This is a genomic window from Sorangium sp. So ce295 (genome assembly GCF_051527405.1).
Classification (GTDB): Bacteria; Myxococcota_A; Polyangia; order Polyangiales; family Polyangiaceae; genus Sorangium; species Sorangium cellulosum_B.
In genome coordinates this window covers 7,965,710-8,023,380 of the sequence record NZ_CP150324.1, presented here as the reverse complement: position 1 = coordinate 8,023,380, position 57,671 = coordinate 7,965,710, and the positions used below count along the sequence as shown (strand labels likewise).

Here is a 57,671-nt window from a genome sequence, read left to right as displayed (position 1 = left end):
CCCGTCTTTTCGCTTGGAGGAGGTCCAGCATGAGTCGATCAGCGCTTGTCAACGTCGGGTTCGCGGCGATGTTCCTCGCGGCGGCGCCGCTGCTCCCGGCGTGCGCCGTCGGTCCGGACGGCACGGAAGAAGCGGAGTCCACCGGCCGCGCGAGCATCGCCCTGGTGGCGCAGACCAACGGGCACGTGTACCGGCTGAGCAACGCGATCTTCAGGGTCGAGGGGCCGATCGTCACGTACCTCGGCACCTCGGATGATCCGGGCGAGACGGTGCTCAGCGCGGCATTGCCCACCGGCGATTACGCGAGCACGCTGGAGCAGGGCTGGGTCTTGCAGCGCGATGACGGGGGCACGTTTGTGCCCGTGCAGGCGACGCTGCTCACCCCTCCCACCGTCTCATTCACCATTTACGATGGGGCCGTCACGCCGCTGGTCTATCAATTCCAGACGGACGGCACGATCATCACCATCGGGGATGGGCAGCTGGACATTTCCATCGAGGTGACCGAGGTCGGCGGTGGCGGCGCGTGCACGCCGTTCGGCGCCGGCTGTGGCGGCGGCGAGTGGTGTGCCCCAGGAACGCTGGTGGGAGGGGCTCCGGTCTGCCTCCCGGGAGGCACCATCCCCGTGGGAGGCACCTGCGGAGGCGTCGAGGGGTGTGTCTCCAACGCCGCGTGCGGCGATCTGACCGGGGAGGGCCTTACCTTCACGTGCATCGAGCTCTGCCCGGGGAGCAGCTTCGGCGCGCCGTGTGCCAGCGGCGGGAGCTGCGTCGACATCGGCTACCCGGAGTTCGGGATCTGCTTCTGAGCGAGGCCCTCTCCGTCCGTCGCCGGGAGCGCCTGGCTAGGTACGGTCGCCGCTCGCATCGGGCGGCGACCGTCCGTCGGGTCAGCGCGGAATGAGGTTGCGGCAGCCGCTGCCGCAGGCGTCCCCGTCGCGGTTGTTGCCGTCGTCGCACTCCTCCACGGCCTGGACGACGCCATCGCCGCAGTACTCGCCGAGCTTGCAGTCCTGCGCGCACTCGCCGTAGCCGCCGTCGTTCACGCCGTCGTCGCACTCCTCGCCCAGGCTGACGACGCTGTCGCCGCAGATGGGCTTGCACTCGCTGCGCGCCGTCGCGAAGCCCTGCAGCGTGAGCTTGAACGTCGACGCCGCGGTCTGGCGCTCGGCGTGGAACACGGCGATCTGGTAGACGCCGCCGTCCGTCAGGCCGAGATCGACGTTCCGCGGCTGGATGACGTCGTCTTCCTCCGTCGCGTAGGTCACCCTGCCTCCCCCGTTGGCGTTGATGACGAGGCGCCCGTTGACGGCGCTGTGGATGCCGCCGACGTCGACCGCGAGGCGATCGTTGATGAACACCCACACGTCGTCGTCGCCGGTGAAGTCGAGCTCGTACTGCTCGCCTGCGTTGTACTGGAACCAGTAGCGGATCTCGCTCGTGAAATGGAAGTTGTGCTTCGGGCTGCCCTGCTCCTTCAGCCAGTCGCCGCCGCCGTAGCTCGGGAAGATGTCGGCCGCGACGCGCTCGGCCGCCGGGGTGAACGGATCGTCGTCGACCGGGAAGAACAGCGGATTCCCGTCGTAGGTCTCCTCGATATACCTCGCCCAGTAGACCCCGTCGCGCACGTTGCAGCTGTGGAACTCCTCGCTGTGGATGTCGCCGCACTGCGGGGTGGCCTGGGCCGACGAGGTGCACTCCTCGTCATTCACCTCGTTGCCCACGTTGCCGCAATAGTGCTCGCTCTCCCCGGACAGCAGGGTCCACTGCTGGCCGTCCTCGCCCCAGCGGTTCACGAAGCGGCCGTCGCCGGTATCCCAGAGCGTGAGGGTGGTGACCGTGGTGCTGTTGGTGCCGGGCACGTCGTGGTACCACTCGGCGAAGGTATCCGCGCTCGTGACCAGGCTGTTCGCGACGGCCATGTACGTCGGCTTCTTCTCGGCGTCGAGCCGGGGCGCGACCATACCGAAGACCGGCGTGCTGCGGCCGGGCCCATCCGGCTCGAAGTCGCGGTGTGCCTCCTTGAAGTCGCGGAAGACGACAGGCACGTCCATCGATCCCGAGGGCTGGGGGACGGCGCACGTGTATCCCGGCTCCTCCGTGCACGTCGCGGAGCAGCCGTCGCCGTCGATGTTGTTGCCATCGTCGCACTCCTCGCCGAGCACGAGGCCATCGCCGCAGCTGGACGCGCAGGAGCCCGCGGAGCAATCGGGCTCGGCCTGGCAGCTCGAGGAGCAGCCGTCGAAGGGCATCGTGTTGCCGTCTTCGCAGCTCTCCGCGCCCTCTTGCGTCTTGTCGCCGCAGGTCGTCCGCGTGCAGGCGCTCGGGTTGCCGCTGCACTTCCAGCCCACCTCCACCTTGCAGGTCGGCGAGCAGCCGTCGGCCGCATCGGTGTCGCCGTCGTCGCAGAGCTCGGGGAACACCACGGCGCCGTCACCGCAGCGGGCGATGCGCGTGCAGCCGACTCCGGGCAGCGGGCACGACCAGCCGAGCTCGACCGAGCGGCAATCCGCCGCACAGCCGTCATCCCCCACGGCGTTTCCGTCGTCGCACGCCTCGTCGTTGGTCAGGCCCCCGTCGCCGCAACGGAACGCGCTGTCGCTGTCGCCAATGTCCGATCCGCTCCCCGTGGTGTCGCCGTCGCCGAGATCGCCGCCGGTGGTGGTGGGATTGTCCCCGCCGCCACCGGGGCCGCCGCCTCCGGAAGGGCGGTCGGCGCTCGCAGAGCAGCTCGCCACCAGGGCGGCGCAGCTCGTGATGAAAATGGTCGAATCAAACCACGAAGATCGAGGACGCATGACCTGCTCCTTCCGGTTGCCCGGGACCTCTCGGGATGCGTGAATTGGCGACAGTCTCCCACGCGGGTGCCCTGAATTCGAGCCCTTCCTGCGCGCGCCGCCGCCTCCAGGGCTGTTGGATAAAGGCGACTCCCCCTGTGCGCGAACAAATCCTGAACCAGCGTCTCTTTCCCCCGAGGGCGGACCGCGTGAGGGACGTATACTCGCGCGCCGGCCGGCTCGCTCCTCCTCGCGGGGCGGCCGGCCCGTCACCGGACCTGGAGCGCTGCATGTTGCGATCGTCTGACTCGACCCCTCCGCCGGGGAGCGCCCGCCTCCCCGGCGCGGTCGCGCGCTCCCGGCGCTCCTGGCCCGGGTGGGCGGCCTTCTCTGGCCTGCTCCTGCTTGTCATCCTCGTGCCCTTCTTCCTCTTCGCCGACAGCCTCGAGGCCGCGGCGCGAAGGCTGCTCGCGGCGCCGCCTTCGCCCATTGCGACGGCGCTCGTCCTCGGCGGATTGCTCGCGGGCGATATCGTCCTGCCGGTGCCATCGAGCCTGGCGAGCACGGCGGCGGGCGGGCTGCTCGGCTTCTGGCGCGGGACGGCTGTCTCCTGGGCGGGCATGATGGTGGGCTCGGGGCTGGGTTATCTGGTCGGCGCGCGCGCGGGCGCCCCGGCCTTGCAGCGGATGGTGGGCGAGGCGGAGCTCGCGCGCCTGACGCGGGCCGCCGAGCGGCACGGCCGCTGGTTCCTGCTCCTCTTCCGCGGCGTGCCCGTGCTCGCGGAGGCGTCTCTCGTCTTCGCGGGCGCGGGCCGCATGCCCTGGCGCGCGTTCGTCACGGTGACGACCCTGGCCAACCTGGGCATCTCGGCGACCTATGCCGCGGTGGGCGCCTCGGCCGCGCGGCTCACGTCATCCCTGCTGCTGCTCGCTGGGATGGTGCTCCTGCCGGGGCTCGCGCTGCTCCTCGTGCGCCTGCCGGAGCGCTGGCGGAGACCGCGAGGGGAGGGCGAGGGCCGCGGAAGAGGAGGGGAGTAGCGTTACCCGCTCAGCCGCCGGCACGCCCGCCGCCGTCAGGATCGATGAAGGCCGGAGCGGCGCGTCGACGCGTCGACGCGCCGCGTGCCCCCGTGACAGGCATCGTGGCGAGTCGTGGTCTTTCAGCGTGCCTTTTCCATTGACGAGCTCTGCCGATGTCTCCTTTCGTCGAGTTTGACGCTGTGCGCAGGATGGATGACGCTGCGCACCTATCGAATGACGCCGCGCGCCCTGCGGGAGCGCAGGGCGCCCAGGTGGTCCGGCAAGCCATGTGCAAATCATATGCAAATTGAAAGTCAAGCGCCTCGTGGTGGTCGTCCCCTCGTGCAGCGCTCCTGCAGGATCCCGCTGGAGGAGAGCGCCTCCTGGGATCCACCCTCGTGGGAAAAGCACCGCCATATCGATATTGGGTCCCGGCATCGGAGGGTGCGTCTCGTCTTGACCCTCTGTTTGGTGGCGGGTAACATGCGAGTCCGGTTGGCAACCCGTCGGTGTTGCTTGATTGCGAATTCTGCGCAGGGTCGACTGTCGAGCGCGACCAACCGTTGATCTGGCTGAGATTGTCTTACGGACGAGCCTTGGGGGTTGTCGCTCGAAGCAGCGCGCCGTGCTCTGAATTTGTGCTTAACGAAAGAACGAACCTATGAGAATCCGAAGAAGCCATATCTTCTTGTGTTCCTTCGCCGCCCTTGCTCTGATGGGCATCGCCTGCGGTGGTGATGGATCGACCGCGGCGACCGGGGGTGGGCTGACGGGCTCCGGCGGCGCGGGCAGCGGCAACGGCAGCGGCGCGGGCAGCTCGGTGGGCAACGGCAGCGGCGCGGGCAGCTCGGTGGGCAATGGCAGCGGCGCGGGCAGCTCGGTGGGCAACGGCAGCGGCGCGGGCAGCTCGACGAGCAGCGGCGACACCAGCGGCGCCGGCGCTGGGATCCCGAGCGGCAGCGGCAGCGGCAACCCGGACGCGAAGCCGACGCCGGACACCGACGGCTCACCCACCGGGAGATTCCGCGTCAACCTCGACAACGGCCGCCTGACGCAGGACGGCACGGAGATCCAGGTTCGCGGCGGCAACTGGTTCGGGCTCGAGGGACAGGACGATCTCGAGCGCCCCGGCGCCATGGAGCTCTTCATCGGGTCGATGTGGTGGGCGAATAACAACGCCCCGCGCACGATCGCGGACACGATGAAGGAGCTCACCAGCTCCAACCTCAAGTTCAACACGATCCGGCTCCCCATCGCGCCGCAGACCCTGGTCGCCAGCCACCCGGACGGCGACTACAGCATCATGACGCCCCGGATCAAGAACAACGACCCGAAGGTCTACCCGTACGCCAACGCGTACGAGGCGCTCGAGGACTTCCTCAAGCAGGCCAGCGCGAACAATCTGAACGTCATCATCGGCATCCACTCCTGCTCGAACCACCTCGGGTGGCGCGCGGGCAGGCTCGACGACAACAAGCCCTACGTGGACAGCGATCGCGAGAACTACGATTACAAGGCGGACGACTACACCTGCCTTACGGGCGAGGACGCCTACAACTACGACAAGTGGCTCGCGGACATCCGTAAGATCGCGCAGCTGCCCAAGAAGCTCGGGATCAAGAACATCATCGGCATCGATTGCTTCAACGAGCCGTGGAAGTACAGCTGGCCCGAGTGGGCGGACATGGCCAAGGCCTGCTACGACGTCATCGCCGAGGAGAACGACGACATGATCGCGGTCGTTCAGGGCGTGTCCGGCAGCCACCAGCCCGCGGGCGCCAGCGGCCTGACGCTGGAGCCGGAGCCCCACGGCGATGAGAACCTCAACCCGAACTGGGGTGAGAACTTCTACGGACAGACGGCGTACCCGATCCAGATCCCCAGGAATCGGCTCTGCTTCTCGCCCCACACCTACGGGCCTGCAGTGTTCGTTCAGAAGCAGCACGTCGATCAGTCCAAGCCCGAGTGCGTCGGGCTCGAGGACGAGGCGGCCGCCAAGGCCGGGTGCGGGCTGGTTCTGGAACGCAGCAACGCCGATACGGTCGCGAAGCTGACAAAGCAGTGGGACGAGCACTTCGGGTTCCTGCACGACCAGAAGTTCTGCGTGATCACCGGCGAGTTCGGCGGCGTGAAGGACTGGCCGAAGAACGAGATGGACCCGGCGCTGGCCCAGCAGTGGGCGCACCTGCCTGCCGGCAAGCGCTACGACTGGGAGTGGCAGAACATGTACGTGGATTACCTCATCAAGAAGAAGATGACGGACTTCACCTACTGGTCCATCAACCCCGAGTCGGGTGATACGGGTGGTATCTACAACCACAAGTACACCGATGCGGACAAGACGGGCTGGGGCACCTGGACGGGTCTGGACACCGAGAAGGTCGAGATGCTGGCCCGCCTCAAGTAGGCCGAGCCGCTGACGAAGAAGACCGCCCGCGGGCCTTGACCCGCGGGCGGTTCTCTTTTGTGACTCCAGCCTTGTGCACCCCGCTCTACAGCGATTTCCGCCGACCTCAGCACCATGCCGAGCAGAGCGGCGGTCTCCCGCACAGGAGACGGGCCCAGATCGGCGTTTTCGGCGCGCAAGCGCACTCCGGTGCGCTGAGCACCGAAAACGTCGAGGTGGGCCCGTATCCGAAGCGGGCGACCGCCGCTCTAATTGCAGCTGTTGTTGCGGGCGTTCACCAGCATGAGATTGCGGAAGGTGCTGTTCTCGGCGCAGGGGTTCTCGTTGACCGCCGTGTCCGTGATCGTGAGGTTCTGGATCGTGATGTCCGAGGAGTTCGCGAACTCGGTGCGTGCGGCCAGGCGGATGTCGCCGCCGCCGTCGACGGTCCCGGACTCGGCGGCGATGTTCACGTTGTGGCAGTTCTCGAGCAGGATCGCGTTGTTGCCGGTGTCGGCGAGATCGATCCGGTCGATCGTGACGCCCCCGCTCTCGGACACGCAGAAGATCCCGCGCCCGCCCCCGCGGGCGATGACCTGGCCGACGTGGATGTTGGTGGGGTAGCCGCTGCCGATGCGCCCCGCGCGGTTGGCGAGCCGGAACGCCGCGTAGCCGGTGCCCGCGCCCGCGTTCACGGCGTCGACCGTCCCGACCTCGGCGTTGGTCGTGTCGTTCAGGAGGAGGCCGCATTCCCCGGTGTCGCGCGCGATGACGGTGCCGATGCGGATGTCGTCGACGCCGTAGGTCTCGACGCCGTGAGAGCTGGTCCCCTCGGCGTAGACATGGTCGATCTCGATGTTCTTCACCTTGTTGGCGCGGTCCGAGCGTCCATGGTTGTCGATGCGGACGCCGAGGCCGCTCGAGACGCGCAGCTCGACATGGCCGAGGCGCAGGTTCTCGACGTCGCGGAAGAACATGGCGTAGAGCGGGGTGCCGCTGATCGTGACGTTCGGGATCTCGATGTCGGTCCGGCCGCGCGCGTAGATGGGCGCGTTGTCGCCGGAGCCGCTGCCGGTGACCTCGATCGTGCCGCAGACGTTGAGCACGGTGTAGCTGGGCACGTTCAGCCTCGAGCTCGCGGCCACGGTCCCGGAGCCCTGGACCAGGACGCTCTGCTTGCTGGTGCGGCCGGAGCTCAAGCTGTCGAGCGCCGCCTGCATCGCGGCCCGCATGTCGCCGCCGCTGTAGACGTTGCGAGCGCCGTTCTGGGCGATCCAGTCGGAGCCGGATCGGGTCACCACGGCGTTGTATCCGCTCGTGTCTCCGTCGCACGGATACGCCGCGTCCCCCCCTCCGCTGCCGCCCGTCCCCGCCCCTCCGGCGCCGCTCCCGTCTGTGCCGGCCGCGCTGGAGCCCGCGCCTCCGCCGTCTCCGCCGGTGCTCGCCGCGCCGGGGTCCCCGCCTCCGGTGCTGCTCGTGGCGGCGGAGCCTCCCGGGCCAGCCGCGCCGGCGCCCGACGTCCCGCCGCTCGCGACGCCGCCGCCCGCGCCAGAGCCACCGCTCGCGGGCGAGCCCCCCGTCGCTGAGTTGCCGCTGGCGGGTGAGCCCCCGGTCGCCGAGCCGCCGCCGCTGCTCTCCGGGTCGCCGCCGGCGTCCGAGCCGCAGGCCGCTGCCATGAGCAATCCGATGAGTGTCGCGGGTATCGCCGAGATGGTGCGCAATCGAGTCTTCATTCCAGGCTCCGAACGGTGAAAGAGACCTCGGCGTCCCCTGGTCCGCGCTCGCGCTCGGGGCCCGGCGCCGGCCCCTGAGGGGCAGCGTCGGGCGTCGACAGGACTGCCGTCGCCACGAGGGTGTCAACGTGTGGGCAAGAGCAATCACCGCTCTCGACCGGCGACGAGTTGTTCGCGTGCGAGCGCACGATTGCAGCGCTGCGCGTCGCCGGATCGATGCTCGAGGCTTGTCCAGCCACCCCGCCGCGATGCCGCCCGAAGCCGTCGGCGAGCCGGATGGCTCGCACGAAGGATCCCCCTCTCTCGCCTCCCCGCCTCCCCGTCTCCCTGTGAATCTTCTCTTCTTCCTCTCCACCCGCCGTCGGGGCGGTTTGGGCAGCGCGCTCGCCGATCGGCGGCAGCGGCCCGCTGCCGTGTTCCGCGGCGCTCCCGGCTTGGATACGCTACTTCACGAGCTCGCCCGTCTCGTGTGTGCATCCGGGGCCGAGCGCGCTGTTCTTCGAAGCCCCGCACCCGCCATGTACCGAACCGCCGCTCCCCTGCCTCCCGAGCCGCCCCGCGAGTGGCAGCTCATCGTCGAGGCCTTCCTGTACGAGCACCTCTCCGTGCCCGAGGCATGGCTCGCGCGCGCCGGGGGCACCGTCGCGCTGCTCGTCGGCGCGCGGATGCTCGCGCCCGAGCACCACGGGGAGAACCGCGCCTGGCTGTTCGGCGATCTGCGGCGCATGGAGGGCCAGCGGCCGCCGCTCCTCGCCCCCGCCTCGTTCGGGCTGGAGCGCGTGTGCGCGCCGGGCGAGACGGAGGCCCTCCCGCGGCACGTCGCCGTGTGCCCCTGGCCCGACGCGGCGGGGATGACGCTGGCGGGCATCGCTGGCCACCTTCCGGGCTCGCGCTTCGAGGTCGGCGCGGCGGTGGAGGTCGCGGCGCAGCTCGCGCGCGTGCGCCTCGCCGTGCCGCACGCGGGCTTCACGTACGCCCGCGTCATCGTCTTCGAGAGCGGCGAGGTGCGGGTCGCGCCGCCCCTGCCGGAGACGGAGCGATCGGCCGCGCTGAGCGATTCGGGGTTCGAGTACCTCGACGACCTGGGGATCAGGGGCTCCCAGCTCCATGACCCCAAGGACCTCGATCCGGCCGTCGGCGTCGCGTCGGCGCTCTTCGAGCTCGTCGCCGGCTTCGGCGAGGCGGGCGGCGTGGCGAAGCGCCAGTTCCTCCACGCCGCGGTCACGGCGCCGCCCGCGCACCCGCTGCCGTCGGACTTCGGCGTGCGCAGCCGCGAGGTCGACGCCCTCGTCGCGCGGGGCACGTCGGGCGACGCGTCGCTCCCCGAGCTCGCGCAGGCGCTCGCGGCGCTCAGCCAGGCGCTCGACGGCCCAGCCGCGCTCGGTCGCGCGGTGCGCGCGAGCGTCGCCGCGGCCGCGCCCTCGCCGCCCCACCGGCAGACGTGGGATGGAAAGCGTATTTACATGCTCTTCCCCGACGTGCAGGCGCTCCCTGTCGGCGCAGGCTGGCCGGGGCCCGAGCCCTGAAGAGACCGCGCCGCCGCGGCGTCTCGTGCGCCTCTCACGTGCCTCTCGTGCGGCGCCGCGGCTAACCGCAGCCCGGCACCTCGTCGAAGCCGAAGAAGACCTGCTTGCCCATGGAGCGGGACAGCTCGACCATCTCGTCGGCTCCCTTGGAGGGGCCGCCGATCCGCAGGCAAGCGTCGCAGCGCGCGACGAGCCGGCGGGCGACGGGATGGAAGATCTCGTTGAAGATCTCGTCGCCGATCTGCCGCGACCCGGCGTGCTCGATGAGCGGCAGCGCGAACCATTCGCCGAGGACGGGGAGGTGGCCCGCCCGGAAGAGGCGCACGGCCATGTCGTTCATCGCGCGAACGTTGGCCGCGATCAGGACCGGATCATCCCCCGTGCCGGAGCGATAGGGCCCGGCGACGAGGATCATGAGGGGCTCGGTGGGTTGCATCGTCTGCCGTCAGGGGGCCTGCAGGTCGCGATCGGCGCTCGGGAACCAGCGCGTCGCGGCGCGGACCGCGTTGGTGGCCGCGCCGAGCCGAAGGTTGTCCCCGACCACGGTCAGGCACACGCTCTTCCGGTCGCGGTCCCGGTGATCGGGGCGGATCCGCCCGACCAGCGCGAGGTCTCGGTCCTGCACGCAGTGGAGCGCGCTCAGGCCCTCGCCGGCGGCGCCGGGCAGGTGCTTCACGAAGGGCGACTTCGCCGGATCGCTCAGGATGCCCGCGACCCGCTCGAGATCCACGGGGCGATCGAACGTGACCCACGCGTTCTCGTAGTGGCCGACCGCGACGCCGACCCGGCAGCACTGCGCGGAGACGCCGAGCTCCGGCATGCTCAGGATCTTGCGGCTCTCGAAGATGAGCTTCCGCTCTTCCGAGGAGAAGCCGCTCTCGTCGGTGCCGCCGTTGTGCGGGACGGTGTTGCCGGCGTAGCCCGACGCCTTGAACGGCAGGCCCAGGCGATCGAGGGCCTGGAAGCCGTCGCGCGCGTCCGCGAGGAACGAGTCCAGGGCGGCGATGCCGGCGCCGCTGACCGCCTGGTACGTGCTCACCGTGACCTCGCTCAGCCCGAACTCCCGGCGCAGGGGCGAGAGCGCGAGCATCAGCGGGATGGTCGTGCAGTTCGGGTTGGCCACGAGCCGGACCGAGTCGTCGACGATGCTCGAGTTCACCCCGGCGACGACGAGCGGCACCTTCGGGTCGGCGCGGTACGTGTTGCTCTTGTCGATCACGCGGTACCCGAGCTCCACGAGCCGCGGGACGTACCGCTTGCTGTGATCGTCATCCAGCGCCACGAACGCGAGGTCTCCGCGGGGGGCGTCCTGCGCCTCGAGGCGCGACGCACTGAGCACCTCGTACGACTTGCCGTCGAGGGTGAGCTCCTGGTCCCGGCTCGCGAACAGGGCGAGCGTCGCGCCGGGCCAGGCCCGCGCGATGAGGGTGATGGTTTCGCGGCCGACAAGGCCCGTGGCGCCGAGGATGCAGATTCGCATAAGGGCGCTCTTTACCAGACCGGGGCCCAGCCGACGAGGGGCGAGTGGCCGGGCGCCGCGGCGGCGTTCTGCCTAGCTACCTTGCCTGGCCTAGCCTGGCCTAGCCTGGCCTAGCCGCGCGAGCGCCCCTTCCGCCCGCGCGCCAGCCGCCGTCCCCTCGGCGGCCGGGGCGCGGCCCGCGCTCAGATGACCGTGCCCGGCGGGACGACGGCGTTCTTCGGGACGACCACGATGCCCTCCCGGGCCGCGTAGTACGGGGCGTCGGTGTCCGGCCGGTCGGGGATGTTGCGGATCACCACCCCGTCGCCGATGCGCGCGTTCTTGTCGATGATCGCGCCGTCGATCGTGCACCCCCGGCCGATGCCGATGGGCGGCAGACCCCTCGTGCTCTCGGGGCCGTGGGCCTGGAACAGCGACTCGTAGTCCGCGCCCATCATGACCGTGTTCGACATGGAGACGTGGGGCCCGATGGAGGAGAGCTGCCCGACGACCGACCTCGAGATCTTCGACTCGATGATCCGGCTCCCCTCGGCGAGGAGCACCTGGTCGAGGACCGAGCCGGCGGTGACGTGGGCCGGGGGGAAGAACTGCGGGCGCGTGTAGATCGGCCGCTGCGGGTCGTAGAACGAGAACGGAGGATCGGAGTCGGTGAGCGCGAGGCTGGCCTCGTAGTAGCTGCGGATCGTGCCGATGTCCTCCCAGTAGCCGTCGAACGTGTAGGTCATCATCCGGTGGGTGTCGAGCGCCCGGGGGAGGATGTGGCTGCCGAAGTCGGAGGCGTTGTCGTGCTCGAGCATCTCGTAGAGCGCCTTCGCGCTGAAGATGTAGACGCCCATCGAGGCGAGCCACGGGTTCGCCGGATCGGGCAGCTGCCGCACGCTGTCGAGCAGCTTCATGTCCTTCGGCTTCTCGACGAACTTGACCACTCGCCCGGTGTCGTCGGTGTCCACGATGCCGAGGCGCGACACCTCGGCCGTCGGGACGGGGCGGACGGCGAGCGTGACGTCGGCCCGGGTCTCGCGGTGGTGCTCGAGGAAGGGCTCGTAGTCCATGCGGTAGAGGTGATCGCCCGAGAGGATCATGACGTCCCGCGGGTTCGGCGATTTCACCTCGACGAGCTGCTTGCGGACGGCGTCGGCGGTGCCCTGGTACCAGTCGCTGTGGGTCGGCGTCTGCTCGGCCGCGAGGATCTGCACCGCGCCGGCGGAGAAGACGTCGAATCGGTATGTCTGCGTGATGTGGTTGTGGAGCGAGACCGAGTTGAACTGCGTGAGGATGTGGATGCGGTTGAAGCCCGAGTTGAGGCAGTTGCTGATCGGGATGTCGACCAGCCGGTACTTGCCGCCGGTCGGGACGGCTGGCTTCGAGCGCAGCTTGGTGAGCGGGTAGAGGCGGCTTCCTACGCCTCCGCCGAGGATCAAAACCACCACGTCGTTGTGCTTCAAGCGGGTCTCCGCGATGTGAGGGGGACGGTTCGACGCCCGGGACGATGGGCGCGGTTACACTAGCAGGAGTGGCGAACCCACCGGGCTGCAGATCGCTCAGCGGCAGCGGGCTGGGCGGTCGCTCGGGCCGGGGGCTTCCCGGGCGATCGCCCCGGTCTGCTCCTCCACGCTGAGCGACGTGATCCGCGCGTCCGGCGAGGTGTCGACACGCACGGCCACCGAGAGCGCGCCGCGCTCGCAGCGCAGGCCGAAGCGCGCCGCCGTGGCGCTCTCCACGACGGCGGAGCCGTCGAGCGCGCACGCCCCGACCCGCGCGCCGGCGTCGCGCAGCGCCTTTCGCAGGGAGGCGAGGTGAGCCTCCGGGAACCAGCCGGGCCTGAGCCTGCGATCGAGCGCCCCCGTGCGCGCGCGGCCGATGACCGAGGCGACGGCCTGGGCGGCGCGGCGCACGGGCGGGGAGGGCGGGACGACGCGCGCCTCCATGGCGCCGGTCGCCGCGAGCCGGCCGAGCACGTCCGCGTTGAGCGACTCGAGATCGGCGCCGGCGACGTTGGCGAGCGCGACGACGCCGACGCCCCGCTGCGGGAGGAGCGTCACCGACGCGGAGAAGCCGTCGATCAGGCCGTTGTGGAAGACCATGTGGCCGAGATCGCAGTCCTCGCGCACGTGCCAGCCGAGCCCGGGGCCGTCGTCGTCGCCGGCGGCCGGGAACGCCGAGCCGTTGCGCGCCATCAGGTGCGACTCGCGCACCGTGCTCCGCCGCAGGGCCCCCGTCTCGGGCGCGTCGCGCGCGGGCCAGGCGGCGAGCTCGAACCCGACGAAGCGACCCATGTCGGCGAGGCTCGCGTAGAGCCCCGCGGTCGCCTCGGAGGCCCCGAGCCGCCAGGGCTGGATCGGCGCCACAACGCCGCCGTCGACGCCGCGCGCGTGGGGCGAGGCGAGCGCGCCGGGCGGCACCTGCGACGGGTCCCAGGCGGCGTCGCGCATGCCGAGCGGCCCGAGCACCGCGTCGCTCATGTAGCGCCGGTACGGCACGCCGGCGGCGCGCGCGACGACCAGCCCGAGGAGCGAATAGCCGAGGTTCGAGTAGGAGGTCGCGGTGCCCGGCGCGCTCTCGAGCCCGAAGCCGTCGAGCGTGGCCAGGATCTCGCGCTCGGTGACGTCGCGCGACGTCGACGCGGGGGGAAACACGCCGAGCCGCGGCAGGCCGGAGCTGTGCGTGAGCAGGTCGCGGACCGTGATCTGCCGCGCGTCGCGCGTCGGGTAGACGACGCCGGTGAGCGCCGGCAGGTAGCGCGCCGCCGGGGCGTCGATCGACAGCCGCCCTTCGTCGCGGAGCCGGAGTATCGCCGCCGCGGTCAGCGGCTTGGTGACGGAGCCGACGCGGAAGCGCGTGTGCTCGTCGACCGCTCCGCCCGCCGCGGCGTCCCGCACGCCGAGCACCGCCTGGATCGCGAGCTCGTCGTCGATGACGACGCCGAGCGCGAGCGCCGGCGAGCGCTCCCTCTCCGCGGCGCGCCGCGCGAGCGCCTGCACGTCGGCCGCTGCCGCGCGGAGCTTCCGCCCGCGCTCCGGATCGGGGAAGCGCGGCGTCGGCACGGGCTCGCTGGCGAAGCGCTGGTCGAGCGGCGCCGCGGCCCCCTGCGCGACGGCCCGCGGCGCGGGCGCGGGCGATGCGCACCCGCAGAGGAGCAGGGGTGACGCGGAGAAGACGGCCGCGGCGAGGAGCGCGGCGAGCCTGTCGTCGATCGTCCTCAAGTCCGAGCCATGACTCTCGCTCTTCGATCGCGACCCGACAATTGGAAACGGACCCGGTGGAAGGGGTCAGTCCTCGATTGTAGCGGTGGAGGTAGGCGGGGAGCGCGACGTCCGCGCAGCTCCGGGGTGGGGATCCCACGGTGTGATCCGCGCGGGGCCGTGACGGCGCGCGCGGGATCGGAGGCGCCGGCGGCAGTGCGCGCTTACGCCTGCGCGAACCGCTCCTGGAAGGCCCGGTAGTTCGGCCGATCGGCGCCCCGGTCGTACACAGCGAACACCACGCGCGAGAACGCGCCGCGGAAGCGCGGGCGCGCGAGGCACCGGGCGAAGACGTCGGCGACCTCGCGCGGATCGTTGCGGAAGACGCCGCACCCCCACGCCCCGAGGACAAGGCACCGGTGCCCGTGCGCGCCCGCCGCCGCGAGCACCATGTCCGCGCGGCGCTCCAGGGCGGCCCGGATCTCCTGGTCCGTGACGTCGTCGCGCTGGAACGCCTCGCCGGCGTTCGGCGCCGGCGCCGTGATGAGCGACAGCGCGAACGGCCGGTCGAGGAGGGCGTGCTGCTCGTCGCGGAAGAACGGCACGTCCGGCGAGTAGATGATGTGGTCGGTATAGAGAAAGCTCCCGCAGGCGCGGTTCTGGTCGTAATACTCGCGCTGCTCGACGAGCGACGCGTACAGCGCCGAGCACCTGGCGAGGTCCTCCTCCTGGGCCTTGGCCCCGCGCAGGAACCCGCCCCCGGGGTTCTTGGCGGAAGCGAAGTTGAGGGCCATGACGCGGGCCTGGCCCTCCTGCTCGATGAGCCGCCGCCCCGCCGCCCCCGTGGTCTCGCCGGTGACCTCGATCGCCGCCGGGCCGTCGAGGCGCTCCTTCGGCTCCCAGGCGTCGAGTGATCCGGGCCGGTAAAGCACGGTGCCCTTCACCGCGGCGAGCACGCGGTCGCGGATGCGAACGGTCGCGCCCGAGGGCGCGATGTACTCGCCGCGACTCGCGATCTGCACGGTCTCTGCGGCGATGCTGGTCAGCTTCATGCGCTCAAGGATTGGCGAGCCGCGGCCGCTCGTCCAGCGAAACGCGCCCCGCCCTGCGCCGCGTCAGCGCCGCACGGAGAAGAGGGCCCACTGCCCGTCGCGCGCGGCGAGCTCGAGCCGCTCGTGGGCGAGCAGCGCGGGCGAGGGCGAGCGCAGGAGCACGTAGTCGAACCTCGTGAGCTCCGGGTGGCGGAGCCAGCTCGGGCCGAGCCCTGGCATCGGGTTCTTGCCGCCCACGTACTGAATGAAGTTCATCCCGTAGCCTGCATAGGAGCTGTTCGGCAGGCCGCCGTGGCGCACCGTGGCGATCTCCTGGATCGCGCGGAGCGGCTTGGCGGGGAACGCCTCCGTCGCCCCCCACGCGTCGAGGGGCGCCAGCAGCGTCTGGCCGTGAGAGAGCCTGTCGATGAGCCGGGAGGCGCCGACCGTCTCTCGATGGAAGTCGGCGAAGCGCCCGCAGAGGTAGAGGAGCAGGGCGCCGCCGCCGATCGCCATCGAGGCCAGGAGGCCCGCTCTCGGCGCGGGGCGCGCCGGCAGGGTCCAGGCGAAGGTGAAGAGCAGCGCGGCCATCCAGGGGTGCCGGTTGTTGATCCCCTCGACCCCGAGGCAGTACGAGGGGAGGACCAGGTGACAGACCACGCTGGCGAGCGCGAGCACGGCGAACGCGTTCGGGACCCGGTACCGGGCGGCCGGGGACTCGGGCGACGCGTGGGGCGCGGCGGGCTCAGCGGTGGCGCCGGCGACGACGAGCAGCGCGAAGAGGAGCACGTAGCCGACCGAGATCGGGAGGAGGACCCCGACGAGCTCGGGGAGCTGCGCTGCGTTCTCGAAGAAGGGTGGCCACGCCGCGACAGGGCGGGGGACCGGGGCGCCGGAGGGCCTCGTGAGCACCGACCTGCCCACCCAGACGGCGAACAGGGCGAGCGACGGCGTGAGCGGGAGCAGCGCCCGCCATCGCTCCCGCGGCCCCGGCGCCCGCCAGAGCGCCCAGAGCAGCGTGACGTCGAGGAGGAGCTGGGCCAGCGCGAGCGCGTGCCACAGGAGGAGGGCGACCGCGATCGCGGCGAGGCCGACGCCGAGGCGCGGGGTCGGGCGATCGAGCCATCGCACCGCGACGGCCAGGCCCAGCACGACGAGCGGAGGGGCCGTCGCGAACGCGAAGAAGCCGCCGCTCACCCAGTACGAGTGCACGAGGGGGAAGACGAGCAGCACGCACCAGCGATCCCGCCGGAGCACGCGGAGGAGGAGCATCGAGGCGGCGGGCAGGGCGACGGTGTACGCGGTGAGGAGGACCTTGCCCGCGATCTCGATGGAGCTCACGGCCGCGATCGCCCGCGCGAGGACGATCGGCAGGACGAGCGGCGCGATGGGCCATCCTGTCGTGTAGGTGCCGTGAAAGGGCGAGGCGGGATCTCCGTGGTCCTGGAACGCTCGGACGAACGTCAGGAACGGTGGGTAATCCATCATCGGCAGGAGGTCGGTCAGCCAGAAGGGCACCGCCGCGAGGAGCGTCAGCGTGAAGACCGTCGCTCCATAGGCCCAATGAGCCCACGGGAATCGTGCGCTGGGACGTTCCATGGCCTGGTCGAGGGGATGCCACGATTTTCTGTTCGCTCCGTGCCGTCAAGCCCTCGATTGCAGGCCGCCGCGCCGTACGCCGCCCCGGCAGCGCGCAGCGCACGATCACGACGCTCGACGCTGCTCGCGCGATGGAACCAGCACGACGGCGGGACGAAGCCCCATCGATCCACCGCCTCGATCCGGTCCCGGCGGGGCGCGCTGCTTCGATCTCGATACGCAAGTCCTTGCACAGGTGCGCAAGCACCCGCTGCGCAGGTGTGGACTCCATCGCTCCGCGCTTGACCTCTGGACCGCGAAGTCACGCCATCGCGCATGCGGCACGTCGCTTGCCAATATCGGACACCGAAACCGGACGCCATCCGCGTCAGTACCAGCAGTCGAGTCGGTCCGACCCGCCGTGGAGGTCCCGTGGCGCCGTCCGGCGGAGCTCACTGCGGCGCTGCGCGCCCTCGCCTGACCCGAGAGGGAAAGGCATGAACGAGAGGTACTTGTAAGATGAGTCATCTGTCTACGGAATCTCGTGGTCTCCTTCACGGCCACGGCACGCTTGGCCTCCTCGTCCTGTCGCTCGCGTCGGCCGGGTGCGCCGCCGGCGCGCCTGCGGGAGACGAGATCTCCGAGCAGGTCGGTGATACGGAGGTGAGCTTCGACGAGTTCGAGGCTCGCACCTACCGTGAGCCGGAGAGCGGCGTCTACATCGTCGATGGCGACATTCCCCTCGAGGGCCTCGACGGGCTCGAGGACTTCTATGAGCGCCACGTCCAGCGCGGAGCGCTCATCATCGATCAGAGCCGTGGGAGGGACGTGAGGTGGAGCGACAGGGAGAAGCGGAACCTCAGCTACTGCGTGAGCGAGGCGTTCGGTGACGACCATGGCGCGGTGGTCTCCGCGATGGAGAGCGCCGCCGCGGCGTGGGGGGAGGTGGCGGACGTCCGCTTCGTTCACAGGGCGGACCAGGACGGCGCGTGTGATGCGCGCAACAAGAGGGTCGTCTTCGACGTGCGCCCGGTCGAGGGGCAGCCGTACTACGCGCGCGCGTTCTTCCCTGACAGCTCGCGCCGCGCGCGCAATCTCCTCATCGACTCGGCCGCCCTCGGCCCGCTCGATCTCTGGACGCTCACGGGCGTCCTGCGGCACGAGCTCGGCCACGCGCTCGGGTTCCGGCACGAGCACACGCGGCCCGAGGCGGGCGCCTGCTTCGAGGACGACGGCTGGCGCGCCCTGACGCCGTACGACGCGGGCTCGGTGATGCACTATCCGTGGTGCAACGGCACGAACTGGGGCGACCTCGACCTGACGGAGAACGACGCGCGCGGCGCCGCGGCCCTGTACGGCCCGCCCTGCCGGTGAGCTCCGCCCCGCGGCGCGCGCTGCGTCCCGCGCGCGCTGCGTCCGGCGCGCCGCGCCGGCGGGAGCGCTGGCGAGGTAGGGAGCCCGAGGGACCATGGCGCGCGCGCGCCGCGCGTGAGATCATGGCGCGCCATGGATGAGGTCGAGCTCGGCGTCCGGCGGTACTCGGCCGAGGTGGTCGCGCACCGCCACGCCCACCACCAGCTGGTCTTGCCTCTGGAAGGCGCGATAGCGCTCTCGATGGACGGTCGAGAGCTCATGGCATCCGGGCTCTCGGGTGCGCTCGTCCCGTGTGACACCCGCCATGCTTTCGCGGCGCCGGACCGGAATCGCTTCCTCGTCATCGATGTGCCGCCCGCCTCCGCGGAAGCTCTCGGCGCCACGCCGTGGTTCGAGCGGATCGCCGGCGGGTCGATCGCCCTCGACGCCGCTGCTGCGCACCTGGTCCGGACCGCGGCGGACGAGCTCGACGGGGGCGGCTCGGTCGCGCTGCGCCGGCAGTGGGCGGGGCTGCTCGTGCTCACGCTGGCCGAGCGCGGGGCGCGCGGCGCGCTCGGCGCGCTCGGCCTGACGCGCGCCCCGGAGAAGCTGCGCCGCGCGCTGCGCTTCCTCGAGGACCACGCGCACGAGCCGCTCACCGTCGCCGACGTGGCTGCCCGGGCGGAGCTGAGCCCGGGGCACCTCCACCATCTGTTCCGCACGGTCCTCGGGACGACGGTGCAGGAGCGCATCGCGGATCTGCGCCTCGCGCGCGCGACCGACCTGCTGTCCCGCACCGAGCTCGGGATCGCGGAGATCGCGATCCGCTGCGGCTACGCCGACCAGAGCTGCCTGACCCGCAGCCTGCGGCGCCGCCGCGGCGTGACCCCGGCGGCCCTGCGTCGCGCGGTCCGGGCCGAGCGTCGGGGCGAGCCGCGGCGCGGGCGAGCGTAGCCGGGCCGCGGGCGCGCAGCCCAGGCGCAGCGAGCCGGGGCGCGGGCGAATGTCGCTGGGGCGCGAGCCCGGAGTCCCGGCACAGGACGGCGGAGCCTGAGCCAAGACGGCGGCCGGCCGGCGCGCCATGTTCGGCGCCATGTCGGACACGACCCACGGCGCCGCCCTGTCGGACGCAGCGATGGCAGCGACGCCAGCGGCGCGCCTCTCGCGGCGAGCCGCCACCCTGGCGGGCGTCGCGGCGATCGGGCTCTGGGGCAGCCTCGCCCTGCTCTCGACCTCGGTGCGCAGGTTGCCGCCGCTCCAGGTGCTCTCGTCGACCTTCGCTGTCGCGGCGCTCCTCGGCGCGGCGCGGCTCGCCCGGCGCGGCGGGGGCGGCCTCGGCGCGCTGCGCCAGCCGCTCGGCAGCTGGATCCTCGGCGTGGGCGGCCTGTTCGGTTATCACGCCCTCTATTTCTATGCGCTCTCCGCCGCGCCGCCCGTGCAGGTCAGCGTCCTCTCGTACCTGTGGCCGCTGCTCATCGTCCTGCTCTCGGCGGCGCTCCCCGGCGGGCGCCTGCGCGGCAGGCACGTGGTCGGGGCGCTGCTCGGGCTCGCGGGCGTCTGGACGCTCGTCGCCGGCGGGGGCGCCGTCCGCCTGAGCGCCACCCACACGCCCGGTTACCTGGCCGCGCTCGGCTGCGCGCTCCTCTGGTCGACGTACTCGGTGCTCCAGCGCCGCTTCGCCGAGGTCCCTGCCGACGCCATCGCAGGCTCCTGCGCCGCGACGGCCGCCCTGGGCCTGGCCGGGCACCTCGCGTTCGAGCGCACGGTCGTGCCGACGGCCGGAGAGGCGCTCGGCCTGCTCGCGCTCGGGCTCGGCCCCGTGGGGGTCGCGTTCTTCGCGTGGGATCACGCGACGAAGCACGGCGACGTGCCGCAACTCGGGGTGCTGTCCTACGGCGCGCCGATCCTCTCGACGCTGCTGCTCTGCGTCGCCGGCCACGCCGAGGCGAGCGCCCAGCTGCTCGCCGCCTGCGCCCTCGTGGCTGCCGGCGGCCTCGTGTCGACCGCGCCCGCGGCGAACGTCAGCACCGGGACCCGCGGGCTGTCGACGTTCACACGCTGGATCACCCGTCCTCGATCGCGGCGCTGACGCGCCCGTGATCGAGGGCGCTCTCTTTCGTCGCGGCTCGTGGCTACGCGCGGCGTGTGGGGGTCGGCTCGTCGTCCACGAGGCCCGCGTTCGCGCTCGGCGTCGCGAACACCCCCTGCACGTCGTCGGCCGGAGCCCAGTGCCCCGCGCACATGAGCGAGCCCCCGGTGATCTCGGGCTGCGGCGAGAGGCGCGCCTGCACGTCGTCCGCGTGCACGCACACGTTGACGTGCACGCGCGGATCCGCTTCCGGTCGCTGGGCCAGCGCCCGGTGCACGGCGGTCGCGAGCTCGATCGCCGCGCGCCGCTCCCGTAGCTCCGCGGCGGCGTTTGCCGGGAGGAGGCGAACGCCGAGCACCTCGTTGCCGGTGATCGACGCGAGGAGGAAGCCTGCGCGCGAGAGCTGCGACTCGGCGATGTCGAGCACCCGACCGATGTCGAAGGTCAGCGCGTCGTCGAGCTCGCCGGCGTCGCCGCGGGTCCGGACCTCCAGGTAGACCGCCACCGCGGGGTGCGTCGGGTCGGGCCCGCTCGGCATGCCCGACGCGGGCCCGCCGATGGCGTCCCTGAGCGCGCGCATCAGCTCCTCGACCGAGCCAAAGCGCCGCTCCCGCCGCTTCTCCATGCACCGCAGCACCACCGCGTCGAGCTCGATGGGCAGCGGGACCCGCAGGCTCGGGGGCAGCGGCTGCTCCTCCAGGTGCTTCCGCACCATCTCATCCATGTCGTGTGTGTGGAACGGCAACCGGCCCACCAGCATGCGATGAAGGAGGACGCCAAGCGCATAGACGTCCACCCGCGCATCGATAGGACCGCCGAGGATCTGCTCTGGAGCCATGATGGATGGCGTCCCGGGCATACGCCCGGCGGTGGTGAGCCATGTCGACCCCTCCTCGGGCGCCATCATCTTTGCGATACCGAAATCGAGCAGCTTGACGGCACGTGGCGGGCTCGAGCAGATGAAGATGTTGCTCGCTTTCACATCCCTGTGAACGATGCCCGCTGTGTGCGCGGCTGCTAACGCTGCGCACACAGGCTCCATCAGCTCCAGGGTCTCGCGCGGCGTGAGCCGCGTCTGGGTCCGGATCAGCGCGTCGAGCGTCTGGCCCTCGAGGCGTTCCATGACATAGAATGGCTGATAGTTGTTCAGCTCACCTACTGCATAGATTTCCACGATGTTGGGGTGGGATATCGACCGCAGCACGTCGATCTCGCGTGCGAACCGGTCGACCACGCGGCGAGAGTGGGCCACCGCCTCGCTCAGCACCTTGACCGCGGCGGGTCTGCCCGATTGGGCGTGCCTCGCTCCGTAGACCACGCCGCAGCCGCCACGCGCGATGAATCCTTCGAGGATGTACTCGCCCGCCAGGGTGCCCGGCGGGAACTCGCCGCGCGTGGCCGACCTCTCGAAATCCGAAAACGGCCTGGTCTCGTCCTCGTCGTCGCTCATCTGCCCCTCCGCGCCGTCCGTCGCGGCGCGTTACAGCTCTGCTGCCAGAGTGTTCTCCAGATCGAACGCATCCTTTACTAAAGCACTATGCAGAAGCATTTCGAAATGGTAACTTAAACTTTGCGGCTACTCGACCCTAAACGCCAAATCGCGGCGATGACAAGGGGGAGCACCATGGTTCTTAGCTGTGCACGAAGTGTTGCGGTCTTCGCATTACCTCTGCTTACCGCTGCCTGCATCGGCGCCGAGATCGACGAGCAGGCGGAGGAGCTCGTCGGGGAGGCCGAGAGCGAGCTCATTGCCGAGAACGGCTTCCTTTCGAACGCGCTGAGCATGAACGCGCTGAGCATGAACGCGCTGAGCATGAACGCGCTGAGCATGAACGCGCTGAGCATGAACGCGCTGAGCATGAACGCGAAGTCGATCATCCAGAACCCGGGACAGTCCGGCGCCATGGCGAGGGACCTCCTGCGCTACGTCGTGAGCTGTTCGCTCCGCACCGACCAGACGTTCTCGTTCTCATGGACCGACAGCAGCGGCGTCATCCACCCGGAGGTGTTCCGCGGCGACCTCGGCTATGCGCACTGGTGGGCGTCCAGTGGCATCGGGAACGATACCTATGTCCAGAGTCAGATCTCGGCCTGCATCGCCGCGCGGGTCAACTGGTACGGTGTCTCGGTGAGGATCTCCCTGCGCAACAACGAGCTGGCGTCGACTCCGGCGGAGCGCGCGGCGTTCCCGGTGAGAGAGGGCGCGTTCTGGGGCAACCTTTTCGCCGCGACACCCTATGTGGGGGCCTGCTACGATTCGGTGGGCTACGTTCGTGCGCGCGAGTTGCAACGCGACTGCGCGGCCGGCCACGTCGAGACCAACCCGACGACCGGGGAGGTCACTTGGCAGCAGTGTGGATCCATGGTGATCTGGGGCTCGTGCAATCAGCTGTGCAACGGGATCGACACCAACGCCGGCTTCTTCAGGGGGTGTGTCACGAACCGTGTCGTCAACCCTTACGCTCGCACGGACCAGGTGGTGACCACGTTCTTGCCGGCCGGCCCCTAGGAGCGTGAATGGGCTCGGAAGCCCTGCGAGACGAGGCGCCGGAACGCGCGACCCGGGAAGCGGGGCGCTGTCCGGCTTGCGGGCGGCGGAACCACGGCGCGTGCCCCGAGTGCGCTCAGTCCGCTCGGCCGCCGTCTGGCCAGTCGTCGATTCCTCCGGAGATCACGGAGGTCGTCCCCGTCGCTTTGCCTCGTTTCCCCGGCTACTGGACCCGCAGGACGCTGGGGCAGGGCGGCTTCGGCCTCGTCTTCGAGGCCGAGCCGGAGGGCGGCGGCGCGCGCGTGGCCATCAAGCTCGCGCGCGCCGATCGCCGCGGCGCCGCCCAGCGCCTCCGGGATGAGGTCGAGGCGCTCTCGGCCATCGGCGCCCCCCACGTGCCGTGCGTGCACGCGTGGGGGGCGCTGGACGACGGCTCGCCCTACGTGGTGATCGAGCACATCGCCGCGCCCACGCTCGCCTCCCGCCTCGCGGCGCGCCCTGCTCCGCAGCTCGAGGAGGCCGCCCGGCTCGGGCTCGCCACGCTCGCGACCCTCGAGGCCGTGCACGCGCGCGGCTACGTGCACTGCGACCTCAAGCCCGAGAACATCCTCGTCGATGAGGCGAAGGCGACGCTCATCGACCTCGGCATCGCCCGCGTCGTGGGGTGGCGCTACGACGGGCAGGACGAGGACCTCGCCGTGGGGACGGCCGAGTACATGGCGCCGGAGCAGTCGGCCGGGTGGCCCGATCTCGACGCGCGCGCCGACATCTACGCGATGGGCGTCATCCTGTACGAGCTCTTCGCGGGCCGGCCCCCGTTCTGGGGGCCGCGCGCGGCGGTGCTGGAGGACCATCGGAGCCGCAGGCCGCCGCGCCTGTCGGCCAGCGCGGCCGTGCCGCGGGCGGTCGAGGAGGTGGTGCACCGCTGCCTGGCCAAGGAACGGAGCGAGCGGTTCGCGAGCGCGAGCGAGCTCCGCGTGGCGCTGGAGCGTGCGCTCCGGGACGAGGTCGCGGCGAGCGCGCCGGAGGGGTCGCGCACCGTGGCCGGCATCGAGCGCCGCGTGATGGGGCTCCTGTTCTTCGAGAGCGCGGCCGATCGCATCGCGGTGCAGCGCAGGCTCCTGGCGCTCGGCGGCGAGCTCGCGCACGCCTCCGGCGCTCGTTACGTGGGCGTCTTCGGCCAGGAGGGGACGGCGAGCCCCGCGCGCCGCGCGCAGCGGGCGGCCGACGAGCTCCTGCGACGCGGGCTGTGCACGCGGGTCCTCATCGATCTCGCGCCTGTGTCGAGCCAGGCGCGCCCGGACGGGACGCGGCGGTTCCTGAGCCCGCTCTTCTCGCGCGCCGAGCGGTGGCCGTCCGCCGCCGGGCCGCTGGGGCCTTTCCTTACGCCCGAGGCGTCGGCCGCGCTCCCCGAGCCGTCGCACGCCGCAGCGGGCGACGAGCTCCCGCCGGGCCTCGAGGATCAGTCGCGGGACGCGACGCGCCCCGGCGGGTTCGTCGGCCGTCGCGACCTCCTCGAGCAGCTCACGCAGAGCGCCGAGGAGGCGCTCTGCATGAAGAAGCCCACGGTCGTCTCGGTGACGGGCGGGCCCGGCCTCGGGAAGAGCCGCCTCTTCGTCGAGCTCGGCAAGCAGCTCCGGGAGCGCCTGCCGCACGCCCGGATCATCGAGCTGCGCGGGCAGGAGCCCACGAGCGGCGCGTCGGACGCGACGCTCCACGAGCTCGTGCGCAAGGCGCTCTGCGTGCCCGAGCAGCCCCCGGAGAGCGGCGTCCGCGGGGCGCTCCCGGAGTCGCTCGGTGCCGTGCTCGGCGAGGAGCTCCGCTTGGGGCTGGCGATGGCGCTCGGATGGGTGGACGAGCAGACGGGCGTCGACATCTTCCCCGAGCTCGAGGCGCTCCGGGCCGCGCCAGGCGCGCTTCGCTCGGCGCGCGTGCGGGCGGCGGGCGAGTGCCTGCGCCAGTGCGCGGCCGCGTCGCCCGTGATTGTCCTCCTCGACGACGCTCACTTCGCCCACGACGCGGCGCTCGCCGCGCTCGAGTACGCGGCGCTCGCGGACGAGGCCACGCCGCTGTGGATCTGCGCGATGGGACGCCCGGCGTTCGTCGAGGCGCACCCCTCGTGGGGCGAGCGCGCCGCGCGACACGAGGCCCTGCGGCTCGAGCCGCTGGACGATGAGAGCGCGCGGGCGCTGTGCCGGCGGCTGCTCCTGCCCGCGCGGGACGTGCCGGAGCCGGCGATCGATCGCCTGCTCGAGCGCTCGCAGCGGGTGCCGCTCCTGCTCGTGGAGCTCGTGCACGGGCTCAAGCGCGAGGGGATCCTGCGCCGGCACCGGCGGGGCGACGCGTGGTACCTGGCGACCGACGAGCTCGAGCGCCTCCCTGTCCTGCCGTCGTTCGATCCGCTGGCGCAGGCGGAGATCGCGGCGCTCGGGCCGGCGCTCGGGGCGCACGCGCGGCTCGTCTCGCTGCTTGGCGCAGAGGTGTCGATCGACGAGATAGCGGGCGTGCTGCGCCAGCTGGATCTCCGCGGCGACGGCGCGGCCTTCCCGCTCGATGCGCGCGTCGGGACCGAGCGGTTGCTGAAGGTGGGCGTGCTGGTCGGCGATCGGAAGGACCGGCTGCGCTTCCGTCACGCGCTGGTGCGGGAGGCGGTCGCGCAGAACGTCGCCGAGGTCGAGCGGCGGCGGATCCACCTGGCTGCGTACGAGCACCACCGCGAGGCGGCCCACGAGGGCCGGGAGCAGCGGCGGCTCAGGATCGCGCACCACGCAGCCGAGGCGGGGCTCGCGACGGTCGCGGAGGACGCTTACCTGGAGCTCGCCGAGCGGGCGCGGGCGCGGCACGCTTACGTGGAGGCGGAGCTCTACTACAGCCGGGCGCTCGCGCAGCCTGTCGAGGCGCCTGGGGTGCGGCGGAGGAAGGCGTACCGGGGCCGGGGGCTGATGCGCTACCGGCTGGGCCGCTACCACGACGCGCTCGGGGATCTCGATCGCGGGCGCGCGATGGCGGTCGAGGAGGGCGACGTGATCGAGCAGATCGAGATCCTGCTCGACGAGGCCACGGCGCTCGACTGGATGGACGACTACGGCCGATCGAAGCAGCGCGTGGAGGACGCGAGGGCGCTCGTCCGCGACGATCTGCCGCCCGCGCTGGCAGCGCGGCTCGCGATGGCGGCGGCGCGCTCGCTCCACCGCGAGAGCCGCGATGAAGATGCGGCGCAGCAGTTCGAGCGCTCGGCGGCGCAGGCAGAGGGGCTAGGCGACGAGGGCTACGAGACGCTCGTCGTGTCGTTGCTCCTCCTGGGCTTCATCTACCCGGGGCTGGGGAAGCTGGACGAGGCAGGCACGGTGCTGAACCGTGCGGTCCGCATGTGCGAGGAGCGCGGCGATCTCCTGCATCTCGGACCAGCGATCAACGCCCGGGCGCTCCTGCGGGCCTGCCTCGGGGACAGCGCGGGGATGATCCTGGATTTTTGTCGACTGCTCACCCTCTCGCGCGAGCTGGGTCTCGCGCTCATGGAGCTCGTGAGCGAGTTCAACCTGGGAGAGTACCTTTACCTGATGGGCAATCTGGACAGCGCCGTACCGCACGTGGAGCGGGCCGTGTCGCTGGAGCGCCAGCGGTGGGGGGAGGGGATACGGCCGGTGATCCAGCTCCTTCAGGCGAGGCTGCTCCTTTACCAGGGCGAAGAGGGCAGGGCGCGGGAGATCATCGAGCTCATCCGGGCTCAGCAGGCGAAGGCCGCCGCGGCGGGGTGCGAGCACACGGCGATGACCCCCGCGGAAGAGGTGCTGTGGTCGATGATCGACCTGGCGACGCGGGAGGCGAGCGACGAGGAATGGGACGAGCTCGAGCAGCGGTCTGCTCGCCACTTTGTGGGGCAGGAGCAGATCGAGGTCATCGAGGCGCGAGCGCGGGCGCGCTCGCGGCGCGGTCTCCACGAGGACGCAAGCGCGGCGCTGGCGAGGGCGATCGAGGCGGCCGGGAGGATCCCCAACGTGATGCGGGAGCGGCTCGAGCGGCAGCGAGGGAGCTAGCCCGGATGCTCCATGAGCCGCTTACGCCGGCTCGTGCCCCACGGATTCAGCGCCACGCGTACGAGAAGCTGGCCTCCAGGTGGCTCGTTGCTTCGCGCAGCGCTCGCAGAAATTGACGGGATTCATTGGCCGACTCACCGCGGGACAGCCGCCGCGGCGCGGCGCGGTGGGTCCTCGCGGTGGGCGACGCCCGTGACGGCGCCCTTGGCGTTTGGATGCGCAGCGGGATCGCCCGTCGCGTCGAACAGGGCGAGCGACCTCGAATAATCGAGCGCCGCCCCGGCGGTGTCGCCCCGCTCGCAGCGCAGATCGGCGCGCGCGTGGAGCACCGCGGCCTGCCCCGCGCCGTCCCCGAGCTCCTCGAAGAGCCGCAGCGCATCCTCGTAGTCGCGCTGCGCGCCCGGGAGCGCGCCCCGCTGGCGGCGCAGGTCGCCGCGGGCCTTGAGCGCGGCGGCCTCGCCGCGGCGATCTCCGCTGTCCCGGTACAGCAGGATCGCATTGCCATAGTCGCGCGCCGCGAGCGCCGTCTGCCGCTCTCGCAGGCGCAGGTCGCCGCGGGCCTGCCACGTGCGCGCATGGGTCTGCTCGCACCCGAGCGCCCGGAGGAGATCGGGCTGCGCGAGCACCTCGCGCGCGGCGTGGGCGGCGCGCGAGCTCGCCCCGCGACGCTCATCGCGGCTGCTCGGCGGGGGCGAGCGCAGCTGGCTGAGGACGCGCTCCTCCACGCCCTCGAGGATGTAGAGCGCGCGGTCGTAGGCGCGCGCGGCGCCCGCGAGGTCCCCCTCCCTGAAGCACAGATCGCCCTGCGCCTTCAGCACGTTGGCCTCGCCCAGTCGATCGCGGCAAGCCCTGAGGAGCGTGAGCGCGCACCCGTAGTCGCTCTCCGCCCCCGCCAGCTCGTCCTGGTCGAGCCGGAGGTTGCCGCGCGCGAGCAACCCCATCGCCTCTCCGGCCCGGTCGGACGCCGCCCTGAACAGCGACAGCGCCCGCTCATGATCGCGGGAGGCGGCCGCGATGTCCCCCTGCCGCCGGTGCACGTCGCCGCGGAGCAGGAGCGCCGTCGCCTGGCCACGCCCGTGCATGGCCGCCTCGAACCCGGCGAGCGCTTCGCCGTAGTCCGCCACGGCGGCCTCGAGCGCGCCCTCGGCGAGGCGCCGGTTGCCGCGCGCGAGCAGCTCCTTTGCGTTGCAGAAGATCTCGTCGTCGGCCGGCGGCGAGCTCCGCGCCGCCGCGCGCTGCACGTTCGCGCGCACCGCCTTGCGGAGCACGTCGCGGTGACCCGGGCGGCCGCGCTCGCGAGCGGCCGGCGTCGCGCGGAGCGTCCCGAAGGTGCCGCGCCGCTTGCTCGCGAGCTCGGCGCGGCGCGCGCCCTCGAGCGCCGCGAGCGCGCGCTCGCGCAGCTCGGGGAGCGCGTCGCCCGAGAGCCGCGCCGCCTCGTCGAGCAAGCGCTGCTGGAGCTCGGCCGGGAGCCCGAGATCGACCACCGTGCAGGCGTCGACGAGCGCCCGCGCCAGCACCTCGGCGCCGCGCTCGCCGTCCCGGAACGGCGCGAGGTCGAGGGCCGCGAAGAGCTCGCAGGCGACGCGCCTGCGCGACGCCGCCGCCGGCCGCCCCTCGGCCGCGGCCGTCCAGAAGAGCAGCGCCTGCATCGCGTCCGCCGATCCCCGGTGGAGCGCGTCCCAGCGCCTCGCGTCGGCCGCCGCGTCCTCGCGGGCCGCGGCGCGCACGGGGGGCGTCATCGTGAAGGTCTGCGGGCCCTGCTCGAGCGACACCACCCGCCCATGCACGAGCAGCTGGAGCGGCCGCGCAGCGGAGGGCGCCGGCTTCCCCGCCGCGGCGGCGACCACCTCCAGCGGAACGCCCGCCGCGGGCAGCACGGCGAGCGCATGCACCACCCGGCGCGCCTCCTCGCCGAGCGACTCCAGCGCGTCGCCGAGCACCTGACCCACGATCTCTCCCTCGGGTCCCCCCGGATCCAGCTGCGCCGCGTTCTTCCGCAAATATGCCTCGACCGACATTCCCGTCCGCCGCAGCGTGGCTGCGGCGATCTCGATCGCGGCCGGCAGATACCCGAGCGCAGCGACGAGCGCATAGGCCCACTGGACCTCCGCAGCGGGCGGCGCGTCCGTCCCCCATGCACCCTGGGAGAGGACGGACATCGCAGCGGATACGGAGAGCGCCGAGACGCTGAGCTCGGCCATCTTCCGATCTCCGGACGTGGAGCGGAACCTCAACATATCGCCTCTGTCATTCCAGAAGAGCTGGTTGTCCGAGCAGGCGCCGTCCGGCTCTCGGCCCGCGGCGACATGCCTGCTGGCCCTCAATCAGCCTGGAGATTCACGTCTCGAAGCCTGTGTCGACGAGCTTAGCGCGGCGCGCGACAGGCTCAACGGCCTTCCAGGTTTTCATGCGATCCCCGCGGCGAATCGGCGGCGAACCAGCCCGCGCTGGCACGCGTCCGGCAACGGCTCGCCGATCATGGGAAAGCGCGTTCGACGAAGCGGAACGACGGGATCCTGCGCCGGACGCTCGCTCCTTGTCGCCGGCTCGTATGTCCCCCGGTCGGGTCGAGGAGAGAAGATCCTGCCCATCTGCGCGGGCCCCGCGGCGAGGCGGGGGGCTCGGGCGGAAGGCCGTGGGCGTGAGATCCGGGTCGGAGACGAGAGCCTTTATGTGACCGAGACGGGCACCGGCAAGCCCGCGGTGCTTCTGCCCAGCATGCTGATCGACGGCGCGACCTACCAGCCAGCGGTCGAGGCGATGGCGCGCCGCGCGCGGGTGCTCGTCCTGGAGCTGCCCGGCTCGGGCCGCGCCTCGCGGCTGCGCGCGCCGTGGACCCTGGAGCGGTATGCGCGCTGCGTCGCCGAGGCGTTGCGGGTTTTGCGCCTCGAGCGCGTCACGCTGATCGGCCACTCGCTGTCTGGCGCCGTGGCGCTGATCGTCGCGGCGCTGCACCCCGAGCGGCTCACCGGGGTCGTGCTCGTCGATTCCATCGGATTCAACCCGCCGGGCTCGGTGCTTTCGCTCGTCCTCGCCCGCGGGGCCGAGGCGCTGCTGGAGCCTCGCTTCGTCGCGCGGGGGGCGCCTGCTCTCCTCCACAACCTGCTCTTCCACGCGCGGAGCGCGCTGAGCCTCCTGCGGATCGCCGCGACCGCGGATCTGAGCGGCCATGCGGCGCGCGTGCGCGTGAGGACGCTGCTCGCCTGGGGCGCGCGCGATCTCACGGTGCCGATCGGCTCGGCCCTCGCCATCCAACGCTCGATCCCCGACTCGACCCTTGTCGTCTCCTCGAAGGGAAGCCACGACTGGATCGTGGAGCGACCAGCCGAGTTCGCGGACGCGGTGGCGAGGTTCATGGCGGGCAGCGGCGGAGCAGCCTGAGCAGGGGGGTGTCGTCGAGCGCCGCCATGCGCTACCCTTGTCCCGGCGTTCTTCGGCGTGAACCTCAGGGAGCATGGCGCGCGGCGCGAGCCGAGCCGCCATAGCAGGGAGCGGGGCTTGACTGGTTTGTGGCGCCTGCTGGAACAGGCCGCGAGGTGGGCGCGGCGCGCGACCCCGCTCCTCGCGCTCCTCGCGACGATGGCGCTGTGCCTCCCCGCCCGCGGCGAGGCGGCGCCTGCCGCGGGCCCGGGCGGCGCGGCCGGGGCCCCCGCGCCGCCGGGCCCGCGGCCGCTCCCGCCGATCCCCGGCGCGGGCAAGGTCACCGTGGTCGCGATCTCCGGGACGATCGATCTCGGCCTCTCGCCCTTCCTGGAGCGCGTCGTCGCGGCCCAGGGGGAGGGCGACCTCCTCGTGCTCGACATCAGCACGCTCGGCGGCCGCATCGACGCCGCGCTCGCCATCCGGGACGCGCTGCTCCGGGCGCGCGTCCGCACGGTGTGCTGGGTCAACCCGCGCGCGATCTCGGCCGGAGCGCTCATCTCGCTCGCCTGCGATGTCATCGCGGTCGCCCCCGGCGCCACCCTCGGCGCGGCGACGCCCGTGCAGATCGGCGAGGGCGGCGAGATGAAGCCAGTCGCCGAGAAGGTCGTGTCCTACATGCGGAAGGAGATGCGCGCGACCGCGGAGGCCAAGGGGCGGCGCGGCGACATCGCCGAGGCCATGGTCGACGCCGACGTGGAGGTCCCCGGCCTCGACGAGAAGGGGAAGCTGCTCACGCTGGACGGCGCGCAGGCGCTCGCGTGGGGCGTCGCCGAGGTGCAGGCCGGCAGCGAGGCAGATCTCTTCGGCGCCCTTGGCCGCCCCCAGCCCGCGGAGATCATCCGCCCGCGCCCCAGCTTCGCCGAGGAGCTCGCGCGCTTCCTCTCGGATCCCACGCTCTCCGGGGTCCTCATGACCCTCGGGATGCTCGGTATCCTCCTCGAGCTCTATGCGCCGGGCCACGGCGTCCCGCTGGCCGTCGGGCTCTCCTGCCTCGCGCTGTTCTTCTTCGGGCACCACGTCGTGAAGCTCGCCGGCTGGGAGGAGCTCGCGCTCTTCGCCGTCGGCGCGATCCTCATCGCTGTGGAGATCTTGGTCCCGGGGCACATCGTCCCTGGGGTCGCGGGCGCCGCGTGCGTGGCGAGCGCCCTCCTCCTTTCGCTCCTCGATCTCGAGCGCGTGCCGGTCGACGTCGCCTGGCACGCCGGTTGGCTGCCGCGCGCCCTCGCCTCGGTGTGCGGCTCGCTCGCGGCGACGGCGGCGCTCGCCGTGGGCGGCGCTCGCATCGCGCCGAGGACGCGCTTCGGGCGGCGGTTCGTTCTGGACGCGGCGATCCGTGGCGTCGCCGTCGGAGGACCTCCCGAGGGCTCCGCGGCGCCTGCGTCGCTCGTGGACCGGCTCGGCACGGCCGCGACCGATCTGCGCCCCTCGGGCAAGGTCGCGCTCGACGGCCGCCGCCTGGAGGCGCTCTCGGAGCTCGGCTACGTCGAGGCCGGCGCCCGCGTACGGGTGATCCGCGCGGAGGGGGGCCGGGTCGTCGTGAGGGCCGCGCGCGGCGTGGAAGAAGAGGAGCGCGGAGCGTGACGCCCGCGCTGCTCGTCGTCGCGCTGCTCGTGGTGGGGCTCGTGCTGCTCGCCATCGAGGTGCTGGTCATCCCCGGCGTCGGCCTCGTCGGGCTCCTCGGCGGCGCCGCCGTGCTCGGCGCGGTCGCGCTCGCATGGGCGGCCCTCGGGATCGGCTACGGCCTGCTCGCCCTGGGCGCCGGCGTCTGCGTGACGGGGCTCCTGTTCTGGGCTGTCCCGAGGACGCCGGTGGGCCGCAAGATGGTGCTGCTCGAGACCCAGCGGAGCGGGCGTGGCCCGGACGCGCGGCTCGCCGCGCTTGCCGGCAAGGAGGGCAGGGCGCTCACGCCGCTCCGCCCCGCCGGCACGGTCGAGATCGAGGATCGCGCGGTCGATGTCGTGACCGACGGCCTCTACGTGGAGGCTGGCACGCCTGTGCGGGTCGCGAGCGTGGAGGGGAATCGGGTCGTCGTCGAGCCGCGCGAGCCCTAGAGAGCGCGCGAGAGGCGGCCCTTCACGGACAGGGACGGGTGGAGAGGGATATGGAGATCATCTCGGTCATCGTGATCGGCGGGCTCGTGCTCGTCGCCATCGTCGCGACGCTGTACATGGTGCCGCTCCGGCTGTGGGTCGCCGCGCAGGCGTCGGGCGCCGGGGTCTCGATGCTCACGCTCATCGCGATGCGCCTGCGCCGGGTGCCGCCCGATCAGATCGTCAACGCGCGGATCAGCGCCGTGAAGGCGGGGCTCGAGGGGGTGTCCGTCGACATGCTCGAGGCCCACTACCTGGCCCGCGGCAGGGTGGAGGCGGTCGTCAACGCGCTCATCTCGGCCGGCAAGGCGGGGATGGAGCTCGATTTCTCGCGCGCGGCCGCGATCGATCTCGCCGGCCGCAACGTGCTCGAGGCGGTGGCGATGTCGGTGAACCCGCGCGTCATCGAGACCCCGAAGGTCTCGGCCGTGGCCAAGGACGGTATCCAGCTCCTCGCGATCGCGCGCGTGACCGTGCGCGCCAACATCGAGCGCCTCGTCGGCGGCGCGGGCGAGCAGACGGTGCTGGCCCGCGTCGGCGAGGGCGTCGTCTCGACCATCGGCTCGGCCGACGACTACAAACACGTCCTCGAGAACCCGGATACCATCTCGAAGAACGTGCTCAAGAAGGGCCTCGACGCGGGGACGGCGTTCGAGATCCTCTCCATCGACATCGCCGACGTCGACGTCGGCTCCAACATCGGCGCGAAGCTCCAGACGGAGCAGGCCGAGGCGGACAAGCAGGTCGCGCAGGCCAAGGCGGAGTCGCGCCGCGCGCTGGCGGTCGCCCAGGAGCAGGAGATGAAGGCCAAGACGCAGGAGATGCGGGCGAAGCTCGTCGAGGCGGAGTCGACGATCCCGCTCGCCGTCGCGGAGGCGCTCCGCACGGGCAAGCTCGGCGTCATGGACTACTACAACATGCGCAACGTCATCGCCGACACCGAGATGCGCCAGGGCATCGCCGGCACCACGGGGGGCAAGCCCGATCCCGCCGGGGAGTCGTGAGGTGCCGCCGCGCGACCCACCGAGCCCGCTCCTCGCGTGGCTCGGCCGCCGCGGCGCGCTCGTGCGGCGCTTCGTCCTGGCCGAGGTGCTCGGCCCGCCCCGGGCGCTATCGCCGCGCGCTGCGCGGCCGGAGAGCCGCGCGGCCGGAGGGCCGCCCCCCGACGACGCTGGACGGGCGCCATGCGTGACATCGACCTCGAGAAATACGTCGGCGCCATCCTCGGAGTGATCTGGGCGATCGTCAAGCTCGCGAGCCTGTACGGGAACCTGCAAGCCAGGCGCGCCGAGCGCGCCGCGCGTGCCGCCGCGCGGCCCGGCGGCGAGGACGCCCCGCGGAGCGAACCAGCGCTCGTCGACGTCGCGCCGGGGAGCGATACGGGGCTCGTCGATGTAGCGCCGCCGAGCGCTGCGCCGTGGGCGGGGATGCCGTTCGGCGCCCCGCGCGCGCCCGACGCCGACCGGCTGCGCGTGGTGCTCCTGCGGCTCGCCGAGCTCGAGCAGAGCGCCGCGGCGCTCGGCGAGGTGGTGCGTCACGAACGGGCGAACCGGCGCTTCACGGACGTGCTCCTCGGGTCCGTCCCGCACGAGATCAGGCGCCTGCGCGCCGCCGTCGACGCGGGCCTCACGGCGCGCGAGGCGGAGGCTGCGGCGGACAGCATCGAGCTCGTCGTGGGCGAGATCGCGGTGCTCGTGCGGCAGCGCCGCGACCCGTCGCTCCTGCCCGATCTCGGCGACGCGGACGCCCTCGCCGACGCCTGCTACGCCCCCGTGATCGCGTTCGCGCGGGCGGAGGGGCTGCCGCTCCGGAGCGGAGCGCCGGCCACGCAGCTCACGGATTTCGATCTCGCGATCTGGACGGGCTTCATCCCGACGTCGATCGCGCCCATCTTCCTCCCTGTCGACTTCTTCTCGACCCCGCTGCGCTGGCCGGCGCTCGCGCACGAGATAGGCCACGATTTCCTGGCCTCGGTCGACGGTCTCGAGCCGGCCCTGCGCCGCGAGCTCGGCCTGGGGGGCGAGCGGGTGCGCCCGCTCGCGCCGGACGGCGATCGCATCGGGGCTCCCGCGCTCAGGCGGGTGTTCGGCGTGTGGTTCGAGGAGATCTTCTGTGACGTCTTCGGCACGCTCATGTTCGGCCCCGCCTACGTGCTCACGATGAGCGAGCTGTTCTTCCAGGAAGACGAGCCGTATGCGTCCATCGCCGTCCAGACGGACGTGACCGGCGCGCGTTATGACGAGCACCCTCCGCCGCACCTGCGCGTGCTCATCGGGTGCATGGTCCTCGAGCGGGGCGGGCTCAACGAGGACGCGCGCGCCCTGCGGGAGGCGTGGGCGCGCCGCCACGCCGAGGTGAGCCTCGATGACCTGCTCTTGCCCGTGAGGGGCGCCGTTCGCCCCGTCTCGCTGGCGCCCTTCGCCGCCATGGCCGCGTGGATCGTGGAGCGCCTCTATGCCGGCCCGCTCACCGCCCTGTCCGGCTTCGGTCTGCAGGACATCAGCGGGCTCGACTACGGCCCGCACGAGCGCCAGGAGGCGTCGCGCGCGCGCGACGCGCTGCTCGCCGGCCGGGTCCCCGCCGTCCTCGACGCCCGGGCGCTCCTCGCGGGCGCTGTCCTGGCGGCGCATCAGGCGCCCGCGCAGTCGCTGTCGATCCTCATCAAGGCGCGCGCCGCGATCCCGGCGCTCGGCACGGCCGAGCGACGGCCCGACGCGTTCGGGTCGCGCCTCGACGCGTCCAGCGTCGCGCTGGACCGCCGAACCGTGGCGGAGGCGCTGCTCTTCCGGGAGGTCCTGCTGCCACCGCGAGCGCTCCGCACCCGCCGCCGCGCGCGCCTCTGAGCGACGGTCACCCGCTTCGGATACGGGCCCACCTCGGCGTTTTCGGTGCTCAGCGCACCGGAGTGCGCTTGCGCGCCGAAAACGCCGATCTGGGCCCGTCTCCTGTGCGGGAGACCGCCGCTCTGCTTGGCATGTAGCTGAGGTGGGCGGAAACGCCGTGGAGCGGGTCAGATGGCGTCGAGCTCGGCCGCGCCCTGCGTGGGGTGAACCGCCTGGATCGTGGGCGCCCGCGGCGCGGCGAGGCTGCCCGCCGTGATCAGGGGCAACGGCGCCCGCGGCGGGGGGATGCTCTCCGAGCGGAGCTTCAGGAGCTCCTCGCGCTGGTGCTTCCACACGGTCCGGTAGCGGAAGAACGGCACGGCCGGGTAGAGGTGGTGGATCAGGTGATACGTCTGCCCGAAGAGCAGCACGTTGAACAGCGCGCTGTCGACCGCGCGCGTCGCGCTGTACCGGTTCTGCGTCGCCGTGATCTCGTGGGGGAAGTGAGGCAGGTAGTCGAAGGCGAACGCGAGGAAGAAGATCGCCAGCCGCGCCGGCAAGATCCAGTAGAGGAGCGCGAGCTGGCCAACGCCGAGCCCGAAGGCCAGCACCACGAGCGCGAGCATGGCCGCGAGCGACGCGACCGTCTCGATCCGCTCCGCGCGCTTCTGCGCGTGGTAGGAGCGCAAAAATAGATAGTAGTAGTGGAGATCCTGTGTCGCCCAGCGGAGCGGCAGGAGATACCACGGGCCGCGCCCACTCCAGTAGTCGGGATCCCGGTCCGCCTCGTTCGTGTGTTTGTGATGCTCGAGGTGGAAGTGACGCACCGCCAGGAACGGCGCCACGAGCAGCAGCCCGGACAGCCGCCCGATCACGCCGTTCAGCAGCGCGGAGCGCGCCAGCGACCGATGCGAGGCCTCGTGCATCGGCGTGAAGGCGGCATACGCGGCGACCGCCGCTGCGAGCACCGCCGGAACGGTCGACACCCAGCCCGCGATGCCCGCGGTAACGGCCGTCGCCCAGAGGGCGCACGACCCCGCGAAGAGCGCCACCGTCGGCCACTCGATCGTCCGGGTCTGCAGCAAACCGCTGTCGAGCGGGAGGACGCTCCAGAGGGCCGGCCGCCCGGAAGGTCTCCCCGACGGCCTGCCCGAGGGCCGGCCTGACGGCCTGCCCGAGGGCCGCCCCGACGGCCTGCCCGAGGGGCGGCTCGGGCACTTCTCGTCGTTGTTCCTCGTGAAATTCCAGACGGCTGGCCGCCCCGATGGACGACTGAGTCGATTCTCGTCGTTGTTCATGGCGCTCAAAACTCCCGGGGGAAGCTTCGGATCTTCACGTTGGTGACAGCGAACGGTGGACACCGGATCAAGCGCAAACGAACGTTCGACCGCTCGGGACCGCGTTCCAGGGATGGCACCGACAGGTCGTCAGGGGTTAGCGACCTCCAGGGCGAGGTCGTCCACGGCCATTCCCTCGGATGAACAGAGGAGCGCCATGGGCGGTCCCACTGCGAGAGAAGGCGGGAGACGCTCGCAGACGAGCACGAATTCAATCTAGCAGCCTAGCAACAGGAGCACAACGGGACTTTCGGAGCGTTGCGTTGGGCTTTCTGGTTGGCTGGATTCCAGAAGCAGCGTCGTTTGTTTCGGTTTGCGACGGTTGCGTCGGTTACGACGCTTACGACGGTTGAGACCGTTGCGACCGTTGCGACCGTTGCGTCGGTTTACGATGACGTCGTCCGCCTGCATCTGCTTGCGTCGGCCCGTAGCGGCGTTCGCGGCGGCGTTGCGTTGCGTTGGCGCCGCTGCCGTTGTCCGAGGAACAGGCCCGGAGCGCCGCGCTGACGCTGACGCTGACAACATGGCACGCGTCAAAACAGTGCGCTCGGCACATTCCGCTAGACATGGCCGTGTGTCGATGCGCTGCCGTCCCGCAGCATTGCGCTCACCTCGTGGGCACAACCCCATGCCAGCGTGTATCCCGAACCGCCGTGGCCGTAGTTGTGGATCACACGGCCTTCACGCTCGACCCGCACGGTGCTCCGATAAGGGCGCAGCCCGGCGCGTGAGCCGAGCAAGCGGCCCGGCTTGAGCCCGGCCGCGCGCACCCGCTGGAGCATTGCGTCAGCAAGCTCGGGATCAGGCGTCAAAGGGCGATCATCGGGCGACGGGATGAAACAACCGCCAATCACGATCTCGCGACGCCTTGGGATGACATAAACGAGCGCCGATTCGTCCCTTTCATCACCCAGTGCGACATCTGGGGGGATCTCGCCTGGTTCGACGATCGCCACCTGGCCGTAGACGCCGATGAGCTCGCCGTCGCCGGTGAGCGCGCGCGCTCCGAGCCCGGTGCAATTCACGATGCAGTCGCCCTCGACCTCGGCGAGCGATCGCACGTTCTCGGTGCGCACTGGACAGTCGAGCTGCGCCTCCAGCCAGGGCAGGTGCAACGATGGCTCGATGCGCGGCGCCGTGAATCGCAGGCTGTACGGCGCGCCCAGCGGGTGGGGTCCAGGCTCGATCGCGAGGTCCGGGGCGCTCGGAGCCCACCACGGCGGGCGCGTGTCGTCCGCCGCCTCGCGCGCGATCAGGAGATCCACGCCCGCCTCCGGGTGTTCGTTCGCGATGCGCGTGAGTTCATCGAGGCTCCTCAAGGACCACGCGTTGACCCGCTCGGGCGGGTTCGCCAGGAAGGGATGCCACAGCGCCGCCGCGACCGCGGACGTCGTTCGCTCGCCGCGCGCCGCTGCGATCACCTGCACCCGGTGGCCGTCGCGCTGGAGGACGACCGCCGTGGTCAACCCGATCACCCCTGCGCCCACGACGGTGATCTGCTGCCCTTGAGCCTGGCCCCGCGATGACGCCACGATCGCGCGCTCTAGCACGCCGCGCCTCGGCGTCGACATCGCACACCACGCCCGGCGTCGAATCCGGTCTCATGGACGTCCAGCGACGTTCAGCGACGTCCCGCGACGTCCCGCTGTGTCCCGCGACGCCCCGTGATGTCCCGCGACGTCCGATCCACAGCGGTTTCCGCCCACCTCAGCTACATGCCGCGTGCGCAGCGGGCGCCGATGTTGTTGACGCGATCGGTGGGATGACTCCAGTCGCGGTTGCCTGCGCGCACGTCCGTCGCCGGCGCGCGGTAGCTCCCGCCGCGGGTGACCCGCGTCGCGTCGCGATCGCCGTCCACGCGATGCACGCAGTCGATGCACGGCGTGGGGAGCGCATCCCGCCACCAGTCCATCGTCCACTCCCAGAGATTCCCGGCCAGATCCGAGTGCCCCCATCGCCCGTCGCCGCGCGGCTTCGACCCGACCGGCAGGATGTCGCTCAGCGCGCAAGCCCCCGCGGCGCTTCCATCCCCGGTGCAGTTGTAGGAGGCGCGATCGCCGTCGATCCCGGAGCCCCAGGGGTAAGGTCGATGCTCGTCGCCACCGGCAGCCGCATAGTTCCACTCCGCCTCGGAGGGCAGGCGGCCGCCGTCCCACGCGCAGAACGCGAACGCCTCGAACCAGGTGATGCAATTGATCGGCAGCTCCTCGTTCGACCCGGGGGCGTCGGTCCACGTCCAGAGGCGATCGCCGTTGCACTGCAGCGCCGCCCGGAGCCCCGCGGTGTTCGGCGCGAGCCGCGAGTTCCACCCCGCGATCCACCCGCTGCCGCTGACGTGGGGGTGCCGGCCAGCCCCGATGGCCGGCGGGCTCTCCTGCACGCCCTGCCCGGCATCCACGAAGGCCCGGAATCGCCCGACCGTGATCTCGTACTTGTCCAGGCGGAAGTCGCTGACGGCCGCGGGGAACGCGTCGTCCGTGCTCGGTGTCCCGTCGTAGCCCCTCAGGAAGGTGCCACAGGGGACCATCCTGTTGCCGCAGCAGCTCGCGTCGCCCGGCCCGCAGCTGTCCCCGGCGCCCGGCCTGCCCCCCGCGCAGCTCGGAGGCATGACCATCACGTCCGTCGATCCGCACGTGTTCGGGCAACCCGGCTCCCCGCACTCGCACTGCATGCCGCCCGCGCACGTCACGCAGTCCCCGGTTCCATCACACTCCGCGCTGCCGTCTGCCCCGCAGGGGGTCCGCGCCGGCCTCGGCCGCTCCGCACACTCACCCTCGCTGCACACCGCTTCCATGCAGGCGCTCTGCGCTGGCGGGCAGTCCTCCACCGGGTCGACGCAGCCATCCGTCGCACCGCCGCTGCTGCTGCTGCTGCTGCTGGCGCCGCTGCTGCTGCTGGCGCCGCTGCTGGTTGTCGCGTCACTGCTGCTGGTGGTGGCGCTGCTGGTGCCGCCTGCCCCGCTTCCACCGCTCCCCACGTCGTGGTCACCGGTGAAATCACGCACCTTCGGGCTGCAACCCGAGACGAGAGAGGTGGCCACGATGAGCGCCAATTTTCTCATGTACGGCATCATACGCGACCGGGTGCACCCCCGTCGTGGTGGATGCCGTACCGGCCCGCAGCGTTGCTGCGCCCGGCCTGCGCCGGGCGCAGCAACGCGCCGGGTGGCCGGGGCGGTGGCCACCCGTTCCAGCGACGGCGGCCGCCGCGCTCCGTGCGCTGTGGCCTCGTCCGCGCCTCGTTCGCGCCTCGCCTGCGCGGCTCGGCGGCTGGATGGCGGCTGGAGCTCCGTTACTTGCGCTGCGCGGGGGCGGTCGCGGTCGCGCCGTCCCCGGCGCGCCGGCTCGGCTCGATCTGGCCGACGTCGCGGACAGCGCCGTTGGCGGCGCTCGTGGCCATCAGCGCGTAAGCCCGCAGGGCAGGGGAGACCTTCCGGTCGCGGTTCGGCCTGAACGCATCGGCGCCGCGCGCCTCGGCGGCGCGGCGGCGGCGATCGAGCTCCGCCTCGCTGACGAGGACATCGATCGTCCGGGCGGGGATGTCGATCCGGATGCGGTCGCCCTCCTCGATGAGCCCGATGGTCCCGCCTTCGGCCGCCTCGGGCGAGACGTGCCCGATGCTCAGGCCCGACGTCCCGCCGCTGAACCGGCCGTCGGTGATGAGGGCGCACGCCTTCCCGAGGCCCTTCCCCTTCAGGAACGACGTCGGATAGAGCATCTCCTGCATGCCGGGGCCGCCCTTCGGCCCCTCGTAGACGATCACGACCACGTCGCCCGAGCGGATCTGGTTGTCCCAGATCGCGTCGCACGCCGCCTCCTGCGAGTGGAACACCCGCGCGGGCCCCTCGAACTTCCAGATCTCGGGATCGACGCCGGCGGTCTTCACGATGCAGCCGTCCACCGCGATGTTGCCGTAGAGCACGGCGAGCCCGCCTTCGCGGCTGTACGCGTTGTCGACGTCGCGGATGCAGCCCTTCTGGGCGTCATCGTCGGTGTCGGCGAAGTACTTGTCTTGCGAGAACGCGACCGTGGTCGGCACGCCGCCCGGCGCGGCGAGCGAGCGCTTCTTCGCTGCAGCCGTCGCCGTGGGGCGGCGGATGTCGTTCTCGTCGATGGCCTCGCCCAGCGTGCCCGCGTGGACCGTGCCCACCTGCCGGTGGATGAGCCCCGCGCGGTCGAGCTCGCCGAGGATCGTCAGCACGCCGCCCGCGCGGTGCACGTCCTCGACGTGGTGATGCGACGACGGCGCGACCTTGCAGATGTTGGGCACCTTGCGCGACATCCGGTCGATGTCCGCCATCTTGAAGTCCACCTGCGCCTCGCGGGCGACCGCCAGGATGTGGAGCACCGTGTTCGTCGAGCCGCCCATCGCGATGTCGAGCGCCATCGCGTTCTCGAACGCCTCGAACGTCGCGATGCTCCGCGGCAGCACCGAGGCGTCGCCGTCGACGTAGTGCCGCTGCGCGAGCGCGACGACGCGCTTCGCCGCCGCTTCGAAGAGATCCCAGCGCGCCGCGTGCGTCGCCAGCAGCGTGCCGTTGCCGGGCAGCGCGAGGCCGAGCGCCTCGTTGAGGCAGTTCATGCTGTTGGCCGTGAACATGCCGGAGCACGAGCCGCAGGTCGGGCACGCGGACCGCTCCATCGCGGCGAGATCCGCGTCGGTCACCTTGTCGTCGCTCGCGGCGATCATCGGATCGATGAGGTCGAGCTTCCGGATGAGCGGCTTGCCGTCGCGGTCGTGGGTCCCGACGAGCTTGCCCGCCTCCATCGGGCCGCCCGACACGAAGACGGTCGGGATGTTGAGCCGCATGGCGGCGAGGAGCATGCCGGGCGTGATCTTGTCGCAGTTCGAGATGCACAAGAGCGCGTCGGCGCAGTGCGCGTTCACCATGTACTCGACGCTGTCGGCGATGAGCTCCCGGCTCGGCAGCGAGTACAGCATGCCGGCGTGGCCCATCGCGATGCCGTCGTCGATGGCGATGGTGTTGAACTCGACGCCCCACCCGCCCGCGGCGTCGATGACCTTCTTCGCCCGCTGCCCGACGTCGTGGAGGTGGACGTGCCCCGGAACGAACTGCGTGAAGCTGTTGGCGATGGCGACGATCGGCTTCTCGAAGTCCGCGTCCTTCATGCCGGTGGCGCGCCACAACGCGCGCGCCCCTGCCATGTTGCGCCCCTGGGTGGATGTACGACTGCGGTATCCGGCCATGCCGGGAACCTACTCCGTTCCGGCCTTCGCGCCTAGCCGGCAGGCGAGGCGGGCGCCTGGGTACCGCCGCGCCCGCTGCGTCCACCGCCGCGCGCTGCGTCCACGGGCGGAGACGTCGTTCGAGCGGCCAAGGCGGCGCGCAGAAGGTCTCTCGGGGCATGGGCCGCGACTCCGGGCGTCACCGCAGCCCGGGGCCGGCCCTTCGATCATCGGCCTCGCGGCTTGGACCACCGATCCACGGCGACCATCGCGGCGCCCAGCCCGTCGATGTAGCTGCCGTGCCGGAACGTCGCGCGCTTGAGCGCCACGACCAGGGTCGCCAGGAGCTGGCGCGCCTCGTCGCGTTCTCGCCGCAGGTCCTGGACCTCATCCCGCGACGGCCGGTTGACGACCGCAGCTTGCCCGGCGTCGTTCGTGCCTGTCTGACTCGCTCTCTCGGACATGGGTCACATCCTCCCATATCAAGTTAGCGCCGCGTCGCCCGCGCCATCAACCTCCATAGGAGGTATTTGAATCGGTGTTCGTATCCCGGCCCACGTCAGCTCAGGAGCGCGCGGCGATCGTGACGAGCGTGACGAGGCCGCGCGCGATCTCGCGATGGATGACGCGGAGTCCTGCCGCGTCGAGCCTGTCGCAGACCCAGTCGGGGGAGAGGCGCAGCTTGCGATAGAAGCTCGCTGACAGCGTCCACCGGCCGTCCTCTCGGCCGCGCGTGTGAACGAGGTCGTGCACCTTGACGGTCTCGGGTTCGTACTCGAGGAAACAGGTCATGATCACATCCGCGGAGTCGTGGACTGGGATGAACCGGTCGACGCCTTCGAGCTCGCGGGTGAGGTCGCGGAACGTGAGCGCGAGGTGGCCGCCGGGCGCGAGTCTCCGGGCGCAGCCGGCGAACATCCGCTCCACGTCCGACTTGCTGCCGAGGTGGGGGAGCGTGTCGCCCATGCACACGGCGAGCTCGCAGGGGGTGTCCGAGCGCTCCAGCGCGTCAAGGAGATCCCCTCTCACGATCTCGACGGCGAGCGCCCCGCGGCGCGCCTCGAGCTCGGCGAGCAGCCTGTCCGAGGTGTCCACGGCCGTCACCCTGAACCCGAGCTGCGCCAGCGCGATGGACTGAAAGCCGGAGCCGCACCCGAGGTCGATGGCCTCGGGAGAGCCGCCGGACATACCGCCGGACGAGCCCGCGCGCAGGCCGAGGCGCTCGAACAGCGCCCGCTGCTCGGCGACCTTGGCGTCATGATCCCCGAACATCCTTGAATAGTGCTCGGCGAGGAGCTTGTCGTAGTGATCGGCGACCGTGGGCATGGGCTCTGTTCCTCCGCGGCCATCCTACAGCGGCAGGGCCCGCCGGCGCATGCCTGCGCCGGCACGCATGGACAGATCGGCGCATGCCTGCGCCGGCACGCATGGACAGATCGGCGCATGCCTGCGCCGGCACGCATGGACAGACCGCCGCATGCCTGCGCCGGCACGCGTCACACACGCACGCACGCGGGCGCACCAGAATCGACTGCGTCCGAAAATTTCTGCTCTGCTTTGACGAAGACATGATATCTTGGTTGAAACGCGACTCTTACTCCGACATCGATTTTCGGGTCGGCGGTGTTGGATGGCACCGGGAAGGTTCCCGGAGCGAGGTTGGAGAGGGAGAGATCGCGTCGCTGTGCGCAGCTGGTTTCGTCGGACGGGTGAGAATGAGGTACGGCGGGCTTGGACCGAGCCAGCCTGTCGCTCGCGTGGGTGTTTCGCTCTTCGAGAGCGCGCCTCGCGAAGCGCGCTGATGGACCTGTCGGAGAACCAGCGAGGCGAGCCGGAGAGCCCAGGCAGGCGGTCACGCCGGGCGACCAGGCAGCCGGAACGACGGGCGAGCCAGAACGACAGGCAAGCCAGATGACCAGGTGAGCTCGGGCGAGCCGCGCCGCAGTCCTCGTGCGCCGCGCAGCCGGAGCCCGGTCGGCCTCGCCGAGGCGGCCAGCACCGGAATCTGAGCGAGGCGCGCCCGAGCGCTCAGGGCGGAGACAAGCTGACGAGCCGCCGACGATGCAGGTGAAGCTGCGCGGCGCGCGGGAGAGACGCCGGAGAGAGCACAGCCGGGCGCCGGTGACGCGGGCCGCGCCGGGTCACCCGCGACGATGACGGATGTGAATGTGAATGTGAATGTGACTGAGCGTGTGAGTGTGAATGTGACTGAGCGTGTGACGAACGGCCCATGACCGACCGGAGCGCAGACGACGCAGACGACGCAGACGACGTCGAGAACGAGAAATGAGTTGCGGAAGGTGTCAGTTTGCGTCACGATGAGAAGTTTTGTAACTGCGGTGTTTGCGAGCCTGCGTAGTTCGCGCGGGTCGTGGGATCGCGTCGAAGTAGCGAAGGAGCGTGGTGCATGAAGACGGTTGGTGATTGGCTCTCCAGGTGCTCGCGATCGCTCGTCGCCGCGGGCGCGGCCGCGCTCCTCTCCGCCACGCCGATCGCGGCCTCGGCAGAGCACCCCCCCACGCCGCGGCAGGCTCCGCCGGCGGCGGCTGTCGGCGCGGAGAGCGCGCCTACGGTAGAGCCCGCCTCGGCCCCCGGCGCGGGCGAGTGGGACACCTTCTCCGTGGAGGTCTATGGCAGGCTGGTCTCGCGCGCGGGGAAGGTCGCGACCCTGCTGCCGCTCGTCTCCACGACCGAGAAGCCGGTGGCCGCGGGGACCAAGGCGGTGCTCTTCCGCAAGGTCGAGGACCCAGGCGGACCGAGATCCACGAAATGGGTCGAGATCGCCAGGGTGACCATGAAGAAGATCGAGTCGACCGGCAACATGCAGCTCACCATCGACTCGGAGCAGCAGGCGCCTCCCGGCGAGAAGGGCAAGACGCCTGGCCACTTCGTGAAGGGCGCCCGGCTCAAGCTCGCGATCCAGTAGCCCGCGGCCGCGTCGCGGCGGAGCTCGCCGCGGGCGTGAGCCGGGTCGCACCGCTCCGAGAGGACCGCGCGGTCGCCGCGAGCGGGGACGGTGGGAGGGAGTCGGCGCGGGGCCGCGCGGCGCGGGTCGCCGCGGCCGAATGTCGCCGCCGTTGCACCACATTTTGAAACGCGGCGCCTCATCGTTGATAGAGTCGGCTTGCGGAGACGAGCGACGACGATGAACGCCCTTCGATCCTGGCTCTCGCAACTGAACCGCCCCGAGGTGACAGAGTTCGCCGTGGCCACCGGGCGCATGCCCAGCGTCAAGGTCTCGGGCGCCTTCCAGGCCGTCGATCCCGGCGCGCTCTCCACGGAGGACATCCTCATGCTCCTCAGCGCGCTCGGCGGCGGCCGCCACCTCGAGGCCCTCGGCGCGAAGCCGTCGCAGTGGCACATCCGCATCGAGGGCATCGGGGCCATCTCCGTCGTCGCCGCGCGCCAGGGCGACCTCGTGCACGCCCGCATGACGCGGATGCAGTCGTCCGCCGCGTCGGGGACCTCGGCCGCCGCGCCTCCCGCGCGCCCCTCGCAGCAGCTCTCCATGCGGGAGCACCTCGCGCCCGAGGAGGGGCAGCGCCCACCGCCGCGCGAGCAGGACGCGAAGCGCACGAGCTCCTCGGAGGTCGCGCTCGACCTCCGCTCTCCGCCGCCGCCTGCAGAGCCCCGCGCCAGCCGGCCCTCGGTGGCCCGCTTCGAGGCGCGCGTCGACGATGCGCCGGCCGCCGAGCGCGTCGCGCCGGCTGCCCGCCCGTCATCGCCGTCCCCGGAGCCCCGCGCCGCCGCGCGCGTGGCCGCCGCGGGCGGGCGCGCGCGGTCCTCCTCCACCGAGATGCCGGCGGCAGCGCTCGACGGGCTGCTCGCCATGGCGCGCGATCAGGGCGCGAGCGATCTGCACCTCGTCGCCGGCCGCCCGCCGCTCCTGCGCGTGGCGGGCGAGCTGATGCCGCACGGCGAGCCGCTCGACCCGGCGGCCGTCGAGTCCCTCCTCCTGCCGCGCGTCCCGCCGCGCCTCTCGCAGGTGCTCGAGGTCGAGGGCTCCTGCGATTTCGCCATGGAGCTCGGCGCGCTCGGCCGCTTCCGGGTGAACATCTCGCGCCACCGGCAGGGGTACAAGGGCTCGTTCCGGCTGATAGCGCGCACCATCCCGACCCTCGCGTCGCTCGGCCTGCCCGACGCCATCGGGCTCGCCACCCGCCACCACCAGGGCCTCATCGTGATCACCGGGCCGACGGGCCACGGCAAGACCACGACGCTCACCGCGATCGTCGACATCCTGAACCGCGAGACCAGCCATCACATCATCACGGTCGAGGATCCCGTCGAGTTCGTCCATGCGCGCGGCAAGGCGATGATCAGCCAGCGCGAGGTCGGCACGCACACCCGCTCCTTCGAGAACGCCCTCAAGGCCTCGCTGCGCGAGGACCCCGACGTCATCGTCGTCGGCGAGCTCAGGGACACGGCGACGGTCCGCATGGCGCTGGCCGCGAGCGAGACTGGCCACCTCGTCCTCGGCACCATGAACACCCCGAGCGCGGCGAAGACCATCGATCGGCTGATCGATCTCTTCCCGCCCGGCGATCAGCAGCAGGTGCGCGTCACCCTCGCGGGCGGCCTCCGGCTCATCGTCAGCCAGCGGCTCCTGCCGAGCGAGGGCGGCAAGCGCATGGTCGCCGCCGCCGAGGTCCTGCCCGGCTCCGTCCCGCTCTGGAACCTGATCCGCGACTCCAAGACGTTCCAGATACCGAGCCTCCAGCAGCGGGGGAAGGGCCTCGGGATCATCCGCCTGGACGACTCGCTGGCCGAGCTCGTCCGCGCCGGCAAGACCACGCTCGAGGCCGCGCTCAAGGTGGCGGAGGCCCCCGACGAGCTCGAGGCCGTCCTCGCCGGCAGGCGGCAGCCCATGCTCACGCCGGACAGGCGGCCGCCCGCCCCCGCGCCCGACGCGTCCAGGTCCGCGCCCGTCGAGGCGGGCAAGGGCCTCTTCGAGCGCGCGGGCGCGCTCTTCGGGAAGAAGGGAGCGTAACGTGGCGCGGATCGATCGCCTCTTCGACGAGCTGCTCTCCAGGAAGGGCAGCGACCTGCACCTCGGCATCGGCTACCCGCCGCTCGTGCGCGCCCGAGGCGAGCTCATCGCCCTGCGCGACACGCCCCTCGACACGGCCGAGATGGAGGCGCTCCTCTTCGAGATCACGACCCCCGAGGAGGCGCGGCGGATCGTCGACGATCTCGATCTCGACTTCGCCTATTCCTACGCGGACAAGGCCCGTTTCCGCGCGAACTACTTCTACAAGACCACCGGGCTGGCGGCCGTCTTCCGCACCATCCCGAGCAAGATCCTCTCGCTCGACGATCTCGGATGCCCCGAGATCGCCCGCCGGCTGTCCGAGCGGACGAGCGGGCTCATCTTGATCACGGGGCCGACCGGCTCCGGCAAGTCCACGACGCTCGCGGCGATGATCGATCACATCAACCGCTCGCGCGCGTGCCATGTCCTCACGATCGAGGATCCGGTCGAGTTCGTGCACAGCCCCATCAAGGCGCAGATCACGCACCGCGAGGTCGGCCCCGACGCGGGCAGCTTCGCGAGCGCGATCCGCAGCGCCGGGCGCGAGGACGCCGACGTGATCCTGATCGGCGAGCTCCGGACCAACGAGACCATGAAGCTCGCCTTGCAGCTCGCGAGCTTCGGTGTCCTCGTCTTCGGCACCGTCCACACGAACAGCGCCGCCGCGACGATCGACCGTATCATCAACGCGTTTCCCGCCGACGAGCAGCTCCAGGTCCGCGGCATGCTCGCCGAGAGCCTCGCCGCGATCATCGCCCAGCAGCTGCTCCGCACGAAGGACGGCACGGGCCGCGTCGCCGCGCACGAGATCCTCGTCGGATCGAGCGCGCTCTCCGCGATGATCCGCGAGGGCAAGACGTTCCAGATCACGAACCTGATGCAGGCGGGACGCTCCGCCGGCATGCAGACGATGGACATGGCGCTGGAGCGGCTCGTCAAGAAGGACACCATCTCGGTCCAGGCGGCGCTGGAGAAGGCGATCGACAAGGACAGCTTCCAGAAGCTCTTCCCCGACGCGCAGGGGGCGTGACGTAGGATCGAGCCGCGGAGACGAAAGGGGGGAGAGTGAATCGTTCGTTGCCGCTCTCCGGGCGTCCAGGCGCTCTGTCTCGCTAGGACGCGACACCCCCGCTTTTCGGTGTGCCTCCCGAGGCAGATGACGTGGCGCCGTGACGCGGCAGATCCACGGTGAAGCAGGCGCCCTTGCCCTTCTCGCTCGACACCTGGATCGTGCCCCCGTGCGCCCGGACGATCTCGTTCGCGATGTAGAGCCCGAGCCCGAGCCCGCCGTAAGACCTCGACGAGACCGCCCGCTCGAACCGCTGGAAGATGCGCTCCATGTCCTCCGGCGCGATGCCGGGCCCGTGATCGCGCACGACGACCCGCGCCGTGTCGCCGCGCTCGGCGACGGTCACCTCGATGGGCCCGCCCCTGCCGAACTTGATCGCGTTGTTGAGCAGGCTCCTCAGGACCTGCGCGACGCGGAGCCGATCGAAGCGGCCGAGCACCGGGCGCCCCGCCGCGATCTCGATCTGGCAGCCCGCCCGCGACAAGGGCTCGCGGAGCTCGCTCACGACGTCGCGGGTCAGCGCGGAGAGGTCGACCTCCGCGAGATCGAGGTCGAGCTCATGGCGCGCAATCTGGTTCACGTCGAGGAGCGCCTCGATGAGCCGCTCGATCCGCTCGACCTGCCCCAGGCTCACCGCGACCATGCGCTCGAGCGAGGGGCTCACGATCTCGGTCGCCAGCTTCCTTTGCATCATCCCGAGCTTCAGCCTGAGCGGCGTGAGCGGCGTGCGGAGCTCGTGGGACGCGACGGCGAGGAACTCCTCGCGGATCTGGACGGCCTGCTGCGCCTCGCGGTAAAGGCGCGCGCTGTCGAGCGCCATCGCGGCCCTGCGCGCGAGCTCCTCGACGAGCGGCGCGTCGGCCCGGGTATAGCGCGGCGTCGCTCGGGTCCGCATCAGCGAGAGCACGCCGAGACAGCGGCCGCGCGTCACGAGCGGCGCGTTCATGTACGCCGCGGGCGCGAGCTCGAAGAGCGCCTCCGGGCGCGCTGCGCCCGCGGCCCAGCGCCGCATCAGGCCGTCGTCCACGAGGCAGAGCTCGGCACGATCCGCGCCGAGGGCGCCGTGGGGATCCCCGGGCGCGCCCCGAGGCGCCGCGGGGTCGCCGGAGGGCGCGGCGAGCTCGCGCAGGCGCGCGGCCTTGGCCGGGGAGTCCGCCGCGACGGCCGCCGGCTGGAGCGCGCCCGCGTCGTCGAGCACGTAGAGCGCCGCGCCCTCCGCGAGCTCGGGCACAGCGACCTCGGCGATCGCGTCCAGCGTCGCCTCGTAGCCGAGATCGGCCGCGAGCCTCCCGCACGCCTCCGCCAGGAAGCGCTCGGCCATCTCCGCCCGCTTGCGCTCGGTGATGTCCGTCGAGATGCCGCAGACGGCATAGACGGCTCCGGCGGCGTCGTGCAGGGTGAACTTGAGGGACAGGTACGTGCGTAGCTCGTCGTCCACGAGCATGACCTCTTCCAGGTCCATCGGGCTGTCCGCCTCGATCACCTTGCGGTCGTAGGCGGCGAACGCGTCCGCCATCTCCGGCGGGAAGAGCTCGTGATCTCTCTTGCCGATCACCTGCGCTCTCGACAGATGAACGAACTGCTCGTACCGCCGGTTGATCAGGAGCAGCCGGCCCTCCAGATCCTTGACGTAGATGGCGGCCGGCGAGCTGTCGACGATGCTTTGGAGCAACGCCTCGCTCTTCTTCAGGGCCGCGTAGAGCGACGCGTTCTCGAGCGAGATGGCGGCCTGCGACGCGAGCAGATCGAGCACCGAGAGCGTGTCCTCGGTGAACGCGCCGCGCATCGAGGCGTTCTCCAGGTACAGGATCGCGTCGACCCCGGGGCGCCGCGCGATAGGCATGCACAGGACCGATCTCGGCCGGGCCAGCGCGATGTACTCGTCCGCCGAGAACCGCGTCTCCGCCGCGTCGTCGAGGATGAGCGGCTCGCCCGTCCGGACGACGTAGTTGACGACTGACAGCGGCAGCGCGGCGGAGGACGCGGGCGCGCGCGCCTCGCCGGCGAGCGACTCCACGAACGGCTTTCCTCCCTCGATCCTCGCCCTAGCCCGGATCGACGCGGCGCCGCGGCGAGCCTCCAGCAGGTAGCCCCTCTGCGCGCCCGCGTGCGCAAGGACGACCCTGAGCAGCGCTTCTTCGAGCCGGGGTATCAGGATCTCGCCCGAGAGGCTCTGGGACGCCCTCACGATCGCCAGCCGATCGAGCTCCTCGGCCGGCATCGTGACCGTGCTCCTCGCGGCGAGCGGGCGCGCCGTGAGGTGCGGAAAGAGCCTGTCGAGCTGCTTCACCTTGCCGTCGGCGCCCCAGCGGGCGTAGCAGCAGCGGGCCGCGCGGAGGTAGGTGTCGGCGATCAGGTCGAAGCCGCGATCGCGGTAGAACGCCGCTGCGAGCTCCTGGCTCAGCGCCTCTCCATGGACGAAGCCGCTCGCGCGGGCGGCCCGGATGGCCTGCTCGTAGAGGCGCGTCGCGGAGAGATCGTCGCCCGCGATGCGCGCGATCTCGGCCGACACGAGCGCGTGGCGGTCTGCCTGGTTCGCGGGCTGGACCTCCGCCCAGCGGCGGAGATCCGCCTCGTGCGCCCTCAGGGCGGGGAGGAGCTCGTGCCGCTGCTCCTCCGGCAGGGCGCGGGCATGGCACGAGAGCGCGAGCGCGGCGACGTAGGCTTGCGTGCTGACGTGGAACTGGTCTGTCACGGTGCCGAGCAGCTCGCTCGCCGCGCGCGACGCGGCCACGGCTTCGCCATGGCGACCGAACAGGAGCGCCGCCTGGGCGGCGTAGAGGCGCTCGTGGAAGCGCGTGATCCGCTCCGCCGCCCCGCGCGGCGGTCCCTCGATGTCATCGGCGCCCTCGCTCTCCCAGCCCGGATCGCGCCCGCGCAGGCGCTCCACGAACCGATGCACGATGGCCAAGGCATCGTGGACGACGTCGTACCGGGCCCGGCGCGCGAAGTCCATGTGGCGCTCGGCTTCGGCGACGACGTCCGCCAGCGGATCGCCCGCGGCGAGGCGCAGCGTCACGCCCTGAAACGAGCAATACGACGCGTAGAGCAGCGCGCCGCTCTCGACGGCCTCGTCAAGTGCCTTGTAGAGGAGGCCGACCACGTCCTGCAAGGGGCGGATCCAGGGGTCGATGAAGGTGCTGATCATATGGAGGATCTGCGCCCGGTTCCCGGCCCGGCCCCTGGTCTCCAGCAGCGCGCGGGCGAGCTCGCCGAAGCGGTAGCTCTCCCGGTAAAGGCCGAGGACGCGGCCGATGGTTCCGCCGAACGCGACGTAGCCAGGCGGAGAAGCGTCCGAGTTGCCCGCGCGGAGGCTGAGCTGCACGATGCGGCACGCGATGAGGCTGTAGAGGTGCGGATCCGAGAAATAGGCTGACGGGAGCGCCGTCGACAGGGTGGTCGCCACGGCCAGCATGTCCGGATCGACCAGGCGCGGCAGGCCGACGAGCTCCTCGACGCGGCGGTCGCACACCTCGCCCCAGACCTCGCGCGCCGCGCGCTCCACCGCGTCGCGCGTCGGGTGGAGCGGGATGTCGACGTCGAAGCGGCGCACGCAGGAGAGGGCGCTCCGCGCCGCTCGCTCGAAATCGGCCCGGGTCGTGTGGAGGACGATCTCGATGCCGTGGACCTCCGAGAGCTCGATCCGGCTCCGGGCGCGCTGCAGGAGCACATCGACGATCCGCTCTGAGGCGGCGAAGTCGCCGCTCAGGAAGGCGCAGCGCGCGCTCTCGCAGTGGAGGTCGAGCGCGAGCGCGCGCTCCTTGTCCCACGCGTCGTCCCCGAGCAGCGCCATGCCCGCCGCGAAGTAGCTGGCCGCGGCTGCGTAGGCCGCAGATACCTTGGCTCGCCGGCCCGCCGCCAGGTTGAGCCTGGCGATCCGGTCCTTCTCGTGCCGGTCGGTCACGAGGGCAGCGCCCAGGTTGAGGTGGCCGGCGATCTCGAAGACGCGCGCCTCGGCGGCGTCGGGAGGCGCGTGGGCGGCGAGCAGCCGCCCGATGCGGAGGTGCACCGCTGCCAGCTCGGCCTCCGGAATGAGCGCGTGAGCCGCCTGCTGGACACGGTCGTGGAGGAACCGGTACGTGTCGCCGGACCTGAGGAGCAGCCCCTCGCGCACGAGCTCCCGGTGGTCCTCGTGAATGGCGTCCTCGGATCGATCGCGGATGACGGCGAGGGTGCCGGCATCGACGGTATTCCCCACGCAGGCGGCCAGCGTGAGCGCCTTCTGGGCCGACGGGGAGAGGCGCTTGATCTTCGCGATCATGAGATCGACCACGTTGTCGGCGAGGCCCTTGCCGCGGATCGCGTCGATGTCCCACCTGAAGGCGCCTGCGCGCAGATCGACCTCGAACAGGCCCTCTTTGTGGAGCATGGTCAAGAACTGGGTGGCGAAGAACGGATTGCCGGCGGTCTTCTCGTAGACGAGGCGCGCGAGCGGGGCGGCGTGCTCTCCGCTCGTATGGACCGTATCGGCGACGAGCCGCTGCACATCCCCCTCGGACAGCCGCGAGAGCTCGATCTCGAGGAGCCTGGTGCCGGCGCCCCGCGCGCGCTCGATCATGCGCGTGAGCGGGTGGAGCGGATTCACCTCTTCGTCACGGTAGGCGCCGATCGCGAGCAGGCGCTGCGTCTCGGGGTGGGTGACGAGGTGCTCGAGGAGCGCGAGGCTCGCCGGGTCTGCCCACTGGAGGTCGTCGAGGAAGAGGCAGAGTGGGCGCTCCTCGCGGCAGAAGGCGCCGACGAAGCGCCGGAACACCATCGCGAACCGGCTCTCTGTCTCGGTCAGCGGCAGCTCGGGGACGGGCGGCTGCTCGCCGAGGATGAGCTCCACCTCCGGGAGGACGTCGATGATGAGCTGCGCGTTCTTGCCGAGGGCCGCGGAGAGCCGCCTCCGCCACTCACGCAGGGTGGGCTCGCTCCCGCCCAGGGGTTCGAGCACGAGATCGCGGAGCGCCTGGACGAGCGTGGCGTAGGGGACGTGCTGGTGCTGCTGGTCGAATTTGCCCGCCGCGAAGAGGCCTCGCCCCCGGACGGCCTTCCGGTAGAGCTCCTGCACCAGCGAGGTCTTGCCGACCCCGGCATTGCCAGAGATGAGGAGAAACTCGGGGGCTCCGCGCAGCGCCACGCGCTCGAAGGCGGCGAGGAGGGCGCCGAGCTCGCGCTCGCGGCCGTAGAGCGTCTTCGGGATCTGGAAGAGACCGGAGAAGTCGTGTTCTCCGAGCGGGAATGGGTCGATGCGCGCCCGCGTCGTGAGGCCCTCGAGACATCGCTCGAGATCGTACGCGAGGCCGCGCGCGCTCTGGTACCGGTCCTCGGGGGCCTTGGCCAGGAGCTTCATGATGAGATCGGACACGGGCGACGGGAGACCCGGGACGAGGTCCGAGGGAGGCCGGGGGAGGACAGCGGCGTGGCGGTGGACCCACTCCAGGGCATCGCTGGCCGAGAAGGGCAGGACGCCCGTCAGCATCTCGTAGAGCGTGACGCCGAGCGAGTAGAGATCGGCGCGGTGATCGACCGCGCGGCCCATGCGCCCTGTCTGCTCGGGCGAGATGTAGGCGAGGGTCCCCTCGATGACGCTCGGAATCCGCGCGTCGGCCTGGTCCTCCGGGAGGAGGGAAGCGAGATCGAAGTCCGAGATCTTCACCTCTCCTGACCTGGAATCGACGAGGATATTCTGCGGCTTGATGTCCCTGTGGACGATCCCCTTCGCGTGGATGTCCGAGAGGGCTGCCGAGATGCCCGAGGCGATCGTCAAGAACCGTCCGAGCTCCATCGGTGCGCCCAGCTCCCGATCGAGCGAGCGACCGTTGAAGTCTTCCAGGACGAGCGCCGGTCGGTCCCGGTACGTGGTGAGCTCACAGGGCCTGATCGCGGACCGGCCGCTGAGCCTTCGCCCGATCTCGAGCTCGTGGCGCAGCCGCGCCGCGTCCCGGCCGTCGAGGGGCTCTGCCCGGGGGATCTTGAGCAGGACCGGACAACCGTCCTCGTTCCGGAGGCCGCGATGGACGACGAACCTGGTCCCCTCGCGGAGGATCTCCGTCACGGTATAGCGGTCGGGCGCGGGCATGTCGTTCGACCGGCGGCGACCAGGCCGCGCCGGGCGTGCCGCCCAGTCCGCCGCCGCTCGGGGTTGTGATCATCCCGGCGCTCCACGGACCGACCTTGCGCAGAGAGCCATCGAGCGCTCTCCGCAGCGAAGCCACGGAGCGGCCCAGCGCAGCCTGCATGGGTTCGATGGTCCTGCTCCACCGCCGTCAATGTGCTGACCTGTGCGTTGACGGTCAAGCGAGGGGCCGCGTATCCTGGCTGCACCGATCCAATGCAACCTTCGACACAGGACAGCGCATCGCTCGACCTCGACGCTTATCTCGCCCGCATCGGCTACCGCGGCGCGCTCGCCGCCACGCGGGAGGTCCTCGACGCGCTTCACGCAGCGCACGTCTACTCCATCCCTTTCGAGAACCTCGACGTCCTGCTCGGCCGACCGATCCGCCTCGACCTGGCCAGCGTCCAGGCGAAGCTCGTCAGGGCGCGCCGCGGCGGCTATTGCTTCGAGCACAACACGCTGTTCGCCGCGGTGCTGCGCCGGCTCGGATTCAAGCTCACGACGCTCATCGCGCGGGTGCGGTTCCAGCGCAGCGACACGGGCCCTCGATCTCACATGCTGTCGCTTGTCGAGCTGCCCGAGGGGCCGTTCATCGCGGACGTCGGCTTCGGCGGTCCGGGGCTCTTGCAGCCGCTCCCGCTCGTCGAGGGCGAGGGGCACGCGCGGGTGCTCGACGTGATCGGCCTGCGCCGGGAGGGCTCGTCATGGGTGCTCGCCTCCAGGGCGGGCGAGGCGTGGCAGGACGTCTATGCGTTCACGCTCGAGGAGCACCTCCCGATCGACTACGAGGTGGCGAACCATTACACGTCCACGCACCCGAGCTCGCTGTTCGTGAACAACCTCATCGTGGCGCTCCCGTCGCCGGAAGGCCGGGTGACGCTGCGCAACCGCGAGCTGGGGTTCTGGCGGGTGGACGGCGTCGAGCGCGTCTCGGTGCGCGACGACGCGCTCCTCGACGTCCTGAGAGAGCGATTCGGGCTCGAGCTCCCAGCCGGGACGCGGATCTCCTGCGCGGGCCTCGATAGCTGAAGAAACGGCGCGTCCCCCTCGGGTCCTGCTCGGGAGGCCGGGCGGGCGCGGCTCGCCGGCCGCGCCCGCCGCCCCTCGCGCCGGGGCGCTACTGGATCAGTGGACGCGCCCGATGCCGCGGCGGATGAACGCCGAGCGGCTCGCGGCCGCGCCGGCCGCCGCGCCGCCGCTCGGCGCGGCCCTGAGCGCCGCGAGGGTCGGGGCAGGCTCGCAGACCAGCGCCGTCAGATCCTGGTTCCGGCGCCTCAGATCGTTCAAGGTGCGCGGCTCGCCGCTCACCGGGTCACCGACGGTGATCCCCGTCATGAAGCCCGACAGCGACGCCTCGTTCCCGGGCGACCTCGGGTTCACGTGCAGGAACCCCGTCCCGGTCTCCGCCGCGCCGTGGCACCCATTGCAGGTGTTGAGCGAGAACTTGTGCCGCGCCTCGTTGTTGAGGATGCCAGGAGCGGTCCAGGCCGTGAGGTTGTTGAACGACGAGCCGCCGAGGAACGGGTTCCCCTGGAACGTGTCGGGCACCGTGTGCTGCTCCGCGATGATCGAGGCCTCGTTCTGGTTCACGAAGTCGGCGAGCGTGGGCGATCCGTCGAAGCCGAGATCCGGCGTCAGCTTGACGGTCTCCGGCCGCAGGAAACCCGTGTCGGGCGAGAGGACGAACTCGCGCAGCTCCCACGGCCCCGCGAGCGCGATCTCGTTCGTGCGGAGCTGCCCGAGCGAGCTCCCGTTCGGCTTGCCGGGCGCGGCGTTCCGGCCTGCGAACCGCGTGGTGATGTCCTGGAGCGCGGCGTTGTACGCCTCGGAGGGGAAGGGCAGGCTGCCGAGGGCGTGCCAGTCGTTCGCCCAGTCGAGCACGTCGGCCTCGGTCGACGCGGGGAGCTTGTACTCCAGGATCACGGTGAACTGCTGCGGGAAGCCCTGGCTGACGACGCCGAACACGAACCTCCCTTCGCCGGCGTTGCCTTCGGCGAGGTTGCGCACGTCGATCCTGTTGACGATGCCGAGCAGCAAGAGCGGCGCCTGCTGCAGGTCGAGCGACCCGTCAGGGCTCCTCGGCCACTCGTCGAGCACGACCTGCTGAATCGCCGTGCGCGCCGGCACGGTGAAGCCGTTCACGGTCTGATCGGTCAGCCAGGTGCTGAAGAGCTCCTCGACCATGGCCGGCGCGTCGGCGGGCGTGGGCGCCATGTCCTCCATCAGGCGCGCGAACGTCCATGCGCCGGTGCGGGGGTCGCCCGGCGGTCCATTGAACGTCGTGCGGACGGGATCCTCGACCACGCTGAGGTCTTTCACGAAGATCTCCCGGCTCGTCCGGACGAAGCACCCCGTCGGCTCGGTCAGCTCGAAGTCGAGGGCCCCGGAGGCGACGATGAACTCGGACGAGTTGAAGTCGATCACGGAGAAGGGGATCACGTGGGCGCCTGGATCCGCGTCCTCGGTGCCGGTGACGGTGACGGGGAACGTCGCCGTGCTCCCGGGCAGGACGCCGGGGAAGAAGGAGGGATTGGCGGAGACGTCGATGCCCCCCGAGGGGCTGAAGATGTCGAGGAAGTAGTCGCGGCCCGCGCACGAGCCGACATCGTTGTTGGTGACGGCGATCTGGTACGCCACCGGCGTGTTCGGGGCGACCTGGCCGCTGCTCTCCGGCGTGACGACGGCCGTCGCGGGGCGCCTGAGGCAGGAGAGCTGGGCGATCTCGAAGGCGGTCGTCGGTGAGGCGGAGAGCCAGACCTCGTCGAGCACGCCGGTGAAGCGCTCCTTCTGCACGTTGTTGCCGATGCGGATGGGCGCGTCGATGTCGTGGAGCGTGCCTGCCGCGCTGATCTGACCGACCTGCTGGCCGTTCAGGAAGAGCCGCACGAATGTGCCGTCGTAGATCCCCGCGACGTGGGTCCACACGTTGGCCTGGATGGGGGCGCGGGAGGTGACCGTCCGCCCGTTGGTCAAGGTCACGGTGAACCGCGCCTGGCTGTTCCGGATGTCGAGCGAGAAGCTCGTCTCTCCGCCGCCCTTCTCCTGCACGATGGTCCGCGGCGTCGACCCCGACACCGCGGTCGGCTTGACCCACGCGGCGACGGCGAGGTTCTGTCCGAACGTGAAGCTGGCGTCGTCGTCGACAAGGATCTTGTCGTTGTCCTTGTTGAAGGCGACGCCGAGGCCGCTGATCCCTTGAGCGCACGCCGCGTTGGCCGAGCGGGTGGCCGTGTTGCCGTTGCCCGACGAATCGAACAGCGCCGTCGTCGCGGCGTTGCAGTCGTCGAGCTGCCAGAAGCCGACGGCCGGCGGCCCCCCCGGGGGCGGATCGTCGGGGTTGCCGCCGCCGACGCCGGTGGTGGCGGGGTCGCCGCCGCCGACGCCGGCGCCGCCGCCGATGCCGGTGGTGGTGACCGAGCTGCTGCCGAAGCCGCCGGTGCCGACGCCGGTGGAGCTGGCGACGACGCTGCTGCCGACGCCGGTGGTGGCGGGGTCGCCGCCGACGCCGGTGGTGGAGGTGGCGACCGAGCTGCTGCCGAAGCCGCCGGTCCCGGTCGCGCCGACGCCGGAGACGGCGCCGCTGACGGCGCCCGGCCCGCTGGCCGCCGCCTCGAGGGCTAGTTCTGCATCGTTGAGTGAACCTTCATCGACGTCATAGCTTCCGCACGCGGCACCCGAGGCGAGCAGGGCGAGGATCGCGGCCGAGCTGGTTTTGATTGAGAGAGGATGGGCGAAGCCGAAGGAGAGGTTCCGCATCTGCGTTCTCGTTGGGTAAGAGTTGACTGCACGAGCGCCGTCCGGCCGCAGCTCGAGCTGCGGCCGGCGACGCGAACAGGCGTCTGTTTGACCCGACCGGGCTGTCCGGGTTTGGGCGCTGGTGCGGAGCACCCGATTGGCAATTGATATGCCCGGCCCCAGATCGTGATTTT

At 71.5% G+C, this 57,671-nt stretch carries 36 protein-coding genes; 18 read left to right on the top strand and 18 right to left on the bottom strand.

The genetic code is table 11. The annotated features are described in order from the left end of the window. Positions 1-29 precede the first annotated feature (29 nt). The gene (locus WMF11_RS30295) at positions 30-809 is read left to right on the top strand and encodes a hypothetical protein (protein WP_437973173.1); all 780 of its coding nucleotides are present in this window, start codon (positions 30-32) and stop codon (positions 807-809) included. Between the two features lie 81 nt (positions 810-890). Here WMF11_RS30295 and WMF11_RS30290 read toward each other — a convergent pair whose 3' ends face one another. Continuing rightward, positions 891-2,798, bottom strand: coding sequence for a DUF4215 domain-containing protein (locus WMF11_RS30290; RefSeq protein ID WP_437973172.1), 1,908 nt, complete (start codon positions 2,796-2,798; stop codon positions 891-893). 269 nt (positions 2,799-3,067) lie between these two features. Between WMF11_RS30290 and WMF11_RS30285 the strand changes: the two genes are divergently transcribed. Continuing rightward, positions 3,068-3,814, top strand: a complete 747-nt coding sequence (locus WMF11_RS30285; protein ID WP_437973171.1) for a TVP38/TMEM64 family protein — start codon at positions 3,068-3,070, stop codon at positions 3,812-3,814. A gap of 643 nt (positions 3,815-4,457) precedes the next feature. Beyond that, on the top strand, positions 4,458-6,203 hold the full coding sequence (locus tag WMF11_RS30280; RefSeq protein WP_437973170.1) for a glycoside hydrolase family 5 protein: 1,746 nt from the start codon (positions 4,458-4,460) through the stop codon (positions 6,201-6,203). 248 nt (positions 6,204-6,451) lie between these two features. Here the strand turns inward: WMF11_RS30280 and WMF11_RS30275 are convergent, their stop codons facing one another. Further along, positions 6,452-7,915 (bottom strand): right-handed parallel beta-helix repeat-containing protein, encoded by a 1,464-nt coding sequence (locus WMF11_RS30275; protein ID WP_437973169.1) that lies wholly within the window; start codon positions 7,913-7,915, stop codon positions 6,452-6,454. Positions 7,916-8,433: 518 nt separating this feature from the next. Between WMF11_RS30275 and WMF11_RS30270 the strand changes: the two genes are divergently transcribed. Further along, positions 8,434-9,441: a hypothetical protein gene (locus WMF11_RS30270; protein ID WP_437902712.1), complete on the top strand. Its 1,008-nt coding sequence runs from the start codon at positions 8,434-8,436 to the stop codon at positions 9,439-9,441. Positions 9,442-9,502: 61 nt separating this feature from the next. Here WMF11_RS30270 and WMF11_RS30265 read toward each other — a convergent pair whose 3' ends face one another. From WMF11_RS30265 to WMF11_RS30240, 6 genes are all read right to left on the bottom strand, one after another. Further along, on the bottom strand, positions 9,503-9,877 hold the full coding sequence (locus WMF11_RS30265; protein ID WP_437973168.1) for a DUF4406 domain-containing protein: 375 nt from the start codon (positions 9,875-9,877) through the stop codon (positions 9,503-9,505). Positions 9,878-9,886: 9 nt separating this feature from the next. Next, on the bottom strand, positions 9,887-10,921 hold the full coding sequence (locus WMF11_RS30260; RefSeq protein WP_437973167.1) for an aspartate-semialdehyde dehydrogenase: 1,035 nt from the start codon (positions 10,919-10,921) through the stop codon (positions 9,887-9,889). Between the two features lie 182 nt (positions 10,922-11,103). Continuing rightward, positions 11,104-12,366 (bottom strand): glucose-1-phosphate adenylyltransferase, encoded by a 1,263-nt coding sequence (locus tag WMF11_RS30255; protein WP_437542163.1) that lies wholly within the window; start codon positions 12,364-12,366, stop codon positions 11,104-11,106. A 96-nt stretch (positions 12,367-12,462) separates the two neighbouring features. Continuing rightward, positions 12,463-14,124: a serine hydrolase domain-containing protein gene (locus WMF11_RS30250; protein WP_437973166.1), complete on the bottom strand. Its 1,662-nt coding sequence runs from the start codon at positions 14,122-14,124 to the stop codon at positions 12,463-12,465. Between the two features lie 203 nt (positions 14,125-14,327). Then, entirely contained in the window at positions 14,328-15,155 is an 828-nt protein-coding gene (locus tag WMF11_RS30245) for a TIGR02452 family protein (RefSeq protein ID WP_437902710.1), read from the bottom strand. A 63-nt stretch (positions 15,156-15,218) separates the two neighbouring features. Next, complete coding sequence (locus WMF11_RS30240; RefSeq protein ID WP_437973165.1) at positions 15,219-16,733, bottom strand: hypothetical protein; 1,515 nt, start codon at positions 16,731-16,733, stop codon at positions 15,219-15,221. A gap of 498 nt (positions 16,734-17,231) precedes the next feature. On the opposite strand from WMF11_RS30240, the gene WMF11_RS30235 reads away from it, so the two are divergent. The 3 genes from WMF11_RS30235 (at position 17,232) to yddG (ending at position 20,154) form a co-directional block, all read left to right on the top strand. Continuing rightward, positions 17,232-18,086 carry a matrixin family metalloprotease gene (locus WMF11_RS30235; protein WP_437973164.1) on the top strand — a complete coding sequence of 285 codons (855 nt, stop codon included), beginning with the start codon at positions 17,232-17,234 and terminating at the stop codon, positions 18,084-18,086. Positions 18,087-18,218: 132 nt separating this feature from the next. Then, on the top strand, positions 18,219-19,019 hold the full coding sequence (locus WMF11_RS30230) for a helix-turn-helix domain-containing protein (RefSeq protein WP_437973163.1): 801 nt from the start codon (positions 18,219-18,221) through the stop codon (positions 19,017-19,019). A gap of 139 nt (positions 19,020-19,158) precedes the next feature. Continuing rightward, positions 19,159-20,154: an aromatic amino acid exporter YddG gene (gene yddG, locus WMF11_RS30225; protein WP_437973162.1), complete on the top strand. Its 996-nt coding sequence runs from the start codon at positions 19,159-19,161 to the stop codon at positions 20,152-20,154. Between the two features lie 43 nt (positions 20,155-20,197). Here yddG and WMF11_RS30220 read toward each other — a convergent pair whose 3' ends face one another. Then, positions 20,198-21,604, bottom strand: coding sequence for a serine/threonine protein kinase (locus tag WMF11_RS30220; RefSeq protein WP_437973161.1), 1,407 nt, complete (start codon positions 21,602-21,604; stop codon positions 20,198-20,200). A gap of 174 nt (positions 21,605-21,778) precedes the next feature. Here WMF11_RS30220 and WMF11_RS30215 point away from each other — a divergent pair, with 174 nt between their 5' ends. Both WMF11_RS30215 and WMF11_RS30210 read left to right on the top strand, forming a co-directional pair. After that, the gene (locus WMF11_RS30215) at positions 21,779-22,663 is read left to right on the top strand and encodes a hypothetical protein (protein WP_437902704.1); all 885 of its coding nucleotides are present in this window, start codon (positions 21,779-21,781) and stop codon (positions 22,661-22,663) included. 8 nt (positions 22,664-22,671) lie between these two features. Next, positions 22,672-26,679 (top strand): protein kinase domain-containing protein, encoded by a 4,008-nt coding sequence (locus WMF11_RS30210; RefSeq protein ID WP_437973160.1) that lies wholly within the window; start codon positions 22,672-22,674, stop codon positions 26,677-26,679. Positions 26,680-26,813: 134 nt separating this feature from the next. Here the strand turns inward: WMF11_RS30210 and WMF11_RS30205 are convergent, their stop codons facing one another. Then, the gene (locus tag WMF11_RS30205) at positions 26,814-28,880 is read right to left on the bottom strand and encodes a hypothetical protein (protein ID WP_437973159.1); all 2,067 of its coding nucleotides are present in this window, start codon (positions 28,878-28,880) and stop codon (positions 26,814-26,816) included. Between the two features lie 472 nt (positions 28,881-29,352). Between WMF11_RS30205 and WMF11_RS30200 the strand changes: the two genes are divergently transcribed. From WMF11_RS30200 to WMF11_RS30180, 5 genes are all read left to right on the top strand, one after another. Further along, positions 29,353-30,060, top strand: a complete 708-nt coding sequence (locus tag WMF11_RS30200) for an alpha/beta fold hydrolase (protein ID WP_437973158.1) — start codon at positions 29,353-29,355, stop codon at positions 30,058-30,060. A gap of 117 nt (positions 30,061-30,177) precedes the next feature. Continuing rightward, positions 30,178-31,683, top strand: a complete 1,506-nt coding sequence (locus WMF11_RS30195) for an NfeD family protein (RefSeq protein WP_437902700.1) — start codon at positions 30,178-30,180, stop codon at positions 31,681-31,683. Then, positions 31,680-32,153, top strand: coding sequence for an NfeD family protein (locus WMF11_RS30190; protein ID WP_437542139.1), 474 nt, complete (start codon positions 31,680-31,682; stop codon positions 32,151-32,153). Before WMF11_RS30195 ends, WMF11_RS30190 begins: the two co-directional genes overlap by 4 nt. A gap of 50 nt (positions 32,154-32,203) precedes the next feature. Continuing rightward, positions 32,204-33,196, top strand: a complete 993-nt coding sequence (gene floA, locus WMF11_RS30185) for a flotillin-like protein FloA (protein ID WP_437542137.1) — start codon at positions 32,204-32,206, stop codon at positions 33,194-33,196. 180 nt (positions 33,197-33,376) lie between these two features. After that, positions 33,377-35,035 carry a hypothetical protein gene (locus tag WMF11_RS30180; RefSeq protein ID WP_437973157.1) on the top strand — a complete coding sequence of 553 codons (1,659 nt, stop codon included), beginning with the start codon at positions 33,377-33,379 and terminating at the stop codon, positions 35,033-35,035. A gap of 167 nt (positions 35,036-35,202) precedes the next feature. Here the strand turns inward: WMF11_RS30180 and WMF11_RS30175 are convergent, their stop codons facing one another. From WMF11_RS30175 to WMF11_RS30150, 6 genes are all read right to left on the bottom strand, one after another. Beyond that, positions 35,203-36,312 carry a fatty acid desaturase gene (locus tag WMF11_RS30175; protein ID WP_437973156.1) on the bottom strand — a complete coding sequence of 370 codons (1,110 nt, stop codon included), beginning with the start codon at positions 36,310-36,312 and terminating at the stop codon, positions 35,203-35,205. Positions 36,313-36,911: 599 nt separating this feature from the next. Beyond that, entirely contained in the window at positions 36,912-37,922 is a 1,011-nt protein-coding gene (locus tag WMF11_RS30170; protein ID WP_437973155.1) for an FAD-dependent oxidoreductase, read from the bottom strand. A gap of 140 nt (positions 37,923-38,062) precedes the next feature. Further along, positions 38,063-39,412 (bottom strand): formylglycine-generating enzyme family protein, encoded by a 1,350-nt coding sequence (locus WMF11_RS30165; protein WP_437973154.1) that lies wholly within the window; start codon positions 39,410-39,412, stop codon positions 38,063-38,065. 230 nt (positions 39,413-39,642) lie between these two features. Further along, positions 39,643-41,559 (bottom strand): dihydroxy-acid dehydratase, encoded by a 1,917-nt coding sequence (gene ilvD / locus WMF11_RS30160; protein ID WP_437902695.1) that lies wholly within the window; start codon positions 41,557-41,559, stop codon positions 39,643-39,645. Between the two features lie 206 nt (positions 41,560-41,765). After that, positions 41,766-42,002, bottom strand: a complete 237-nt coding sequence (locus tag WMF11_RS30155) for a hypothetical protein (RefSeq protein WP_437542125.1) — start codon at positions 42,000-42,002, stop codon at positions 41,766-41,768. Between the two features lie 100 nt (positions 42,003-42,102). After that, positions 42,103-42,864 carry a class I SAM-dependent methyltransferase gene (locus WMF11_RS30150; RefSeq protein WP_437973153.1) on the bottom strand — a complete coding sequence of 254 codons (762 nt, stop codon included), beginning with the start codon at positions 42,862-42,864 and terminating at the stop codon, positions 42,103-42,105. 1,081 nt (positions 42,865-43,945) lie between these two features. On the opposite strand from WMF11_RS30150, the gene WMF11_RS30145 reads away from it, so the two are divergent. The 3 genes from WMF11_RS30145 (at position 43,946) to WMF11_RS30135 (ending at position 47,600) form a co-directional block, all read left to right on the top strand. Beyond that, positions 43,946-44,464, top strand: a complete 519-nt coding sequence (locus tag WMF11_RS30145) for a hypothetical protein (RefSeq protein ID WP_437902693.1) — start codon at positions 43,946-43,948, stop codon at positions 44,462-44,464. Positions 44,465-44,683: 219 nt separating this feature from the next. Next, positions 44,684-46,528, top strand: a complete 1,845-nt coding sequence (locus WMF11_RS30140) for a PilT/PilU family type 4a pilus ATPase (protein WP_437973152.1) — start codon at positions 44,684-44,686, stop codon at positions 46,526-46,528. Between the two features lies 1 nt (position 46,529). Continuing rightward, positions 46,530-47,600 carry a type IV pilus twitching motility protein PilT gene (locus tag WMF11_RS30135; RefSeq protein ID WP_437902691.1) on the top strand — a complete coding sequence of 357 codons (1,071 nt, stop codon included), beginning with the start codon at positions 46,530-46,532 and terminating at the stop codon, positions 47,598-47,600. A gap of 82 nt (positions 47,601-47,682) precedes the next feature. Here the strand turns inward: WMF11_RS30135 and WMF11_RS30130 are convergent, their stop codons facing one another. Then, positions 47,683-53,703 carry an AAA family ATPase gene (locus WMF11_RS30130; RefSeq protein ID WP_437973151.1) on the bottom strand — a complete coding sequence of 2,007 codons (6,021 nt, stop codon included), beginning with the start codon at positions 53,701-53,703 and terminating at the stop codon, positions 47,683-47,685. Between the two features lie 252 nt (positions 53,704-53,955). Between WMF11_RS30130 and WMF11_RS30125 the strand changes: the two genes are divergently transcribed. Beyond that, positions 53,956-54,771, top strand: a complete 816-nt coding sequence (locus tag WMF11_RS30125; RefSeq protein WP_437902689.1) for an arylamine N-acetyltransferase family protein — start codon at positions 53,956-53,958, stop codon at positions 54,769-54,771. 96 nt (positions 54,772-54,867) lie between these two features. On the opposite strand, the gene WMF11_RS30120 is transcribed toward WMF11_RS30125, so the two are convergent. Then, positions 54,868-57,498, bottom strand: a complete 2,631-nt coding sequence (locus tag WMF11_RS30120) for a LamG-like jellyroll fold domain-containing protein (protein WP_437973150.1) — start codon at positions 57,496-57,498, stop codon at positions 54,868-54,870. Positions 57,499-57,671 lie beyond the last annotated feature (173 nt).

Coding starts and splice junctions, on each gene's coding strand:
- WMF11_RS30295 (WP_437973173.1), top strand. CDS start 30: ATGAGTCGATCAGCGCTTGTCAACGTCGGGTTCGCGGCGATGTTCCTC.
- WMF11_RS30290 (WP_437973172.1), bottom strand. CDS start 2,798: ATGCGTCCTCGATCTTCGTGGTTTGATTCGACCATTTTCATCACGAGC.
- WMF11_RS30285 (WP_437973171.1), top strand. CDS start 3,068: ATGTTGCGATCGTCTGACTCGACCCCTCCGCCGGGGAGCGCCCGCCTC.
- WMF11_RS30280 (WP_437973170.1), top strand. CDS start 4,458: ATGAGAATCCGAAGAAGCCATATCTTCTTGTGTTCCTTCGCCGCCCTT.
- WMF11_RS30275 (WP_437973169.1), bottom strand. CDS start 7,915: ATGAAGACTCGATTGCGCACCATCTCGGCGATACCCGCGACACTCATC.
- WMF11_RS30270 (WP_437902712.1), top strand. CDS start 8,434: ATGTACCGAACCGCCGCTCCCCTGCCTCCCGAGCCGCCCCGCGAGTGG.
- WMF11_RS30265 (WP_437973168.1), bottom strand. CDS start 9,877: ATGCAACCCACCGAGCCCCTCATGATCCTCGTCGCCGGGCCCTATCGC.
- WMF11_RS30260 (WP_437973167.1), bottom strand. CDS start 10,921: ATGCGAATCTGCATCCTCGGCGCCACGGGCCTTGTCGGCCGCGAAACC.
- WMF11_RS30245 (WP_437902710.1), bottom strand. CDS start 15,155: ATGAAGCTGACCAGCATCGCCGCAGAGACCGTGCAGATCGCGAGTCGC.
- WMF11_RS30240 (WP_437973165.1), bottom strand. CDS start 16,733: ATGGAACGTCCCAGCGCACGATTCCCGTGGGCTCATTGGGCCTATGGA.
- WMF11_RS30235 (WP_437973164.1), top strand. CDS start 17,232: ATGAGTCATCTGTCTACGGAATCTCGTGGTCTCCTTCACGGCCACGGC.
- WMF11_RS30230 (WP_437973163.1), top strand. CDS start 18,219: ATGGATGAGGTCGAGCTCGGCGTCCGGCGGTACTCGGCCGAGGTGGTC.
- yddG (WP_437973162.1), top strand. CDS start 19,159: ATGTCGGACACGACCCACGGCGCCGCCCTGTCGGACGCAGCGATGGCA.
- WMF11_RS30220 (WP_437973161.1), bottom strand. CDS start 21,604: ATGAGCGACGACGAGGACGAGACCAGGCCGTTTTCGGATTTCGAGAGG.
- WMF11_RS30215 (WP_437902704.1), top strand. CDS start 21,779: ATGGTTCTTAGCTGTGCACGAAGTGTTGCGGTCTTCGCATTACCTCTG.
- WMF11_RS30210 (WP_437973160.1), top strand. CDS start 22,672: ATGGGCTCGGAAGCCCTGCGAGACGAGGCGCCGGAACGCGCGACCCGG.
- WMF11_RS30205 (WP_437973159.1), bottom strand. CDS start 28,880: ATGGCCGAGCTCAGCGTCTCGGCGCTCTCCGTATCCGCTGCGATGTCC.
- floA (WP_437542137.1), top strand. CDS start 32,204: ATGGAGATCATCTCGGTCATCGTGATCGGCGGGCTCGTGCTCGTCGCC.
- WMF11_RS30180 (WP_437973157.1), top strand. CDS start 33,377: ATGCGTGACATCGACCTCGAGAAATACGTCGGCGCCATCCTCGGAGTG.
- WMF11_RS30175 (WP_437973156.1), bottom strand. CDS start 36,312: ATGAACAACGACGAGAATCGACTCAGTCGTCCATCGGGGCGGCCAGCC.
- WMF11_RS30170 (WP_437973155.1), bottom strand. CDS start 37,922: ATGTCGACGCCGAGGCGCGGCGTGCTAGAGCGCGCGATCGTGGCGTCA.
- WMF11_RS30165 (WP_437973154.1), bottom strand. CDS start 39,412: ATGAGAAAATTGGCGCTCATCGTGGCCACCTCTCTCGTCTCGGGTTGC.
- ilvD (WP_437902695.1), bottom strand. CDS start 41,559: ATGGCCGGATACCGCAGTCGTACATCCACCCAGGGGCGCAACATGGCA.
- WMF11_RS30155 (WP_437542125.1), bottom strand. CDS start 42,002: ATGTCCGAGAGAGCGAGTCAGACAGGCACGAACGACGCCGGGCAAGCT.
- WMF11_RS30150 (WP_437973153.1), bottom strand. CDS start 42,864: ATGCCCACGGTCGCCGATCACTACGACAAGCTCCTCGCCGAGCACTAT.
- WMF11_RS30145 (WP_437902693.1), top strand. CDS start 43,946: ATGAAGACGGTTGGTGATTGGCTCTCCAGGTGCTCGCGATCGCTCGTC.
- WMF11_RS30140 (WP_437973152.1), top strand. CDS start 44,684: ATGAACGCCCTTCGATCCTGGCTCTCGCAACTGAACCGCCCCGAGGTG.
- WMF11_RS30130 (WP_437973151.1), bottom strand. CDS start 53,703: ATGCCCGCGCCCGACCGCTATACCGTGACGGAGATCCTCCGCGAGGGG.
- WMF11_RS30125 (WP_437902689.1), top strand. CDS start 53,956: ATGCAACCTTCGACACAGGACAGCGCATCGCTCGACCTCGACGCTTAT.
- WMF11_RS30120 (WP_437973150.1), bottom strand. CDS start 57,498: ATGCGGAACCTCTCCTTCGGCTTCGCCCATCCTCTCTCAATCAAAACC.